Genomic DNA, 57,671 nt, shown 5'->3' with positions numbered 1-57,671 from the left:
TTGAAGGGACACTGAGAGATAATTTAACTTTGGGAAATTCAATGATTGTAGATGAAGAAATCAATAGGATTTGTATCGAATTTGGTTTATTTGAACTTACATCAGAGGGAAATGGGCTAGAGCTATTTCTTCTAGAAAATGGAGAGAACTTATCTGGTGGTCAAAAACAAAAAGTTGGATTGGCTAGAGCTATACTAAGTAATCCTGAAATTTTATTATTAGATGAGGCGACAAGTAGTTTGGATAAAGAATCCGAGAAAAAAGTTTTTGAATATTTAAATTCAATTAAAAAAAACATGATAATAATAAGTATTTTTCATGAAGATAGCTTCATGAAATTTGTAGATAGATTTATTGTTATGGATAAAGGAAGAATCATTTATGATGGATTTCCCTTAGATAAGTAAATAAATAGTATGGTTGAGTATAAACGTTGTTAACTAAAAGGGAAGACGAAATGGCACTATTACAAATTATTGGTCTAAATAAATCGTATAACAAAAAGAAAGTAATTGAAGATTTGTCATTTGAGTTGCAGAGTGGCGAAATAATGGGACTCATTGGACAAAATGGTTCTGGGAAAACTACAATATTCAAGACGATTTTAGGTTTAGTAAAAAAAGAATCTGGTGAAATTAAAATCAATGGGAAACTAATTGAAGGGAACTCAAAGGGCTATTTGAATACTATCGGTACGATTATTGAATATCCTACATTTTATGAATCTTTAACAGCTAGACAGAATTTCTAGTCTTTATGATGAAGTAAACTTATCAAAAGAAGATCTTTTAAACTATCTGCATTTAGTTGGTTTAGACAATAGTGTGGATTGTAAAGTATCTAGTTTTTCATTAGGTATGAAACAACGTTTGGGGCTTGCTCAAGCCTTAATCCATCAGCCAACTATCTTATTATTAGATGAATCATTCAATGGATTAGATCCCATAGGAATGAAAGAGTTTAGAGACTTGCTCATTGAATTGTCTAAAAAAGGAGTTGGGATTGTAATTTCGAGTCATTCATTGGAAGAATTAAGTAAGTTAGTAGATACAGTTACAATTATCAATCAAGGGAAAGTAATTTTCCAAGGGAAAAAGACAGAATTTTTATCACTTGGATCTATAAAGAACGTTTGGTTGTTGAAAACTGATAACTTAGAACTTACAAAGTCTATCTTAAATAACTTAAACATTGTTTTTTCTGAGATAAGTAAAAATGTGTTTGTAGTATAATTTAATTTTGATTAGTTTAATAAAAAAGTGTTTGGTATATTTGGGGTAGCTAAATAGACAAATTGTATTCTTTTTTCTTTCAAATATATTCTCGGATATGGTACAGTTAAGTAACCTGGATTAGGGGCTTATCTTTAATTGTAGTAGCTGTGATTATTTTAGTAATCCAAATAATCTGTATTCAGACAATTTATAAAAGCAAAAAAACGGCAATTGCCGTTTTTATTATAAATTCTTTGATAAAATAGCTAAAATTGTATCACTATCATTTGATGTATCTGTTTTTACTAATCCTGTTTCAACTCTACTGAATAACGAGTTAATTATTATTAGTCGCTCTTCTTTGTCAATATCAGTTCCAGCATAGGTAAGAGCTTGATAAAATCTTGTCAAAGCAGCTTTTTGTTTATATTCGGTGGCTATATGATGATTTGACATAACGATTTTTATCAATACTCTAATAATATAGATAAAAAATGAAATAACTGAAATAAGTATAAACGACTCGGATATAAATGGAAGATCTTTTTTGATAATATTTAAAGAATAATCATGGATAACGATAACCAATAATACTAAAGTAAATATTAAAGCCAAGACTGCACCAATAAGGAAGTATGTCCATATTGTAGCTTGTTTTTGATGTTCTACTGCACGTTCATTCCAAAGTTTCTCTGGAGCTTCTAAAGAAAGCTTGTTTTTATAGGTTTCCTCCAAGTCGTTCAGATTGTTTTGCTTTTCTTCTTGCCATTTGTTAAGAGATTTTTGAAATTCAGCAAATTCAGAAACTTTTTTATCAAATTGTTTCTGAATTTCATTATGTTTATCTTCTGTGAACGACGTAATCTCTCTATACTGTTTATCGGATTGAACTGAAATATCTCTTAACTTGTCTGTTATAGGAGCTACTATATTTGTTTCAAAATCAGAGCGATTCTCTTTAATGTTCGAAAAGCTTTTTCTAAGTAGAAATAGGGCTGGATAAAATTTATACTCATAAGAGTTTGAAAAATAACTACCAATGTAACTTGGATTCTTAGAAAGATATATATAACTTTTTATAGCTTCAACAAGATTGTTTTGAGACTGTTGAGTATAGAAAGAAACAAAACTTTTTATTTTATGAATTTCAGAATCTCTATCAATAGGAGAAGCTATCGATAATATGTATACCTTCTCACCTTGTTCTCCATATTCAGAATTGCTTGATAGATTGTTGTAAATGTATAAATTTATATTGTCTATATTTAATTCTTCAAGATTGAAAATATAATCTTTTACCTCATTAAACTTATCTTTCAAATTTTGCCAATTTGACAAAAAACTGTTGGGAGCTTTATCATTAATCGAACTCCAATAGGTAAAGTTACTGTTTATAATTCCTTCAAGCTCGTCAAATGTAAAAATGTCTTCCCTTTCGCTGAAATTAATTATAAAATCGTTAGAAATAGAGAATCTAAAGAGAATCTTATCATTTATAAAATTTGCTACTTGACTTTTAGTTAAACCCATTAAATCCCCCTATGTTATAAAGTAATTAGTTATCACTAACTATTATATCACAGAAAAGTAGTAGAAAATAAAAAGTATAGATATTATTATTGACAAAATTATTTATTTATCAGGACCTCGATGATAAGATATATTACGAACAATCATACAATAAAATAGACATTTATTGGTATCATTTTGGTTGCTAAACAGACAAAATGTTTGATTTTTTCACAGTGAACATAAATAGAATGTTAATTTATCAGCTTTCTTTTTTAGGTCAAATCAAATCTCGGAATTAGAAGAGAAATAAGCTTTGGATTGAAATAAATCATAAATAACTATACAAATTGTCTCTCCGTATAGGAAGGATTTAGTGTTCTTCAGTTGAAACTATAATCCTAGGTATGAAATTAAAAAATTATTTTAATTTGGTCATTAAAAATTTTTTCAAAAAAATTTTAATCCTATATGGAAGATCTTATAATGTGTATTAAAATCCTTAAAATATCGCTATTTCCGCTATTTTAAAGGGTACTTTGTAAAGTGTCCTTTTTAAATTTTAGTAGAAAATTGAGCAATTTTTGGTAGAAAAAGCGACTTTTTTTGATTTTTCTTTTTTTTACTTTCATCAAAAAATGGCAGACTATAAGTATGAAAAGAAAATTTATTGAGTGCAAGAGAGTTGTAGCATCAGCTACAACTCTTTTTTTTGCTCTCAAAAGTCTTTTCAAATAAATAAAAAAGAGGTTATATAATGCCTGTAGATAAAAAAGAGAAAATCGAGAAGATTTTAAATGCACCAACTATAAATTCGCTAACTTCTGTTAATTTGAAAACAGTTAACAAAGTAAGGGATCCGATCACTAATCGAACATCGATTCATTTAGATACTGGTACGATTCATATTGAAAACTATGACGATAACAAAGATTATTTCAAGCTTCGAGTATTGAAGATGTTGGATTTATTGATTTTTCTTATTGGTAAGAAGAATAAATATAGACTAAGTGAAGAAGATGCTGTTAACTGCTTGGTTGAATTTTCAATTAAACAGTATTCAGAACTGCTAGGGAAATCTAAACCAGCAAGTATCTCAACGAAAAAGAATGTACGTTGTATCATTGATGAAGCATTATGCTTGCTCAAGGATCTTTCTATCAGTACTAAAGAAAAGAGAGGTGCACATCATGTTGTATTCAATGATATAAAATTTATTGAGGAATTCAAATGCGAAAATGGAATTTTTACAGTTCAATTGACTGAAAAATTCGTTAGATATTTAATCACATCTTATGTGACAAATTTTCCTCTCGAACTTTTTAAAATTGATGAACGTAGTAAAAATGTTTATTCTCTTGCAAAGAAATTAGTCTATCATCAAAGTAACAAAAATAATCGAAGAAAAAAGACTAATGAAATTATTTCCGTTGAAGCTTTATTAAATGTATGTCCCCAAATTCCTCCTATAGAAGAAGTAAGATTAAAAAAAGGTGGTTGGCGTTCAAGAATTGAAGAGAGCTTTGCTAATTCACTTGATAAACTAATCGATTATAAAATCCTAGTTAGTTGGGAATACTGTAATCCAAAATGTGAACCTTTATCAGATGAACAGTTAGGAATGAACTCATTTTTTGAATTTCAGAAATTTAGAATTTATTTTAAAGTTTCAGGGATTTAAATTCACTGATTTATCGATTTGCTTCGATTAAATCAGGATTTATGGGGTATGTTGAATTAGAAATTGGGGTATGTTGAATTAGAAATTGGGGTATGTTGAATTTGCTAAAAAAATTTTGATCCTTGGTATCACTGATATTATTAGTATTTCTGATTTTCAATACTAATAATATTAATAAGCAGCATATGCCTTCAATTTTCATATTGAAGGCAATGCTATAATTTTGCCTGTAAGAAAAAAAGTCCGGATTTATTTTTTTACTGGAAACTACAAAAGGAGAAAAAAATGTTTGAAGAAGAAAAATCTTATTTGAAAGCATACATTGAACAAATCTCTGAACCAAGTCGTAAAGGTGGTAAGGGAGCATATATTTGCCCCCTCTGCCACAGTGGTGAAGGAAGAAACAGAACTGGTGCTTTTCACATTTACGATGAAATCCAGTGGAAATGTTTCTCTTGCGATAGAGGTGGAGATATCTTTGATCTTATCGGCTATGTAGAAGGAATTGATAAATTTAAGGATCAATTGAAGCGTGTCAGAGAATTGTTTAATCTATCAACTGAATGTGATGAATTAAAGAACCAGAGGACTGAATATTTGAATTCCAATGCTGTTTTTCCTTTAAAGGAAGAAGAGAAAAAAGATAATTATTTAAGCTTTTATAATGAGGCCACAAAGCATCTCTGTGAAACTGACTATTTTCTTAAACGAGGGTTGAGTTTTTCAACAGTCCAACGGTTTAAAGTTGGTTACGTAAAAAAATGGAAGCATCCCAAAGTGACTAATCCTAATGTTCCTGAAACACCTCGGTTAATTATTCCTTTAAGTGAAAGTTGTTATTTTGCTCGTGATACAAGGGAAATTGTACCCGGAACTCAATTGAGCTATATGAAACAGAAGGTGGGAGGGAGCGATATTTTTAATAAAAGCGAACTCTTCAAAAAATCTACGGATCCCATTTTTATTGTAGAAGGCGAAATAGATGCCATGAGCATCGTTGAAGTTGGTGGAAAGGCAGTAGCACTTGGCAGTATTGGAAATATAAATAAATTAATTAATCTTATTTCTGATCTAAAAATTGATCGTACATTCATTCTTTCATTGGACCAAGACGAAAAGGGGAGAGAGGCTGAACTAAAATTAGCAGAGCAATTTAGAAGTAAGAAAATTAAATTTATTTCTTGCAAATTAACTATTGATGATGTAAAAGATCCTAACGATATGTTAGTGAAAAATAAAGGAGTATTTAACAAAATGGTAGAAAATGCAATCAATCAAACAAAAAGTGAAAAAGAGCGGTATCTTGAATATTCAACAGCTAATCATCTTTCGAAGTTTTTTAATGATATTACGAATGGTTCAAATACTTCATGTATTAAAACAAATTTTGAAGGCTTAGATGATCTGTTAGAAGGTGGTCTTTACGAAGGCTTGTATTGTGTTGGTGCAATTTCCTCCCTTGGAAAGACAACATTTGTAACTCAGATTGCTGATCAAATTGCAGCACAGGGAACAGATGTTTTGATTTTTAGTATTGAAATGTCTAGGTGGGAAATAATTAGTAAAAGTATTAGTCGTCACACTGTTATCGAATCTATTGCCTCTAATAGTGATATCAGAAATGCAAAAACAGCACGAGGAATTACTGAGGGGAGTAGATATTCAGGTTACAGCAACCCAGAGAAGGATTTGATTAAAAAAGCTGTAGCAAATTACTCGCAGTACTGCAAAAATATTTACATTGTCGAAGGTACTGGACCTATTGGTGTGGAGCTAATTCGGAAAACTGTTGAAAATCATCTCAAATATACTGGAAAAGCACCTGTCGTTATTATTGATTACTTACAGATTCTATACCCGGTGAATGAACGATTAACTGAAAAACAAAACACAGATAGATCGGTAATAGAATTGAAAAGGATTAGCCGAGACTTTAAAACACCAGTAATTGCTATTTCTTCTTTTAATAGAGAAAACTACAAATCTGTTGTAAGTATGCAGTCTTTCAAGGAGAGCGGAGCAATCGAGTATTCTAGCGATGTTTTGATTGGACTTCAACTAAAGGGGACTGGTCAAGGAAATTTTGATGTTAATGAAGCTAAATCGAGAAATCCACGAGAGATTGAGTTAGTGGTTTTAAAAAATCGTAATGGAAGAACTAGCATTAAGATGGAATTTGACTATTATGCGATGTACAATTATTTTAAAGAAAAGTAGTTTAAGGCTTTTGGTTAATGATCTAATTTGTTGAACTATTCTAAGCCTTATCAAAAGATGGAAATCTCTGTAATTAAGAATTAGAAGGAAGAGATAATGCAAACAATAAATCATACAGAATTAATGAAATTAGGTTTTCCTGAACATACGGCACGGGATATTATAAAACAAGCAAAGTTAATTGCTGTTCGACAATTTGAAGAATCTAGAGCTTTATCGAATAATGTGGTAGAATTAAGTAAATCACCATTTGATAATTCTCGTCTTAATTTAGCTCCTACGTATATTGTAGAAGAATTACTCGGCTTTAAGTTGCTTTCTGAAAGAAAGGAACAAAATGAGTAAAAAATATAAATGCGTAAGTCGAAATAAGAAAGGAAAAATTTACTATGAGGTTGAATTCAGTGTAGATCCGTCTACGGGTGACCGAAAGAGGTTTAGGGTTAAATCTTATAAAGATCAATTTGGAATTGATTTTAAAACAGAAAAGCAAGCCTTTGACGAAGTCTGTAGGATAAGAACTGAATACAATGCTAAAATATCTAGTGCCAGTGCAAATAGGCCACAATTAGATATTCCATTTTCAAAATTTATGGAAGATGTTTATTTGCCTTATTATAAGAAAACTGTTCAGCCCGTAACCTATCAAACTGCTTATCCTCAGTATAAGACTTTTATTGAAGTTTTTGCTGACAAGAAATTGTCTGAAATCAATGTTCGGGAATGCGAAGATTTTAGATTATCTTTAATGGAAGACTACTCTCCAAACTACGCAAAAGGACTTTGGTGTAAACTGAAGAAGTGCTTAAATTATGCAGAACGCTTGGAATACATCGAGAATAATCCTTGTAGAAAATTAGACAATCCTAAAGGAGAAAAACCGAAAACTGAATTTTGGACTGTGGAGGAACTTGATAAGGTATTAAAAACTTTTGATCTGACAGTTTATGAAGAAAGGCAGTTTTATACGGCTATCTGGCTTTATTTTATGACGGGGATGCGAGTCTCTGAGGGTCTTAGTTTAAAGTGGTCAGACATAGATCTTAAAAATAAGGTTATTCATATTCAGTCTACCCTTGAATATCAAGGGAATGGGAAATACGTTCGAAAAGAGCAGACAAAAACTAGGGCAGGCATGCGTTTCTTAGAAATAGATGACGAAACTGTTAAAGTGTTGCAAAATTGGAGAACTGTACAAGTGTATAATAGAGAAGATAATTTCGTATTAGCACGGTTTAACTCTCCAATGAACAAATCTACCTTAAGTCGAATGTTAAAAAGGCATGCACTAGCGGCTAAGGTTCCGGTTATTACTGGGAAAGGTCTACGTCATAGTCATGATTCATTTATGATAAACGTTCTAAAAAAAGATGTTTTGTATGTCTCGGCTCGTTCAGGAAGAACGGACAAAGCTACAACTCTAAACACCTATTCTCATTTCTATGATAGACAGATTGTAACTGGCGGTGCTGAAATAACAGAGGTGTTAGGAGAGCTGGGACTAACTGCAAATCCCGCCACAATCCCGCCAAGTAAAGAAACCGAGTGAAAATTAGCTGTATGAGAACAACTAAAGCAACGACGCTTCAGTTACTCTTAAATAATAGAGTTTCCAATCAAAATGAAAACCGAGGTTTAGACCTCGGTTTTTTTGTCGTTGAAAATAATGATGATAGAATGTGAATAGAGGGCTTTTATAAAGCTAACATGTGTAGCTCTCTTTATTTTCTCTAAACCTACTAAATAGTGCAGTTTTAATGATGTTACAATGATTTTACATTTGCTATATTCCCTTGAGATGTTGCTAATTTGTTGCTATAATGGCTATAAATCATATCATAAAGGAGAAGATGATGAAAAATTTTAAACGTCTTTTGTTAGCTGTTGTAGCTGTCTTTGCAGCCGTCCTTTTGGTAGCTTGTGGCGCTAAAAGCGATAATGGGACTTACGTGTTTGAGCCTACTAAGGATGAGATCAAAGATATTATGCCAAGTGAATTTCAATCTTTGATAGGTGATAATTACTCATTCACTATTTCGATTACAATCAATGATAAGAAAGGTGAGATGAAAGTAGACACCAATGCAGGTGGTCAAAATGTAAATCAAGTGATTGATTTGGAAGTAGACCAAAAAGCTAAAACTCTTGTCTCAAAAAATGAGTATGGGAAAGCGGAAATTACTTATCAAGTTTCAGGAAATGTGTTAACGATTAAGGATGTGAAGAATTCTTTGATGGGTGACACAGACATGTTTAATAACTACATGAAAATTGCTAAGTTCAAAAAAGTTAAATAAGCAATCATGGCGGGATTTAAATTCCGCCTTATTCTATTTCTTTGTTGATACAAGAAATATTACAAGAATATGACATTTATAAACTTTCATTGCCGTGTACCTGAATTGTTGATATAATAGTGTTAATCTAACTAAAAAGGAGAAGTTATGAAAAACTTTAAACGTATTCTTTTGGCTGTAGTAGCTGTTTTTGCAGCAGTCCTCTTGGTGGCATGCGGTGCCAAAAGTGATAACGGGACTTATGTCTACAAACCATCAAAAACTGAAGTGAAGGAAATCCTTGAAGAACAAGGTGCTCCAAGTTCAAGTGTAGATGCATTGATCGACAATGTTAAATTGGAAGTTTCAGTGACCATTAAAGATAAAACAGGTAGCCTTAAAATTAAAGGTGAAATGATGGGACAAAAGACTGACCAATCATTTGATATGAAAGTTGACCAACAAAAGAAAACTCTTCAATCTAAAACAGGTGAAGGTGAGAAGGTTAAATACAAAGTTTCAGGCGATGTGTTCACTTTTGATTTATCTGGTGAGAAGAGTTCAGGTCATGAAGCCGCTTTGGAAATGTTCAAAAACGCTAAATTCAAACGTACAAAATAATACAAAAGAAGGGCAGAGAGTATCTGCTCTTTTTCTTCTTTAAAACATCTTGAATCGGTATTAAAATAGTGGTAAAATCTGATTATAAAATACATTAGGAGATTGATTATGAAAAATATTAAACGTATTCTTTTAGCTTTCGTTGCAGTTTTTGCAGCCGTCCTATTGGTGGCATGTGGTGCCAATAGTGATAATGGGACTTATGTCTACAAACCATCAAAAACTGAACTCAAGAAAATTCTTGAGGAGCAAGGCTTATCAGGTAGTCAATTAGAGTCTATTGGAGACGTTATTAATTTTGAAGTTTCTATTAAGATCAAAGATTCTAAAGGAACCCTCAGCATCGCGGGTGAAGTCGCTGGTCAAAAGAATGAGCGATCTTATGATGTCAAAATCAATCAAAAAGAGAAAACAATCTCGTCAAATGATGGTAGTGGAGAAAAGATTACATACAAGGTCGATGGTGACTATTTGACATTTGATCTTTCTAAGTTAAGTAATAGCAACCAAGGGGATCTTATGATTCTTAAAAATGCTAAACTCAAACGCACAAAATAAAGCGACTGAAGAGTGGGGAAACCTGCTCTTTTGCTTTACTTTTATGACTAGTTTGGTATAATGAATGAGACTACAGATGGGACTGGGGCAGGAATGATTTTCTTTGAAAATGATTTCGTCTCGCTCCCTCTTTTCTGTGTGATCTAGGAAATTATTTATGGAAAAGGAGAATCATCTATGCAATATATTTGGTCTTACTTGAAAAAGTATCCCAAGTGGCTAGCCCTGAATCTATTTTCGGCCGTCCTTTTTGTCATTGTCAATTTAGGTTTGCCAACGATTCTGGCTCGCATGATTGATGAAGGGATTAACCCGCGTGATGTGGATCGGCTGTATTTCTGGGGCTGGGTTATGTTTGCGATCATTTTGCTTGGGATTGTGGGACGGATTATCTTGTCTTACGCGGTTGGTCAGCTAACGACCACCATGGTCCGTGATATGCGCAATGACCTCTATGCTAAGTTACAGGAGTACTCACATCACGAGTATGAGCAAATCGGGGTATCGTCATTGGTCACTCGCTTGACTTCAGATGCCTTTGTTTTGATGCAGTTTGCGGATTCTATGTTAAAGATGGGGGTCATCACACCCTTGATGATGGTTTCCAGTGTTCTCTTGATTCTCACGACCAGTCCTTCTTTAGCGTGGATTGTAGCGGTATCAGTACCATTTCTTGCTGTCGTCGTCTGGTATGTAGCAGTTAAGACACGTCCTCTTTCTGAGAAGCAACAAAAGACCCTCGACCATCTTAATCAATTTGCCCGTGAAAATTTGACTGGACTTCGTGTGATTCGTGCCTTTGCCCGCGAAGAATTCCAAGAGGATAAATTTGCGGCTGAAAATGAAGTCTACGCGGAAAACTCGAATAAATTGTTCAAACTAACTGGTTTGACAGAGCCCTTATTTGTGCAGATCATCATTGCTATGATTGTGGCGATTGTCTGGTTTGCTTTGGATCCTCTTCATGACGGTAGTTTGAAAATTGGGGATCTGGTTGCTTTTATTGAGTATAGCTTCCACGCGCTCTTATCTTTCCTCTTTTTAGCCAATCTCTTTACCATGTATCCTCGGACTGCGGTTTCTAGCCGTCGTCTCAAGGAAATCATGGACATGCCCATTTCGATCGATCCAAATGAGAATGGTGTAACAGAAACAGCATCTCGTGGCTATTTGGAATTTGACAATGTCACCTTTGCTTATCCGGGTGAGACAGAGAGTCCAGTTCTTCACAACATTTCCTTTCAAGCCAAACCTGGCGAAACCATTGCCTTTATCGGCTCGACTGGTTCTGGGAAATCTTCACTTGTGCAGTTGATTCCTCGATTCTATGATGTCACCCTAGGGAAGATTTTGGTGGATGGTGTGGATGTCCGTGACTACAATCTGAAAGCCCTTCGCCAAAAGATTGGTTTTATTCCACAAAAGGCCTTGCTCTTTACGGGAACCATTGCTGAGAACCTTCGTTATGGGAAAGAAGACGCCTCTGTACAAGAGCTAGAACAAGCAGCTGAAATTTCCCAAGCCAAGGAATTTATCGACAGCCGTGAGGAACGCTTCGACACGCATTTAGCAGAAGGTGGTAGCAATCTTTCAGGTGGTCAAAAACAACGCTTGTCCATCGCACGTGCTGTTGTCAAAGATCCAGATGTCTTTATTTTTGATGATTCCTTCTCTGCCTTGGACTACAAGACGGATGCCACTTTGCGGAAGCGTCTCAAAGAAGTTACAGGAGATGCGACCGTCTTGATCGTAGCGCAACGTGTGGGAACCATTATGGATGCGGATCAAATTATTGTCTTGGACCAAGGGGAAATCGTTGGTCGAGGAACCCACGATGAATTGATGGAAAGCAATGAGATCTATCGCGAAATTGCTAATTCGCAGCTCGATAGTCCATCATTAACAGAAGAATAGAAAGGAGAAGCAGATGAAACAAGAACAAAACAGTTTTAGTAGACTATGGACTTATTTGAGAGCCTATCGCTTGGAAGTTTGCTTGTCCATTTTCTTAAAAATCCTGAGTGTCGTCATGAGTGTTGTCGAACCCTTTGTTTTGGGGCTTGCTATTACTGAGTTGACAAAAAATCTCATGGATATGGCAAAAGGCCTTGCGGGAGCTGGTCTTAACACCTCCTATATCGCGATCATTATGACGCTCTATCTATTCCGTGGGGTTCTCTATGAGTTGGGATCTTATTATTCTAACTATTTCATGACCAATGCTGTTCAAAAGACCGTTCAGGACATGCGAAATGATTTGTCTCATAAAATCAATCACATTCCCGTTTCTTATTTTGACCGGCATCAGTTCGGAGATTTGCTAGGACGTTTTACTAGCGATGTCGAAACCGTCTCGAATGCCTTGCAACAGTCCTTCTTACAAATCGTTAATGCTATCTTTACCTTGCTCTTTGTCATCAGCATGGTCTTATACTTAAACATCCAGCTAGGGCTAGTGGTCATCTTGTCCATTCCGATCACTTATTTCAGTGCTCGATTTATCATGAAAAAATCCCAGCCTTACTTTAAAGAGCAGGCAGATGTTTTGGGGGCAATGAACGGCTTTGTGCAAGAAAATTTAACAGGCTTTAATGTTCTTAAGCTCTACGTTCGGGAAAAATCTTCCCAGGAAGAGTTTCATGATATTACCCATCACCTTCAAAAAGTAGGATTCAAGGCTAATTTCATTTCTGGCTTAATGATGCCGATTTTAAATGGAATTTCAGATTTGACCTATCTCATTATCGCTTTGTTTGGTGGCTTGCAAGTGATAGCAGGTCGTTTGACTGTCGGGAATATGCAGGCCTTCGTTCAATATGTTTGGCAGATCAACCAACCGATTCAAAACTTGACCCAATTGGCAGGACAGCTACAAAGTGCTAAGTCGTCTCTAGATCGGATTTTCCAAGTCATGGATGAACCAGATGAAGTAGCAGATGTGACAGAAACCCTCTCTGGAGATTTGACAGGGCAAGTCAGCTTTAAAAACGTGGATTTCCAATATGTAGCGGACAAACCCTTGATTCGTGATTTCAACCTAGAAGTCAAGCCAGGTGAAATGGTGGCCATTGTCGGACCAACCGGAGCAGGGAAAACAACCCTGATTAATTTGCTCATGCGCTTTTACGATGTGACTGCAGGATCGATTACAGTCGATGGTCATGATATTCGCCATCTGTCTCGCCAAGATTACCGCAAACAATTCGGAATGGTGCTTCAGGATGCTTGGTTATATGAAGGAACCATCAAAGAAAACCTTCGCTTTGGCAATCTCGAGGCAACGGATGAAGAAATTGTTGAAGCCGCAAAGGCAGCCAATGTCGATCACTTTATCCGGACACTCCCTGGTGGTTACAATATGGAAATGAACCAGGAGTCTAGCAATATTTCTCTTGGGCAAAAGCAACTTCTAACTATTGCGCGTGCGCTCCTTGCTGATCCTAAGATTTTGATTTTGGATGAAGCGACGTCTTCTGTCGATACGCGTTTAGAGCTCTTGATTCAAAAAGCCATGAAGAATTTGATGAAAGGGCGGACTAGCTTTGTTATTGCTCACCGCTTGTCTACCATTCAAGAAGCAGATAAAATCCTTGTCCTCAAAGATGGCCAAATCATCGAGCAAGGAAATCACCAATCCTTATTAGCAGATAAAGGATTCTACTATGAGCTCTACAATAGCCAATTTTCAAATAAAAAAGCGGAATAAGCTAAAGAGGTTGAGACTGGATTTCTCAACCTCTTTTCTATATAAATCCTTTTGCAAAAAAAGAAACTATTAGATCATTGCCTCTCTTCATTGACAGTGAGAAGGCAGATCGGTATACTAGGTATAATCTAATGAGGAGGCCACCATGATGATTCGACCCGTTCAGCTCAGCGATGCAGCGACTATCCGAGCGATTTACCAACCTTATGTGACAGAGACAGCCATTACCTTTGAGCTCGATGTGCCAAGTGTCCAGGAATTTGAAAGTCGCATCACAAAAACGCTGATTCAATTTCCCTATTTGGTCGCAGAAGTGGGTGGGAAAGTTGTGGGGTATGCCTATGCCTCGACCTATTATGCACGCGCTGCCTATGATTGGACAACTGAATTATCTATTTATGTAGCAAAAGAAGCGCGTGGACAAGGGATTGGATCGGCCCTTTATACGGCCTTAGAAGAAGAGTTACAAGCACGAGGCTACTTGCGCTTTCTGGCTTGTATCGCAGTGCCGAACGATGCTAGTATAGCTATGCATGAAAAGCGGGGCTATGTTCAAGTCGCTTATTTCCCAAAGATTGGCTATAAGTTTAACAAATGGCATGATATCGTCTGGATGCAAAAGACCATAGACGGCCCTGTTAGGAAAATAAAGTAGAATTCACGACATTTGTAAATCACAATAGCTAATTATCCCTACCTTTTTCATAGGCTAAAACGATACTAATAAAATTACTGAAGGAGACCGAAAGTTGTGATGGTCTCCCCTACATGAAAGGAGTCTATATGACTCAAGAACAAAGTGCTAGGCTGTTACCTCAAAAGCCCTCCAGATGGGCCAAAATTCTACTTAACCGAAAGGTTCCCATTCTTCTGTTCTTCTTACTGGAATTGGCCTTTCTTGTCTTTTCATATCTCAGTCTACAAGAGCATTTCCCATCCATTATCTTATGGGAACACTTGTTGAGTGTCTTTACCTTCTTTTACTTGCTCAATCGTTCCATGGATTCTCGTTCCAAACTGTCCTGGGTGATTATCATTGCCCTCTTTCCAATTTTTGGGACGGCTCTGCTTTACTTTTCGTTAGCTGAGTTGGGTGTGAGACGCTTGAAGAAGCGGCTTGAGGATGCTACAGTGCAGGCATCCGATTATCTAAGCACCGATCCAGAAGTTGCTGATTATTTATCCCAAAGTGATCGCCAATTACAGAAATTAGCTTATTTTCTGGAGCATAGTCCAGCCCAGTTTCCTATCTACAGAGACACAGAGGTCACCTATTTTCCACTTGGAGATGACATGCTACCAGCCTTGTTGGAGGATTTGAAAAAGGCGGAGCGTTATATCTTTATGGAATATTTCATTATTGACGAAGGGATCATGTGGGGCGAGATTTTAGCCATTTTGGAGGAGAAGGCCAAGGCAGGTCTGGATGTTCGTGTCATGTTTGATGGGATGAATGAGATGACTACCTTGTCCTACGATTATATCGAGCGCTTGCACAAGGTTGGCATTAAAGCTCAGGCCTTCTCACCAGTCAAGCCTATTCTATCAACCTATTACAATTACCGAGACCATCGAAAGATTACAGTGATTGATGGTCAATTTGCTTATACTGGTGGCGTTAATATCGCTGATGAGTATGTCAATAAACGAGAACGCTTTGGTCATTGGAAGGATACGGCCCTTCGATTAGATGGTTCAGCAGTTCAAACGCTAAAAGCTCTCTTTTTGACCATGTGGACAGTGACTGGAATAGAAGATAAAAGGGATATGGAGCGCTATCTACAAGAAAAAACTCAACAAAGAAAGAGTCAGGGCTTTGTACTCCCTTATGGCAATTCACCATTGACCTATCACAAAGTGGCTGAGGATGTTTATCTTCATTTACTGAATACATCGACCGATTATGTTCACATCATGACCCCTTATTTGATCTTGGATGACGAATTGGTTAGAGCTATGACTTTCGCGGCCAAACGCGGAGTAGATGTTCGGATCATTATGCCAGGGATTCCAGATAAACAATATGCCTTTGATATTGCGACGACCTATTTTAAAGTGCTCTTGGATGCTGGCGTCCGTATTTTCCGTTATACCCCAGGTTTTGTCCATGCTAAAGTTTATGTTTCTGATAGCCAACAAGCTGTGGTAGGAACCATTAATACAGACTACCGAAGTCTTTATCAAAATTTTGAAGATGGGGTCTATCTCTACAAAACTCTGGAAGTGCTAAAGATTGAAGAAGATTTTGAGAAAACCCAGGCTCTCTCAGAGGAAGTCACTCTTGAAAGTTTATCTAAAATGCCTATGGCTCATCGTCTGGGCGGTTATCTTTTTTCTCTGATTGGACCTTTGATGTAAAAAAGGAGGAATCATATGGATACAAAAATTCTTTTGAAATTGTTAGAAGACCAAGCTGATCCAGAGAAAGTCCCAGCAATGGAAGCTTATATGAAAAATAAATTCAGCTTTCTTGGCGTTCAAAAACCAATTCTCAAAAAGATTGAAAGAGATTTTTTTAAGCCTTTCATAAAGGATCCAATTGATTGGGCTTTTGTGGAAGAGTGTTGGCAGCAACCGTACCGTGAGTTCCAATATATTGCTATGGTTTATCTGGATAAAAAGAAGAAGGAGCTTAGACCTGAAGATTTTCCAAAGCTAAAGGAATTGGCTCAAACCAAATCATGGTGGGACAGTATAGATCAATTGGACCTTATCATCGGAGAGATTACTTTTCACTATCCAGAAACCAAGCAGGTTATGCTAGATTGGAGTAAGGATCAGGACTTTTGGTTGAGGCGGATTGCCATTGATCACCAGCTTATGAGGAAAGAAAAAACAGATACGGATTTGTTAGAAAAAGTGATCCTCAATAATCTAGGTCAAAGCGAGTTCTTTATAAATAAGGCAATCGGCTGGAGTTTACGCAATTATTCCAAGGTTAATCCGGATTGGGTAGGGGCCTTTATCGACCGCTATCGAGAGCAGTTATCTCCTTTGAGTATTCGAGAAGGAAGCAAGTACCTACCTTCTTGACAGTTTGTGGATGTTCATGGTAAACTAGATTTATGCGATGAGTCGATTGGCTCTTAGGAGCCTTTTGCGCTGAGGAGGTCTACATTCAATTGTAACGCAGGAGCGGACCTTGAACAGTTGTGTGAACCGGCTGTTCTCACCGAAAGGTGCCTCAAATCCTGGTCTTCGGATCAGGATTTTTTTGTGTCTTCAAAGGTCCAAAACTATTATAATACATTTGCTACAAAGTTATGTTGGTGTTATAATATAGTAAAGTGCCTAGGTCAGAAAGGAGTGGAGTTGATTGGGAGATTTCTATCATTCTAATGATTCAGCATCTACAGACTATTCGCAGAAAATTGAAGAGCTTGAAAACTCCAAACAATTTCAGGATGCCATCGGATTGATCCGAGAACAGATGAAGAACAATCTTCAGTGGAATGTTTTGCGATCCTTTGGTATTATTTGCGCCATATTGTCTCTCATTTTATTGCGTTTTGCAGCTATTCCTTTGATCCTTTTAGTTGTTGGTTTGTATTATTGGCCACAATATAAAAAACGAAAAGCCTTGTTTGGGGATCGAATTCGTTCGAACGATGAGATCTATCTTGATGATATCCTTTCGCCTGTATTAAAGGAAGTTTTTCCTCGAGCTTCGATCAAAGAGGACGGTTCCATCCCTTCTGAAGCTCTCTCGCATTTATGTCCTCGGTCGACTGATTTTCTATGTTTCAAAGAGCTATCATTTCATGATGACAAAGAGCTGACAGTGTCAAATCTCTATGCCCATCATACGGAGACTCGTTACCGGACATCTAATGGTCATACGAGGACGGAACATGTGGAAGTTACAGATTTCCTTGGACAAGTGTTCTCTTTACATCTACCGATCAATTTCTCAGGTCATCTTCGAGTTGTGCCAACCAAGAAATCCTTTCTTTTTAAGAGGGAGGTGAATGGGGTTTATCCTGGAGCCAGAGGAGATGAAGTTCAGATTGAAACCGAGGATATTCGCAATAACGAGAATTACAATATTTACTGCACGGATGAACTGTCTGCCCGTAAATTTCTCACCCCTAAGATGTTGGAATGGTTTGATCGACAAATTTCTCAAAATGTCATGTGTGTATTTTTGAAAGACAAGAAACTATTTATTTCTTTGTATACCGATCGCTATATCTTTCCGACGCCCCAAAAACCGGAAGATATTGATCAACTATCTTTGGTATCTGAATATCATAAATTATGCAAAGAACTAGCTTTAATTAAGGAAATAACAGCAATTTTTGAAGGAGAAGCATCATGAACCTCATTATTGGAATCATTCTATTATTTGTTGCCCTATTGGCCATTTGGTTTATTAGTGTAGGAAATCGCCTCAATCGCTATCTAGTAACCATTGAAGAATCAAAGAGAACCGTTGATATCGTTCTCGTAAAACGCTATGATACCATTTCGGAAATGCTAAAAGTAGCGAAAGCCTATGCCAAACACGAGCAACAGATTTTTACTGATTTAGTTGCTTTACGCCAAGGAGCGACTATACAAGAATCTAACCAAGTTATTACCAATCAAAATGATGTCTTGGCACAAATTCGTGCAGTCGGTGAAAACTATCCAGAGCTCTTGTCTTCTAACCAATTCTTGGCCTTGCAAAAGGAAATTGCTGACGAAAATGAAGATCTTGCTGCAGCGAAGCGAATTGTCAACAGTAATGTCAGCCACATCAATCAAGAAATTGTTTCCTTTCCAGCGTCTATCGTAGCAGGTGTAAAGGGGATCCATCAAGTTCCATTCCTTGCTGAAGAAACACAAGGTAAGAAAGATTTAAGCGACTTGAACTATGACCTGAACTAAAGAGCTATTTATGATAAATAACCATCAAGAATCCTGGTCTTAGAATCAGGATTTTTTCCTACTGTTGGTACTTTTCATTTATGCCAAAAAATTGTATAATAGTACAAATACTCAATTTTTAGAAAATTTTGAAAGAGGATTTACTATGGGATACACAGTTGCTGTTGTCGGTGCTACAGGTGCCGTTGGTGTTCAAATGATCAAAATGTTGGAAGAATCTACTCTTCCAATCGATAAAATTCGCTACCTTGCGTCAGCACGTTCTGCAGGAAAAGTCTTGCAATTTAAAGGGCAAGACGTGACCATTGAGGAAACGACTGAAGATGCTTTTGAAGGCGTTGATATTGCTCTTTTCTCAGCTGGTGGTTCAACATCTGCCAAATATGCACCTTATGCGGTGAAAGCAGGCGCAGTAGTGGTTGATAACACTTCTTATTTCCGTCAAAATCCGGATGTCCCATTGGTAGTTCCTGAAGTCAATGCACATGCTCTTGATGCTCACAACGGAATCATCTCTTGTCCAAACTGTTCAACCATCCAAATGATGGTAGCGCTTGAACCAGTCCGTCAAAAATGGGGCTTGGACCGTATCATCGTGTCTACTTACCAAGCTGTTTCAGGTGCTGGTATGGGAGCTATTCTTGAAACCCAACGTGAGTTGAAGGAAGTCTTGAATGACGGAGTCAACCCACGCGATGTCAAAGCGGAAATCTTGCCATGTGGTGGTGATAAAAAACATTACCCAATTGCTTTCAACGCTCTTCCACAAATCGATGTCTTCACAGATAATGACTACACATACGAAGAAATGAAGATGACAAATGAAACCAAGAAAATCATGGAAGATGATAGCATTGCCGTTTCAGCAACTTGTGTGCGGATTCCAGTCTTGTCAGCTCACTCAGAGTCAGTCTACATCGAAACAAAAGAAGTGGCACCAATTGACGAAGTGAAAGCTGTGATTGCTGCCTTCCCAGGTGCCGTCCTTGAAGACGATGTCGCTCACCAAATTTACCCACAAGCGGTTAATGCGGTAGGTTCACGCGATACATTCGTCGGACGGATTCGTAAAGACTTGGATGCTGAAAAAGGAATCCACATGTGGGTTGTTTCAGATAACCTCCTTAAAGGAGCTGCTTGGAACTCAGTCCAAATCGCAGAAACTCTTCACGAACGTGGACTTGTACGTCCAACAGCTGAGTTGAAGTTTGAATTGAAATAGGGAGAAAAACAGAAGTCAGTAACTCGAAGAGTTTGATTTCTTCCGTAGCTTTTAAGCGAATCAACTTGTTTTTATGAACAGATCATGAGGCAAAGGCAAGCAGACCCCAGCCTCTTTCTTATATAGAGAAAGGTTTTTCTATGTCTTATAATGATTTAAAAGATTGTAAAATCATCACCGCATTTATCACCCCCTTCCATGAAGATGGAACCATTAATTTTGATGCTCTTCCTGCCTTGATCGAGCACCTCTTGGCACATCATACAGATGGGATTCTCTTAGCTGGAACGACTGCAGAAAGTCCAACTCTGACCCACGATGAGGAATTGCAACTCTTTGCGGCCGTTCAAAAGATTGTCAATGGTAGAGTTCCTTTGATCGCTGGTGTCGGAACCAATGAAACCCGCGACTCGATTGAGTTCGTTAAAGAAGTGGATGCTTTTGGTGGCTTTGCAGCAGGATTGGCTATCGTCCCATACTACAACAAACCATCCCAAGAAGGCATGTATCAACACTTTAAAGCGATTGCAGATGCATCCAATCTTCCGATTATTATCTACAATATTCCAGGGCGCGTGGTTGTGGAAATGACGCCTGAAACCATGCTTCGTTTGGCAGAACACCCAAATATCATTGGGGTCAAAGAGTGTACAACTCTTGCTAATATGGCCTATTTGATTGAACACAAGCCAGAAGAATTTCTCGTCTATACAGGGGAAGATGGAGATGCTTTCCATGCGATGAACCTTGGGGCTGATGGAGTGATCTCAGTGGCTTCTCATACAAATGGAGATGAAATGCATGAGATGTTCCAAGCGATTGAACACAACGATATTAAAAAGGCTGCGGCTATCCAACGTCAATTTATCCCTAAAGTCAATGCTCTCTTCTCATATCCGAGTCCAGCTCCTGTCAAAGCTGTCTTAAACTATATGGGCTTTGACGCAGGGCCAACTCGTTTGCCATTGGTGCCAGCACCGGCAGAAGAAGCGAAACGTATCATCAAGGTTGTAGTAGATGGGGATTACCATGCTACTAAAGAGATCATTACGGGAGTTTTAAGACCAGATTACTAATATTTTATTGTAGAAAATATGTTTGAATAAAAATAACTTAACTTCCCAATCAATGAATCTATTTTTTGAAAGACCTTTGATTCTTTGTAAAAAAATTATATAATAAAGTAGTAGGTCTTCATTTCTTTCTAAGGGAAATGGAGTATTCATGAAAATTTAAACATAAAGGAGACTCCGATGGAAGTCATTAAACGTAGTGGAGAAGTTGTTGAATTCAACCCAGATAAAATTTACCAAGCTATTTTGAAAGCTGCGCAAGTTGTCTATGTTTTGACAGATGATTTGCGACAAAACCTAGCTCAAGTGACCAAGAAAGTTGCTATGGATTTGGATGAAGCTCAAGTAGAACGCGCAACCATCAGTATGATCCAATCATTAGTGGAACAACGCTTGCTGGGAGCAGGTTATATTACCATTGCAGAACACTACATTTCTTATCGCTTGCAACGTGATTTGGAACGGAGTGGCTATGGTGATCATATCGCCGTGCATTTGCATTTTGAGCAAATTCGCTAGAATATAAAAAAGAAGTTACCTAGGTAGCTTCTTTTTTAGTATTTTTATTAATCACAGTGATTTTAGAAAACATGGTATAATAGAAGAGATTGAACTGGAAAGGAATGGAGAACATGGCAACTATTCAATGGTTTCCTGGACACATGTCCAAAGCTAGAAGACAAGTACAAGAAAATTTAAAATTTGTGGATTTTGTGACGGTTCTGGTAGATGCTCGTTTGCCCCTATCAAGCCAAAATCCTATGTTAACCAAAATTGTTGGTGATAAGCCTAAATTAATGATTTTGAACAAGGTAGACCTGGCAGATCCTGTTGCAACAAAAGAATGGCAGGAGTATTTTGAGGCACAAGGGATCAAAACCTTGGCTATTAACTCCAAAGAGCAGTCAACAGTCAAAAAAGTAACAGATGCTGCTAAGAGCTTGATGGCTGATAAAATTGCTCGTCAAAAGGAACGGGGAATTCAGATTGAAACCCTTCGGACCATGATCATCGGGATTCCTAATGCTGGGAAATCAACTTTGATGAACCGCTTAGCAGGGAAAAAGATTGCTGTCGTTGGAAATAAACCAGGGGTGACCAAGGGACAACAATGGTTGAAAACCAATAAAGACCTTGAAATTTTGGATACCCCAGGGATTCTCTGGCCTAAGTTTGAAGATGAAGAAGTGGCTTTAAAGCTTGCCTTAACAGGAGCGATAAAGGATCAGTTGCTTCCAATGGATGAAGTGACCATCTTTGGCCTTAACTATTTCAAAGAGCACTATCCAGCTGTTTTGCAGGAACGTTTTAAACAAATGGATCTGGAACAAGAAGCTCCTGAAATCATTATGGATATGACCCAGAAATTAGGATTTCGCGAAGATTACGATCGTTTTTACCAACTCTTTGTCAAAGATGTTCGCGATGGGAAATTGGGACGGTATACGTTGGATCGCGTAGGGGAAATTGATGGCAACCATTAAGGAAATTAAAGAACAATTAGCAAACATCCAGAGGTTAGATGACCCTTTATTGGCTGAATTGGAAAAGGATGATCGATCTGGTGTGATCCAAGCGATCGCAAAGCGAAAAAGAGAAATCCAAAAACGGATAAATGAAGATGAGCGCTTGGAAGGAATGCTGGCCTATGAAAAAGAATGCTATGCGCGTGGGATGGAGCTCATTGCAGGAGTGGATGAAGTGGGACGTGGCCCATTAGCGGGACCAGTTGTTGCAGCTGCCGTGATCTTGCCGAAAGCTTGTAAGATTCCAGGACTCAACGATAGTAAAAAGATTCCAAAATCCAAACACAAGGAAATCTATGAGGCTGTGCTCCAAAATGCCATTGCGATCGGAATCGGCGTCAAGGACAATCAAGTGATTGATCAGGTTAATATCTATGAAGCTACGAAGCTAGCCATGATGGAGGCCATTGGTCAGCTAGATCCTCAACCCCAGCATCTTTTGATTGATGCCATGAAGTTGGATCTTCCTATTTCCCAAACTAGTATCATCAAAGGGGATGCTAACTCCTTATCCATTGCTGCAGCATCCATCGTAGCCAAGGTGACTCGGGATCAGATGATGGAAGAGTTTGATCGAAAATATCCTGGCTATGATTTTGCGCAGAACGCTGGCTATGGGACGGCAAACCATCTGGCTGGCCTCGACCAACTGGGAGTGACGCCTATCCATCGGCGTTCATTTGAACCCGTCAAATCAATGTGTGAGGATTAGGTCATGCTATTTACCATCGATATCGGAGGAACCTTTATAAAGTATGGTCTGATGGATGCGGACTATCAATTAGTTCATACAGAGAAGATCCCAACACCATCTACGATTGAGGAGTTTTGGCAAGGATTAGAAGAAATCATTGCTCCAGTACGGGAAGAAATCGAGGGGATCGCCATTTCATGCCCTGGTGAGATCCAAAAGAGCCTTGGCTTTGTCTTTCGAGGTGGTCTCATTCCATATTTGCGAGGCATTCCTCTAGCTAGTAGATTGCAACAAACATTTCAAGTGTTAGTCACTGTTCTCAATGATGGAGAAGCCGCTGGTCTAGCGGAAGCAAGGCTTGGCAATCTAAAAGATTGTCCATGTGGTGCAACCTTGGTCCTAGGGACAGGAGTTGGCCTTGCTCTTCTTTCTAATGGTGACCTATTGAGAGGATGGCAACTGACAGAATACATTCGGTCTATTGATAAGGCAGAAAGAACACCAGAAAATTGCCGCTTTCATCGCGAACTCTTTTTGCAAGGCATCTCCAATCTTTTGGAAAACACAGGTTCAGCTGTTCAATTTGTTGAGAAAGCTAGTCACATCTTAAAGTTAGAAAAGGCAGATGGTATAGCTGTTTTCAAAGCTCTTGATCAAGAGGGCAACGAGGAGCTGACATCCTTGTTTCAGGAGTATTGTCATGATATTGCTATTCTGATTTTTAATCTTCAATCTTTGCTCTTGCTTGAAAAGGTGACGATTGGAGGGGGCATTAGTGGTCAACCACTACTGATCGATGAGATCAGTCGACAATACCATGACCTGCTCTCTCAAAAAGGGTATAAACAATTTGAGGCCTTGCCCATTCAAGCGGCTCGCTTCCACAATGAAAGCAACTTGATTGGTGCTGCATCTTACTTTTATTCTTCGACACATCAAAAAAAGTTCTAGAAATAGAGCTTTTTTCTTTTCTTTTTCGAATAAATAAGTGAGAGGAAGTAGAAGGTGACCATGGAGAAATTTGAAATCTTTAAATTAAAAGAAGCCGGTTTATCAAATGAGCAAGTCTTGAGAGTTTTGGTCTACTGTAGAAAAGACCAAGCCTTACCAAGCTTAGAAGAGATAGCAAAAATCGCTCGCTGTCGCAGTATCATCCATTTTGTAGACAAATACCGGCAACTGGATGAAGACCATTTACACAAGGAGTTTGAACGGTTCCCATCTCTATCCATTTTTGATCCTGAATACCCTGAGGAATTGCTACAGATCTACAATCCTCCTGTACTCCTTTTTTACCAAGGGGATTTGCAACTGTTAACCAGACCGAAGATTGCAGTCGTTGGAGCTCGTGAGACGACGCGAGAAGGGGTTCGTTCTGTAGAGAAGATTATTAAGGAACTTGGGAATGAACTGGTCATCGTCAGTGGGCTTGCAAAGGGGATTGATGCGACAGCTCATTATGCCAGTATCCGAAATGGTGGCAAGACCATCGGAGTGATAGGAACGGGGCTGGATGTTTTTTATCCCAAGAGTAACCAAAGACTACAGATGCACATGGGCGAGCATCATCTTGTCTTGAGCGAATATGGCCCAGGTCAAGGGCCGCTGAAGTTTCATTTTCCTGAGAGAAATCGCATCATTGCGGGAATCTGTCAGGCTGTGATTGTGGTAGAGGCACGACTTCGTTCAGGTAGTTTGATTACTTGTGAGCGTGCCATGGAGGAAGGACGCGATGTTTTTGCGATCCCAGGAAATATTTTAGATGGAAAATCTGCAGGTTGCCATCACCTGATTCAAGAAGGCGCAAAGCTTGTCACATCAGGCCAGGACATTCTTGATGAATTGAAATACGAATTGTGATTTTCCTATAGGAGAAGTTCCTAGTTGACATCTTTCTTAAAATGTATTAAACTCAATGAGATTTATACAATACAGAGGGATAAAACGTGGTAACAAAAAAGAAAAGCAGTACAACCAAGAAAAATTTGGTGATTGTGGAGTCTCCTGCTAAGGCGAAAACAATCGAGAAATACCTTGGTCGTAACTATAAAGTCATGGCCAGTGTTGGTCATATTCGGGACCTGAAAAAATCAACCATGTCAATTGACTTCGACAATAACTATGAACCGGAATATATCAATATTCGCGGAAAAGGTCCCTTGATTAATGATTTGAAAAAAGAAGCTAAAAAAGCCAAACAAGTCTTTCTCGCAAGTGACCCGGACCGAGAAGGAGAAGCTATTTCTTGGCATTTGGCTCATATTTTGAACTTGGATGCTAAGGAAAAGAACCGTGTGGTCTTTAATGAAATCACTAAGGATGCAGTTAAAAATGCCTTTAAAGAACCGCGTCAAATCGATATGGATTTGGTTGATGCCCAACAAGCACGTCGGGTCTTGGACCGGATTGTAGGGTATTCGATTTCACCTATTCTTTGGAAAAAGGTTAAAAAAGGACTTTCTGCAGGGCGCGTGCAATCAGTTGCCCTCAAATTAATCATTGATCGTGAAAATGAGATTAATGATTTCAAGCCGGAAGAATACTGGACCATTGATGGTGTCTTTAAAAAAGGGACCAAGCAATTCCAAGCCAGCTTCTATGGGATTGATGGCAAGAAGATGAAGCTCAACACCAATGAAGAGGTGAAAGCTGTTCTTGAACGCTTAGATGGCAAAGATTTTACCGTTGAAAAGGTGGAAAAGAAAGAACGTCGTCGGAATGCGCCACTTCCATACACCACCTCTTCTATGCAGATGGATGCTGCCAATAAGATCAACTTCCGTACACGTAAGACCATGATGGTCGCCCAGCAGTTGTATGAAGGAATCAATATTGGCTCTGGTGTTCAAGGTTTGATTACTTATATGCGTACCGATTCCACACGGATCAGTCCAGTTGCGCAAAATGAGGCAGCGAACTTTATCGTGGATCGCTTCGGTGAGAAATATTCCAAGCATGGAAGCCGAGTGAAGAATGCTTCTGGTGCCCAAGATGCCCACGAAGCGATTCGTCCATCCAGCGTCTTCAATACTCCTGAGAGCATTGCTAAATACTTAGACAAAGACCAATTAAAACTCTACACCTTAATTTGGAACCGCTTTGTAGCTAGTCAAATGACAGCAGCTGTCTTTGATACCATGAATGTCCGTTTAGGTCAAAATGGGGTTCAGTATACGGCAAATGGGAGCCAGGTGAAGTTTGATGGTTATTTGGCTATTTATAACGACTCAGATAAGAACAAGATGTTGCCGGATATGGTAGAAGGCGATAGCGTTAAGCAAGTCAATAGCAAGCCTGAGCAACACTTTACCCAACCACCTGCTCGATATTCTGAAGCAACTTTGATTAAGACCTTGGAAGAAAATGGGGTTGGTCGCCCTTCAACCTATGCTCCGACGATTGAGACCATTCAAAAACGCTATTATGTGAAGCTGGTAGCCAAACGCTTTGAACCAACGGAATTAGGGGAGATCGTTAATAAACTGATTGTTGAATTTTTCCCAGATATTGTCAATGTGACCTTCACAGCGGAGATGGAAGGGAAACTCGATGATGTCGAACTCGGAAAAGAAGAGTGGCAAAAAGTCATTGATGCCTTCTACAAACCATTCTCTAAAGAAGTCGCGAAGGCTGAAGAAGAGATGGAAAAAATCCAAATCAAAGACGAACCAGCTGGTTTTGATTGTGAAGTCTGTGGCAGCCCGATGGTGATTAAATTAGGACGTTTTGGTAAGTTCTATGCTTGTAGTAATTTCCCAGATTGTCGCCATACCCAAGCGATTGTCAAAGAAATCGGGGTGGAATGTCCAAACTGTCATCAGGGACAAATCATCGAGCGTAAAACCAAACGAAATCGTATTTTCTATGGCTGTAATCGCTATCCAGACTGTGAATTCACTTCTTGGGACAAGCCAATCGGCCGTGACTGTCCAAAATGTGGTCATTACTTAGTTGAGAAGAAAGTCCGTGGCGGTGGCAAACAAGTCGTTTGTAGCAATGGGGACTACGAAGAAGAAAAAGTGAAATAATCTTTTAAATGATTTAATGTCTATTATAACGGCAATTTTTATAAATGTCTGTTATAATAGACATTTTTGTTTTTTTTCGTTATAATAGACACAAGGAGGTGGGCTTATGTATCTTGCTTTGATTGCAGATGTCATTGATTCCAAAATGGTTCAAGAACGTTTTGACCTGCAAAAACAGTTAGAAAATACGCTTCAAAAGATCAATGAGCTTTTTAAAGACTGCCTAGCATCGGCTTTTACCTTAACTTTGGGTGATGAGTTTCAAGCACTTTTGAAAGTGGATGCTCCAGTTTTTCAAATCATCGATACCTTACGTTCAGAACTAACCCCTACACAACTTCGTTTTGGTATTGGCCTCGGGGAGATTGTAACGGATATCGATCCCCTGCAAAGTATCGGTGCAGATGGACCAGCCTATTGGAATGCGCGTGCAGCTATTAATCTGGTTCATCAGAAAAATGACTATGGCAATACACAGATTTATTTTTCAAGCGGGAAGGAAAACCAAGACTTTTTTGTAAACTCCCTCATCGCTTCTGGAGAAGCCATTCGTTCAGGTTGGCGGGATAGTCAGGAGGAGATCTTGCTCAATCTTCTAAAGAGATCCGTATATAGCGAGTCCTTTAGTCAGCAGGATTTGGCTCAATCACTAGCTATCAACCCAAGTGCTCTCTCTAAACGGTTGAAGAGTAGCAGTGTCCGTGTTTATTTACGGGGGAGAGCAGCTGCCCTGGCTAGTATACAAAGCACAGTGAAAGGAGAGAAAGATGAGCGGATTGTCTAGTATCGTAGTGAATCCATACTTGATTCTCTTGTTGATTTGTCATTTACTATCAGATTATTATTTTCAAAGCCAAAAGATGGCGGATCGTAAGGATCAGGATAAGAAGGTGCTAGGGCTTCACATTCTATATGTAGCTCTGCCTCTGATTGTGGTTTCCCTCTGTCATCTGGACTTGTGGTGGATTTGCTTGGTCATTTTACTAACTCATGCTGGAATAGATTTCTTAAAACCGATCGTGCAGAAGCAATTGAAATTACCAAAAGCATGGACTTTTGCCTTGGATCAAGTCTTGCATATTGGCATCTTGACGTGTCTAGTCCTTTTAGGAGCGAATAATGGTTCGACCTATCTGCCTCTGGACACTTTAAATCTAATCTTTTATGTCCTCCTAGTTGGGAAACCGAGCAATATTGCCTTTAAAATTCTGTTTGCCAAGTATCAACCCACCAGCAAGAAGAAAATGGATACGATCACTGGGGCTGGTTCCATGATTGGCTTTTTAGAGCGTTTGGTGATTGGTGCCTGTCTGGTCTATGGGCAATTTGCTTCTATCGGCCTAGTATTTACAGTCAAATCCATCGCCCGCTATAATAAAATTTCGGAGAATCCAGCCTTTGCGGAGTATTACTTGATCGGGTCCTTGTTCAGTATCCTATCTGCCCTCTTAGGAGCTTGGTTGTGTTTATAAGAAAATAATTAGTTAAAGTCTAGACAGGAAGGAAAAGCCTCCCTGTCTTTTTACTTGGCTTTTTGGTATAATGGACCAAGTAGAAAATTAGAAAGATTTGTGGGTGTCTAACAGTTCAGTGAGGTGTTTTGATACCCAAAGAGGTATTAGTGTCATGTCTCAATCTTATATCAATGTGATCGGCGCGGGCCTTGCAGGCTCAGAAGCAGCTTACCAGATTGCCCAACAGGGAATTCCGGTCAAGCTTTATGAAATGCGGGGAGTCAAATCTACTCCGCAACATAAAACAGACAACTTTGCTGAGCTAGTTTGTTCCAACTCTCTTCGTGGGGATTCTCTCACCAATGCTGTCGGGCTCCTCAAAGAAGAAATGCGCCGTCTGGGTTCTGTCATCCTTGAAGCAGCGGAAGCGACTCGTGTACCAGCCGGTGGAGCACTTGCTGTGGACCGAGAAGGTTTTGCTAGTCGAGTGACGGAGAAGGTGTCCCAACACCCGCTCATTGAAGTCATTCGCGATGAAATTACGGAATTGCCGACAGATGCCATCACAGTGGTCGCAACAGGGCCTCTAACCAGCGATGCCTTGGCGGAAAAGATCCATGCCCTTAATGGTGGCGATGGTTTCTATTTCTATGATGCAGCAGCTCCTATTATCGATGTCAATACTGTCGATATGAACAAGGTTTACCTCAAGTCTCGTTATGACAAGGGAGAAGCGGCCTATCTCAACTGCCCAATGACCAAACAAGAATTTATGGATTTTCACGAGGCCTTGGTCAATGCAGAAGAAGCCCCGCTCAACTCTTTTGAAAAAGAAAAGTATTTCGAAGGTTGTATGCCAATTGAAGTCATGGCTAAACGAGGCGTTAAAACCATGCTCTATGGTCCTATGAAGCCAGTTGGACTCGAGTATCCGGATGATTACAAAGGACCTCGTGATGGGGAGTTTAAGACGCCTTACGCAGTCGTTCAGCTTCGCCAAGACAATGCGGCGGCTAGCCTCTACAATATCGTTGGCTTCCAAACTCACCTTAAATGGGGTGAGCAAAAGCGGGTCTTCCAAATGATCCCTGGTTTAGAAAATGCGGAGTTCGTTCGTTACGGCGTCATGCACCGCAATTCTTACATGGACTCGCCAAATCTCCTCGAGCAAACCTACCGTTCTAAGAAACAACCAAACCTCTTCTTTGCAGGGCAAATGACAGGGGTAGAAGGCTATGTCGAGTCGGCAGCTTCAGGATTAGTTGCCGGGATTAATGCAGCTCGTCTCTTTAAAGGTGAAGAAGCAGCTGTGTTCCCTGAAACAACAGCTATCGGAAGTCTGGCTCACTATATCACCCATGCCGACAGCAAGCACTTCCAACCCATGAATGTCAACTTTGGAATTATCAAGGAGCTAGAAGGACCACGTATTCGAGATAAGAAAGAACGCTATGAAAAAATTGCCGAACGTTCTTTAGAAGATTTGGCCCAATTTATGGAAAAATAGTATATGAAGTGAAAAAGTTTGGAGAAAATCCAGACTTTTTCTTCTAAAAATGGTATAATGAATAAAATTTAGAATATAGAGAGTTTTCTGACAATGAACAAATCCTATTTTTATTTAGATATGAAGACACACGAGTTGAAAGTGCCTTATACCGGAAAACTCCGTCGTGTGAGAGTCTTATTACCTAAGAATTATGAAACAGATACCGATCGACGCTATCCTGTTGTCTATTTTCATGATGGCCAGAATGTTCTCTATAGCAAGGAAGCTTTTGCAGGTCATTCCTGGAAGGTGATTCCAGCCATTAAGCGGAATCCTGATATTAGCCGAATGATTGTCGTTGCGATTGATAACGACGGTTTCCAACGTATGAACGAATATTCTGCATGGAAGTACAAGGAGTCCAATATTCCCGGAATGCAATTTGGTGGCAAGGGCGTTGAGTACGGAGAGTTCGTTATGGAAGTGGTCAAACCTTTCATTGACCAAGAATACCGGACTCTTGCTGACAGAGAACATACGGCCATGATTGGATCTTCCTTGGGTGGGAATATTACCCAATTTTTGGGTTTAGAGTACCAAGATCAAATCGGTTGTCTGGGAGTCTTCTCCTCCGCTAACTGGTTGCACCAAGATGCCTTCAATCATTATATTGAACGTAAAAAATTATACTCAGACCAACGGATATACATTTATGTGGGGACTGAAGAGGCGGATGATACGGATAAAACTTTGATGGCAGGAAACATCAAGCAAGCCTATATCGATTCATCCCTTCGTTACTATCACGACGTCATTCAACAAGGGGGGGCTTTGGAAAATATTGCCATTCGGATTCAATCTGGGGCTATTCACCACGAAGAAGCATGGGCCGAACATTTACCAGAATGCCTTCGCTTTTTGGCAGAAAAATGGGATTAATAGACTGTAAATTGAAGAAATAAAGGAAAGAGGGAACTTATGAATATTGAACATTTAAGCCACTGGAGTGGCCAACTCAACCGTGAAATGTATCTGAACCGCTATGGACATGCAGGAATTCCTGTTGTGGTCTTTGCCTCCTCAGGTGGCAGCCATAACGAGTACTATGACTTTGGTATGATTGATGCTTGTGCTCAATTTATCGAAGAAGGACGGGTTCAATTCTTTACCCTTTCGAGTGTGGATAGTGATAGCTGGCTTTGTAATTGGAAGAATCCTCACGATCGAGCAGAAATGCACCGAGCTTATGAACGCTATGTGATTGAAGAAGCCATTCCTTTTATCAAACACAAAACAGGCTGGTTTGATCCGATGATGACAACTGGTTGCTCTATGGGAGCCTACCACGCGCTCAACTTCTTCTTGCAACATCCAGATGTCTTTAACAAAGTGATTGCCTTGAGTGGTGTCTATGACGCTCGTTTCTTTGTTGGTGACTTTGGAGGCGATGAAGCAATTTACCAAAACTCGCCATCTGATTATATTTGGAACCAAAACGATGGCTGGTTTATCGATCGTTACCGTCAGGCTGAAATCGTTGTTTGTACTGGTTTAGGGGCTTGGGAACAAGATGGACTTCCATCTTTCTACAAACTGAAAGAAGCCTTTGATCACAAAAATATTCCTGCATGGTTCGCTGAATGGGGGCATGATGTCGCCCACGATTGGGAATGGTGGCGCAAACAAATGCCATATTTCCTAGGCCAAATGTATCTATAAGTAAAAAGGGAGGAGACCTCAATGAATTATATCGTTATTTCACCATATTACCCACAAAACTTCCAACAATTTACAATCGAGTTGGCTAATAAAGGGATCACTGTCTTGGGAATTGGTCAAGAGCCATATGAACAGTTAGATGAGTCTTTGCGCAACAGCTTAACAGAATATTTCCGTGTTGAAAATTTGGAAAATCTGGATGAAGTGAAGCGTGCGGTAGCCTTTCTCTTTTACAAACATGGTCCAATCGACCGTATCGAATCCCACAATGAATACTGGTTGGAATTGGATGCGGCGCTTCGGGAGCAATTCAATGTCTTCGGGGCTAAGCCAAAAGATCTGAAGAAAACCAAGTTCAAATCCGAAATGAAGAAACTCTTCAAGAAGGCTGGAGTCCCAGTCGTTCCGGGTGCTGTGGTTAAAACAGAAAAAGACATTGATAAGGCCGTGAAGAAGATTGGGTTACCATTGATTGCTAAGCCTGACAATGGGGTAGGAGCAGCAGCAACCTTCAAGATCGAAACGCCAGAAGATGTGGACCATTTCAAGGCAGAATGGGATGGCAATACTGAGTATTTCTTTGAGAAATTCGTCACTTCTAGTGAGATTTGTACCTTTGATGGTCTAGTGGATCGTGACGGCAACATTGTTTTTTCAACTACATTTGACTATGCTTATACGCCACTCGATTTGATGCTCTACAAGATGGACAACTCTTATTATGTTCTTAAAGAGATGGATCCAAAATTGCGTCAATACGGGGAAGCGATTGTCAAAGCCTTTGGTATGAAGGAACGTTTCTTCCACATTGAGTTCTTCCGCGATGGGGATGAATATATTGCGATCGAGTACAATAATCGCCCTGCAGGTGGCTTTACCATCGACGTCTACAACTACGCTCACTCGATTGATTTGTACCGTGGCTATGCTGCCATCGTAGCAGGGGAACCCTTCCCGGCTTCTGAGTTTGAACCCCTTTATTGCTTGGCAACTTCTCGTCGTGCCAATGCAGCCTATGCTCTGTCAGAAGAAGAAGTTTTGGCTAAATACCATGATCAATTCCGTGTCAAGAAAGATATGCCTGCAGCCTTTGCTGAGCTTCAAGGTGATTACCTTTACATGTTAACAACGCCTAGTCGTGAAGTATTAGAACAAATGATTCATGACTTTGGTCAACGCCAATCATAAGATAACGACCGGTAGGATAGGATCCTATCGGTTTTTTATATTTTAATGCAATCTCATGAAAGAAAAGTTTGTGAAATAGTTTATTTTAAGTTGAAAATGCTTATAAAACCTTCCTCCAAGGTATATAGTTTGTGAAATCATTTGAGCATTATTTTTGACAGTGCTTTCATTTTTGGCTAGAATGAAAGAGAATGAATAAATGCTAAGAAAGGCGAAATGATGGCAACATTAGATAAAAGTCTCTTATTGGAAATGTTCCGTAAAATGGAAGAAATCCGTCGCATGGACTTAAAAATTGCACAGTTAGTAAAAAAAGGGAAAGTGCCAGGAATGACGCACTTTTCTGTTGGGGAAGAAGCGGCTAACGTTGGAGCGATGTTGGCTTTAAACGACGATGATTTGCTGACATCTAACCACCGTGGACACGGACAAGCCATTGCTAAAGGAATCGATTTAAATGGCATGATGGCTGAAATCCTTGGTAAGTATACGGGTACTTGTAAAGGGAAGGGTGGCTCCATGCATATCGCTGACCTCGATGCTGGTAACCTTGGTGCTAACGGGATCGTTGGTGGTGGTATGGGAATTGCAGTAGGTGCTGCCCTTACTCAACAAATGAAAAAGACTGGTAAGATTGTCGTCTGCTTCTTTGGCGATGGTGCAACCAATGAAGGTGTCTTCCACGAAGCGGTGAATATGGCTTCTATTTGGAATCTTCCAGTAATTTTCTACTGTATCAATAACGGTTATGGAATCTCTGCTGACATCAAGAAAATGACCAATATCCAGCATATCCACGAACGTAGTGCTGCATATGGCATTCCTGGTATGTTTATTCCTGATGGGAACAACGTTATCGATGTCTATGAAGGATTCCAAAAAGCTGTTGAACACGTCCGCTCTGGTAAAGGACCTGTCTTGATTGAAAGTGTCACTTATCGTTGGCTCGGTCACTCTTCATCTGACCCTGGTAAATACCGGACCCGTGAAGAAGTAGAAGAATGGAAGAAGAAAGATCCAATCGAAAACCTTCGCAAGTATCTCCTTGAAAATGAGATTGCGAGCGCAGAAGAATTGGATCAGATCCAAGAAGAAGTAAAAGAAGCAGTTGAAGCTTCAGTGAAATTTGCGGAAGAAAGCCCATTCCCTCCACTCGAATCAGCTTTCGAAGATATTTACGCAGACTAAGGGGGAGTAGAGAATTATGGTAACTAAATTAATGTCTTTCCGCGATACCATTATCCTTGCTATGTCTGAGGAAATGCGTCGCGACGAAAATGTATTGTTGATGGGAGAAGATGTCGGAGTTTTCGGTGGAGACTTCGGAACTTCAGTAGGAATGCTTGAGGAATTCGGTCCAGAACGTGTCCGTGACTGTCCGATTTCTGAGGCTGCGATTTCAGGTGCAGCAGCAGGTGCAGCCATGACCGGACTTCGCCCAATCGTTGATATGACCTTCATGGATTTCTCAGTGATTGCCATGGATGCTATTGTCAACCAAGCTGCTAAGACTCGCTACATGTTTGGTGGTAAAGGTCAAGTGCCGATGACCATTCGCTGTGCTGCTGGTAATGGAGTTGGATCTGCAGCTCAACACTCCCAATCTTTGGAATCATGGTTTACTCATATTCCTGGTTTGAAAGTTGTTGCTCCTGGTACGCCAGCGGATATGAAGGGACTGCTTAAGTCTTCTATTCGCGACAACAACCCCGTTATCATTCTCGAATATAAATCAGAATTCAACCAAAAAGGGGAAGTGCCAGTTGATCCAGACTACACGATTCCACTTGGTGTCGGAGAAATCAAACGCGAAGGAACTGATGTCACTGTCGTAACCTACGGAAAAATGCTCCGTCGTGTGATGCAAGCAGCTGAAGAATTGGCAGAAGAAGGCATCTCAGTAGAAGTAGTAGATCCACGGACCTTGGTCCCACTCGATAAAGAGATCATCATTAATTCTGTCAAGAAGACAGGAAAAGTAGTCCTTGTCAATGATGCCCACAAAACAAGTGGCTATATTGGTGAAATTTCAGCTATTATTTCTGAATCAGAAGCATTTGATTACTTGGATGCACCAATCCGCCGTTGTGCGGGGGAAGATGTGCCAATGCCTTACGCACAAAACCTTGAAAATGCAATGATTCCAACAGTTGAAAGCATCAAAGATGCTATTCGTAAAACATATAACAAAGAATAATACATAACATAAATTATGTAATATCATTTGAATTAGACGAGGAAACTTTGTATCTTTTTAGGTACAAAGTTCTCTGCGTCCTTAATATCTTAGATTAGAGCACGGGCTAAAAGCTCGGAAAAAAGATAAATCTCCTTGACTTCATCGAAGTCTGCCTTGATTTCCTATTTTTCAGTCGCTTTTAAACGCCCTTTGCATCATAAATAGAATAGGAGAGGTCATGGCTGATGATAAGCTAAGAGCGACTCCTGCGGCTAGAAAATTAGCGGATGATCTTGGGATCAACCTCTATGATGTTTCTGGTTCAGGCGCAAACGGTCGTGTCCACAAAGAAGACGTGGAAACATATAAAGACACAAATGTGGTTCGCATTTCACCACTTGCAAAACGAATTGCTTTAGAACACAATATTGCTTGGCAAGAGATTCAAGGAACGGGTCATCGTGGTAAGATCATGAAGAAGGACGTCCTTGCTTTCCTTCCTGAAAATATTGAGAACGAGACCATTAAGTCACCTTCTCAAATTGAGAAAGTCGAAGAAGTTCCTGATAATGTGACACCTTATGGTGAGATCGAGCGGATTCCGATGACACCAATGCGTAAGGTGATTGCTCAACGGATGGTGGAATCTTACTTGACAGCACCAACCTTTACATTGAACTATGACGTTGATATGTCTCAAATGTTGGCCCTTCGTAAGAAGGTTTTGGATCCAATCATGGAAGCTACTGGCAAGAAAGTCACTGTAACAGATTTGCTTTCTTTAGCAGTGGTTAAGACCTTGATGAAACACCCCTACATCAATGCATCATTGACGGAAGATGGCAAAACCATCATTACTCATAACTATGTCAACTTAGCGATGGCAGTTGGGATGGACAATGGACTGATGACACCGGTTGTCTATAACGCAGAAAAAATGACTTTGTCAGAGTTGGTCGTAGCCTTCAAGGACGTTATCGGACGTACCTTGGATGGTAAGCTTGCGCCTAGTGAATTGCAAAACTCAACCTTTACCATCAGTAACTTAGGAATGTTTGGCGTTCAATCATTTGGACCGATTATCAACCAACCAAACTCTGCCATCCTTGGCGTTAGTGCAACGGTTGAAAAACCAGTTGTTGTGAATGGTGAAATTGTCATTCGTCCAATCATGAGCTTGGGCTTGACCATTGACCACCGCGTTGTCGATGGGATGGCTGGTGCCAAATTCATGAAAGACTTGAAAGCCTTGATTGAAGACCCGATTTCAATGTTGGTCTAATCAACGAGAGAATAGAAACAAGAAAAAGAGGGAAATAAAATGGCCTTAGAAGTAATTATGCCAAAAGCCGGCGTAGATATGACCGAAGGACAAATCGTTCAGTGGAATAAAAAAGTCGGCGAATTTGTAAAAGAAGGAGAAGTGCTCCTTGAAATCATGACAGACAAAGTCAGCATGGAGTTGGAAGCGGAAGAAGACGGTTACTTGATCGCTATCCTGAAAGGGGATGGAGAAACTGTTCCTGTAACAGAAGTAATCGGTTATCTTGGTGAAGAAGGGGAAAACATCCCAACCGCTGGAGGAGCTGCACCAGAAGCAAGTCCAGCACCAGCTGCAACAAGTGCTTCAAACGATGACAATAAGAGCGATGATGCTTATGATATCGTAGTGATCGGTGGGGGTCCTGCTGGTTACGTATCTGCTATTAAAGCAGCTCAATTAGGTGGTAAGGTTGCTCTCGTTGAGAAATCTGAACTTGGTGGAACGTGCTTGAACCGCGGATGTATCCCAACTAAGACTTACCTCCACAACGCTGAAATTATCGAAAATATCGGACATGCAGCCAACCGTGGTATTATCATTGAAAATCCAAGTTTCTCAGTAGATATGGATAAACTTTTAGAAACTAAATCTAAAGTTGTTAATACCCTTGTTGGTGGTGTTGCGGGTCTTCTTCGCAGCTACGGAGTGGATGTTCATAAAGGTATCGGTACTATCACCAAAGATAAGAATGTCTTGGTAAATGGTTCTGAATTGCTTGAAACCAAGAAGATCATCCTTGCTGGTGGTTCAAAAGTCAGCAAGATTAACGTTCCAGGTATGGAATCATCCCTTGTCATGACGAGTGACGATATTCTTGAAATGAATGAAGTACCTGAAAGCCTCGTGATCATCGGTGGCGGGGTTGTCGGGATCGAACTTGGTCAAGCCTTCATGACCTTCGGTTCAAAAGTTACGGTTATTGAAATGATGGACCGCATCGTTCCAGCTATGGATGCGGAAGTATCTAAGAACCTTCGCTTGATTCTTGAACGTAAAGGTATGACAATCTTGACCGATACGAAATTGCAAGAAATCATTGAAGAAGATGACAAACTCCGTATCAAGGTTGAAGGAAAAGATGATATCATCGCAAACAAAGCCCTTCTTTCAATCGGTCGTGTTCCAGATCTTGAAGGAATCGGTGAAGTTGAGTTTGAATTGGATCGTGGACGGATCAAGGTTAATGAATACATGGAAACGTCTGTTCCAGGTATCTATGCGCCAGGTGATATCAACGGTACTAAGATGTTGGCTCACGCTGCCTTCAGAATGGGTGAAGTTGCGGCTGAAAATGCTCTTAAGGGAAATCATGCTGTTGCCAAATTGAACTTGACTCCTGCAGCCATCTACACCCTTCCAGAAGTTGCGGCTGTTGGTTTGACCGAAGAACAAGCTCGTGAGAAATACGATGTTCAAATCGGTAAATTTAACTTTGCGGCGAACGGACGTGCGATTGCATCAGATGCAGCTCAAGGTTTTGTTAAGGTTATTGCAGACAAGAAATACGGTGAAGTTCTTGGGGTTCATATCATTGGTCCAGCAGCTGCTGAATTGATCAACGAAGCTTCTACCATCATTGAGATGGAAATCACTGTAGAAGAAATGCTCAAGACCATTCATGGTCACCCAACCTTCTCAGAAGTGATGTACGAAGCCTTTGCGGATGTACTCGGCTTGGCGGTTCACTCACCTAAGAAGAAATAGTATTTGAAATGATAGAATGGCTGGACAGCAAATGCTGGACCAGTCTCTATCGTATATAAAGGAATCTTATGAAATACATTATTAATTATTCAAATGATACTGCTTTTAATATTGCTTTAGAAGAGTATGCCTTTAAGCATCTATTGGATGAGGATCAAATCTTCCTTCTCTGGATTAACAAACCATCCATTATCGTTGGTCGCCACCAAAATACTATCGAAGAAATCAACCGTGACTACGTTCGGGATCATGGGATTGAAGTGGTTCGTCGGATCAGTGGTGGTGGGGCTGTTTATCACGATTTGAACAACCTTAACTACACCATCATTTCAAAAGAAGATGAAAACAAGGCCTTTGACTTTAAGAGCTTTTCAACTCCCGTGATCAACACCTTAGCTCAGCTTGGAGTGAAGGCTGAATTCACGGGTCGTAACGACTTAGAGATTGATGGCAAGAAATTCTGTGGAAATGCCCAAGCTTATATCAATGGTCGGATCATGCACCATGGTTGCCTTCTCTTTGACGTTGATTTGTCAGTCCTTGCTAATGCTCTCAAGGTATCTAAAGACAAGTTTGAGTCCAAAGGGGTTAAATCAGTCCGTGCTCGTGTGACCAATATCATCGATGAGTTGCCAGAAAAAATCACGGTTGAAGAGTTCCGTGACCTACTTTTGGACTACATGAAGAAAGAATACCCTGAAATGACGGAGTACGTCTTCTCAGATGAAGAATTGGCTGAAATCAATCGTATCAAGGAAACCAAGTTCGGTACTTGGGATTGGAACTATGGGAAGTCTCCTGAATACAATGTACGTCGTGGCACTAAATTCCCTAGCGGTAAGGTTGAAATCTTCGCCAACGTCATTGAATCAAAAATCCAAGACATCAAGATCTACGGTGACTTCTTTGGTATTGAAGATGTTGCAGCAGTAGAAGAGGTTCTTCGTGGCGTTAAATACGAACGTGAAGACGTCCTCGAAGCCCTTCAAACCATTAACCTAGGTCGTTACTTCGCAGGAATCACTGCAGAGGAAATTGCTGAAGCAGTGGTGGAATAAAGTCGTAAGAGATTCGCAGGAGCGGGTCTCTTTTTTGAAACTAGTTTCACATAGAAATTATTGTTTTACTAAGGATTTTGTAGTATAGTAAAGGTGGAAAAATGTATTCGTTTACAAAAATATAAATATGATTTTTTAATACTCAGTAACCACTAAACAACGAAATTAATTGACTAGCTAGGTATTACTTTCCTTTTCTGCTTTAGAAAGTGTGATGATATGAAACGTGTCTTTATTATTTTATCAAACCTTTTCATCTCTAGCTTTTTGATTTGGATTGCCTTTATTTCTCCAAATACGCTTATCCACCGCAGTCTTCCGGTAGTAGGTGTGGTAAGACAAGATAAGAGCGTCACATATGAAGAGTTATCTTCCAGTTTAGACCGCTTGGCAAGGGAAAATCATAGTATAATTGCCCGTCAGATACAAAGAACAGACTCTAAGGGGCAGGTTGTTTTCACCTATGAAATCTACGGAGAGGGAAAACTTCCTCTTGGGATTAAAAGAGAGAAGAAAGAACTGGCTGCCAAAGAAAGCCTGCTAACGAATTATTATGTATTAACAGGTGAATTGGAAACTGAAAAGCTGGATCAAACTCTTCATACTCTTGGTTTCTCACAAACTTTTATTGAGAAACCGAATCTTCTGCTGACCTTTATTGCCTTTTTTGGCTCAGGTTCACAATCACTTGCCTTAGTCATTTTTATCATTAGTTTTAGCTCTTTTACGATTATTCAAAAAACACAAGAAATGAGAAGTGCTGGGATTCGATATATTTCAGGAATGAGACGCTTGCAACTTTTCGGACATTCTCTAAAAGATGATAGTATAGAGTTGCTTTTGGGATGTATTGGCGCAAGTATAATGGGTGCTGTTCTGATTTATTGCTTAAAATTGACACCTTTTTCCTATTCCATCGTCATTTTCAGTAGTATTATTTACAATGGGATTTTACTAATTTTGTCTGTTTTCTTATCCTTCCTCTTTGCATATAGTATTCAAACGATTCATTTAGTCCCCCTTTTAAAAGGGAAGGTTCCATTGAAGCGCATATTGGTTTTCCTCTTTATTTGTCAATTTCTCGCTGTGGCATTAATTGGCCTTGCGATTCATCGAATCAGTATTTATGGATCCGTCTGGCAAACTTACCAAGAGGGAAGTGAGGCTTGGTTAAAACAGACGAATTGGGTCCAAATTAGTACAAGTCGGGAGTATTTTTCACAGAAAACAAACAAAGAGACGCAAATTGAGAACAGAGCAAAATGGTCTAAGCTCATCGAGTCTGGCATTGAAAATGGTGGTCTTTTAGCTTATCATCACCTCGTATTTTTTAGTCCAAAAGGAGTTATGACGGATCCTAGTACAGGTAAAGAGTTTTCAATCACAGATTACGATCCTCTTGCACGAACTCTCTATGTAACTCCAAATTACCTCGAAATCCAAGGTGTTCCAGTTTCTCCTGAAGAAAAAGATCACTTAAATCACTTACAAGCAGGGGAATTTGGTCTGTTACTTCCGGAAAAATTAAAAGGTCGAGAAGAGGAGATGATCAAACGATATGAAGATTATCTATCTCCTCGAGATGATCAAGGAAATATCACCTTATCAATGAAGGCGCAGGTAACGTATATTCCGAATCATCAAAAACGCTTTATCTACAACAACACACCAATCAGCTATAAGCAATTCTTTACAGATCCTGTTTTAGTGGTTATACAACCTGAAAGTTTTGGAGGCTATGAGAATCCATATTTCACCCACCTAGATTCCTACCTTTATTTTAATGGGCTTCAGAATAGTAAGAAGCTAGTCGCTGAGTATGATCTTGAAAAAAGTGTTAGTCAGTACGACTATGCAGTGGACGTTTACCAGCAAATGGCCCAATCCATACAAATAGAAAATCTCATGGCGATTGCAGGTGGAGTCTTTGGTATAGCAACCTCTGTTCTTCTTTTTAACACTATGAATTTCCTATATTTTGAAGAGTTTAGAAAACAAATCTTCTTGAAGAAGATTGCAGGGCTGGGATTTGTAAACATTCACCAAATGATTTTGCTCTCAGAAAGTAGCCTCTTGCTATTAGGAAGCCTATTGGTATTCCTTCTCACTCAAGAATGGTGGATTGCTCTTGTTACTCTCTTGCTATTTATTACTAATGCTTGGTTCATTCTCCTATACCGGTCTCATAAAGAAGACCACTTGTTAGCCACTGTATTGAAAGGAGCCTAATATGATTAGCGTAGAACATTTAACCAAATCATTTGGCCAACGAACGGTCTTTCAAGATTTGAGTTTGCAATTTACAGAAGGTAAGGTCTATGCTCTGATCGGAAATAGTGGGTGTGGTAAAACAACCTTGCTCAATATCTTGGCGAAGATAGAGCCTTATGAAAAAGGGAGTATAAGCTATAAAGGGCAAGAACTGAAACAAATCAAACAGCATCACTTCTTTAAGCGTGAATTAGGTTATCTCTTCCAAAACTTTGGACTACTTGAAAACGAGACGATCGGTAAAAATTTAGATTTGGGATTGATTGGGCAAAAATTAACGAAAAAAGAGAAGAAGCAGCAAGAGGAAGAAGTGCTCAAAAAAGTAGGATTGGCTTACCTTGCTCTGGATCAAAAGATTTATGAATTATCGGGGGGAGAGGCGCAACGTGTCGCATTAGCTAAAGTTATTTTAAAAGATCCACCTTTAATTTTGGCAGATGAACTAACTGCAGCACTGGATCCAGAAACCTCACAAGAGGTGATGGACTTGCTCTTAATGTTAAAGAATCAAGAGCGTATAATCATTATTGCAACCCATAATCCAGTAATTTGGGAAAAAGCTGACGAAGTGATAAAACTCAACTAGTCCATGGCTGAAGAATGGTAGGATCTTCTAGATTATCTTTTATAGCTATTCAGGAGGTAGAGGCTGATGAAGAAAACAGATCATGTCAAACAAAAATTTTTAAGATTTTTCATCAAAAGTTAGTTCATGACACGGCCTCTTTTCTTGATATTCAAAAATAATGAGAGTAGAATATAGAGGAAATCTGAACAAAAAAGGGGATCATATTCGATGATGAAAGTTCCAGTGGAAAATCTTGGTCTATTTGAACAGTTAGATCGTATAGTCGTTGCTTTTTTTAGAAAGCAACAATCTTCAAGTCCTTACGATTTGAATGTCAGTATTACACAAGAACACCTTGACCAGAAAAAGCAGGAGCTAGAACCATTAGGCTATCAAGCTATCCAACTACCATTGGGAATGGCTTTAGATAACGTCATCCAGCAACCTCATTATGAAAACTTAATCATTGGAGGTCTTGCTCCTGAGGAAATAATCGTTAGCAAAGAAGAATTAATGCATTTGAAAGATATCGTGGACAGCTTTTGTATTATGTACGCTGCAGCGAATAACAGATTGGAAAATAGTAAAGCTTATGAATTAATGAAAGATAAGACGGTTTATTTTATTGGTAAACTATTTACAGATTTTCCGAAGGCCGGTGATGAAATTGCTTATTTAGGGATTGATCGAATAGCGAGCGATGGTACGCCATATGAAGCTGTTAAATGCTTTTTAACAGAAGAGAGTGCAGAGAAGCACAATGGTGAAAAAAGACCGGTCACCCCTGCAAATCTGGCCTATCTAAAATCATTTTGGGGAAAACCAGTCATTATTGAGCCACACCGTAATTATTGGATCGAATTTTTATAGAAAGTATAAAAGAGCGTAAGATTCCATAAAAAATCTTACGCTCTTTTTCTATTAGAATGCTTTTTACATAATTTACGTTATGTAATTTTATAAACTATCCAAGGCATTTTTCTGCTCATCATTAACGATATGCGTATACAAGTCTGTAACTTGTGTACTAGCATGTCCCAGCTGATGGCTGACCAAAACCTGTGATTTGGTTGCATCATAGAGACGAGTTGCTAATGTATGGCGTAGTTTATGGGGCGTCACTCGGACTTTGAAATCTTCTGAATACTTGGCGACCATCTTTTCAACACTAGAAGCATCAATTCGGTTTGGAACACCTCGATACAAGGTCAGAAAGAGAGCTGTATCAGTCTTTTCTGTCTTGTAACGTTTGTCTCGAATAGCGAGATATTGTTCTAGATAAGGCTTAGCAAAGGCAGCAACATTAACAGAGTCTCGTTTTCCACCTTTTCGAGTGACGTCAATCACCATTATCTTAAGATTGAGGTCACGAAGGTCTAGGTTAACGGCTTCAGAGAGACGGACACCAGAGGCGAGAAGGAGTGCGATAATGGCTAAATCTCGCTCTTTATTCTTATTAAAAGAGGATAAGGCGCGGTTTGAGAGTGTTTGCGGGTACTCCTGGTCGATATAGTTAAGGAAACCTTCTGTTTCATCCCCTAAAAAGAGTTTTTGCTTGATATTTTCAGCTCGAGCCGCCAAGGTTTCTTTCTTTTTCTTGGTAGCAACCTTCTTCATAACATTTCGATAGAAATAAGGTTCACCTTGCTCGTTTTCAACCTCCTCAGTCAAATACTTATAAAGACTAGATAATGCAGAAAGGGTACGGTTAATGGTTGTTTGGGAAACCCCGTTTTTTGTCGTATTGGCATTGAGCAGAGGACGTTCACGTAAGTAAAGAATAAAGGATTCCATGTCTTTCTTGGTCATGTGCTCCAGAACGTCTAAGGGAATCTCGGCCATGGTGTCAGCATCCGATATACCAGATTCCAAGACCCAGGTGAAAAATCGATCATATTCCTTTAAGTATTCGTACAAGGTTGTAAAACTGTAGGGAACGGCCAATTTCGATTGGTAATATTCCAATACGTACCAGGGCATGACTTGTTTGAGTTTATCAATCCGTTCTAATAAGATCTCGCGTTTCATGTTTTTTCTCCAAATCTTTCTATACTAGTAGTATAGCATAGCCAGATATATTTTTCAAGAAAATTATAGTTTTTCGGAAAGATGTTATAGGGGTTATATAGGTTAACTGGAAAAAATTTTTCTCGAAATAATGTACTTTATTCCCGTGAAAACTAAATCTTTCGCATACTAAAATTCTGTACACTATCTACTTGAAAACTAAAAATACAATCTTTTAAAATAATGTACTTTATAAAAATCTATGATAAAAAACAAGTTCAAATTTGAACCTGTTTTTTAAATTTTCCTATAAGGAACAAAATGTTCTCTTTTTCGTCTACGCCCTTTACAAAATATGCATGGCTCGATAGATCGTTTTACATTTGCAATCTTATCTACAATAGCCATTCTATAACGATGCTCTGGATTATTCTTACAAATCCACCAAAATCTTAATTGCGTATTATTTGGGATTCTTTCTGGATCCCCTAGAATAAGATTGTTAAGATAGTCCCACTCGTTCATCAAATCTTCAAATGAGATATTATCTTGTCTTTCTTTTAATTCTGCACAAAATGGACACATTTCTTTAAGATCTTTTGTCTCGGAATTTAAATACTTATTTAATATAATGCTGAAGCGCTCATGAAATTCGAAGTTACATTCTTTGCAGCGCCATAAATAAAACCTTTTTTCAGTTAATAATGGAACAAAACTATCTATTGAGACTTTATTATTTGGTGCCCACAATTTTGCTAGTTCAGGGTACAAATAATCAAATGTATTATACCCATTCAGAGGCTTATCGTTGTTACAGAAAGGACAACACTGAGAAACTTCTCTTCGAATTGGGATAGAACATAAATATGTCCCATGACACTTTGAACAATCCCACCAATATTTTTTCGTTTCTATTGTTGTCTGAGATAAATGAATAGGAATTTTATTTTTATCGCTCCATTCTTTGATGAGTTTTGGTTCTTTAAGGAAAATATTATTTTTAAATACCTCAGTCCTCCAGTCACATTGATTGGGACATGTTTGAAAGTTTTGATTTTCTAAATCGGTTCGACTGATCATTTCGGCTGGGCTACATTGAAAGTTGATTTTACAACAAGGACAAACCCAACTAACTACATTATTTGACTTAAACCAATATTCGGAAAAATCCCTTTCATTACTGAGGTCCCAAAATTCCCTCAAATAGGGATGTGTTTCATTTAGTGTATTAAAATCCTGAAGTTTTTCTCTATTTGAACAAAATGGACAAGACCTATCTGTTTTTTCAAATAGTGAGCATGAATACTCTCCGTGACAATTCGTACATTCCCATAACACATGAACATTAGATAATACATCAACTTGATTAGGTGTATTATTGTTCCTTTTAGACCACTCCTTGAGCATGGAAGAATTTAAAAAAGATAGAGGAGAAACATCAAAATCTTTATCCAATAACTCTTCAAATGAAGAATGACACTCCAAACAGTAATGACCACTTCTTTTAATTCGGTTCAATAATCTATCAATAGATAATTCAAATTTGCAATGACACTTATCACATTCCCAATGGATAGGTACTGTTATATTGTAACTCAGCTTCAGTTCGTTAAATTTAAATTTGTTTAAATGTTCGCTATAGATTTTAGCTAAATTTGGATAAATTGATTTGTAATCGCAATGATAGGAAGTTTCATTGCAGCCAAAATGAAATAAATCCCCACTTGTTAGTTGAAATAACCTCTTATTTGTCGCAGAATCTTTCCAACTTAATTGACACGTCGGACATTTAAAATTGAATTTTCTTTTACTATTGAACGGCAAGGTAAGAAGTTTCTCATCTAATTCTTCATCTCGCTCAATGCTGTAGTTTATATAATTTCTGAAATCGGGATAAACCTGAAGGACGCTCTCATTTTCATCAATGGAACGTTCACCTAATCCACAATGGGGGCAACACCTAAGATATTCATAACTGTCAAGCTGCACATCAATGATTTTCGCTTCCCAATGGTGTTGACAATAAGGGCAAGACCAATAGGCATATTTTAAACTATTTGACGATAATTTTTTGGGGTCAAGAACATTTCGTTTTTGATCCCAGTACATGTAAATAGCTGGATTATCTTTAACTTTCTTGTTCATTTCTTTCCTCATTTATAATTAGTTTTGCTGTCTAGTAAGTTTTTAATAGAAACCACTTTAGTTGATTTTTGAGGATTTTCTTGTTCAATAAGACCACCAGAATGAAAATCTATTTCTGAATCAGCGGTGATGATATTGTCTGCTAGGAAATCCTCACTGATAACCTTTTGAGAATATTTTAACAATCCTTCTTCTTTTAAAAGCTCATTCGCAATTTCTGGATAGACACTTGTTTTGATTATTTGTAATAGTTTTTGATTCTCATCACTTAACTCATTTTCTCTTTGTAGCTTCTGTTTTAAATCTTCATTAGTTGACTGTAGTTCAGAATTTAAACTACGTAACTTATCTGCTTCTTGTTTATAGCTGGCCGCAATGTTTGCTATTTTCTTGTAGTATTGGCTAATTTCCACCAATGCTCTTTTCATAGCACCTGGAGCACGATTTTTTGCCATAAAATTGTCAGGATCTATGGTCTTATAAGTAATTACAGCTTCATAATTTTCATCTTGGTATTTAATTTCACTTTCTTTTAAAAAATCCCTGAATCTTTTATTACGTCTAATGGTTGTATCCGCAACATTTTGATAGCCATTATTCCTAACATAGTCACCAAACCGAGGGATTTTTACCAAGCTTAAATCACAGGAACACTGGGAAATTAAATACTGTTCAAACAAATGAATCAATTCATCATCAGAAATTGATTTCTTTCTAGCCATTAGACTTATTCTCCTCTAAAGATAGTTGTTTAGCATTTAAGTAATCTTGATAGGTATTGCTAACTGTTTTTAATTTCAACAAAGCTTCTCCAATATCTTCAATATGACCTTTCCCTTGCCTAACTTTTCTAATCGCTTCATCTACAACCATAGCTTTTTCATCAACTGACTTTTTAAATGTTTTATCCATTGAAAAATAATCTTTACCTGCTTTACGGTAAAAAGGGCAGCTCGTACAAGCACCTAGTTCTGCATGCTCACTAATAACTTTCAGACAATCTGAATAATCACCTTTCGCAAAGCGGGGTGAGTAACACCGTCCTTTATTTTCTAAAGTGATGTATTGTCCTTGTGCTGTATAAAATGGCTGTCTCTTACTTATGGTGTAATTCGTATTCTTACTCGTTAGTTTACGATACATTTGATAACTACGACATTCAATAAATTGGCTTAAATTTGAAAAATAGTGAGATGAAGTTGTCACATCTTCATGACCAGCTAAAAGCATAGCTGTAACAGGACTAGCCCCTTCTGCAATTAAATTGATCATTGCAATGTGTCTCGTATCCCCAATATGAATCAAATTAATCTCGTTTTCATCTAATCTAGCTGGAAAACTAAAATAATTAACTTGATAACCGTATTTTTGAGAAATAATCTCATTAAAAAAATACCTCAAAATAGTATTGAGATTAGTGTAAGTTAAAAATCGGTTATTAACACCTGTTCGACGACCCCAACGGTTATAATGAGGATCAGTCACAAATAATGTATCTAATTTAGTAGAATTATTATTTTCCGTAAGTTTGAGGTAAGTCTTTATTTCAGAAGCTAATGAATTAGTAATTTCATAAGTATTCAAAGTATAATCTTCAGAAATTTTATGTGCAACAAGTCGATCCCTTCCTTTGATTATATTTCTCCTTAATGTAAGAAAATATTTTCCATCTTTCTCGGTTAAACAGTTTCTTTGTATTAAAAGAAATTCTCTTGGCCTTAAAGGTAAAATTGCTGTAATCTGCCACCAGAGATACAATGGATAATAAAATAGACGTTCTTTCTTAGATAATGTTTGAGACCAATAATCATTTAAAATGTCATTAAAAGTAAAATAGGATTGAAATTGCGCTAATTGTCTTTGCTGTTTTGACCTCTGCTTTTTTTGAAGGTTGATAGTTAATTTATTATCTAATTGCTCCAATAGTTGATTTAGTTGACTATCATCTGAACAGGGAAGATTTGAGAAAAAGTCAATACATAAACCAGGAAATTTTACAGAAATATTTTCTAAATCTAAAAACGTATCTTTGGTTGTATTTTTAATAATTTGTTTAATATCCATTAGAAATAGCTGTAAAGTTTTTAAAACATGTTGTTTCATTGAGAAAACAATAAAACTTTTTAAGTAATTGATAAATTCCTTATAAGACAACTGAAAAAATGATTGATAAAATCTCCTATATTGAAATTCAGAAATGTTAAAAAACAGGCTAATATTGGCATATTCATTTGTAGTTTCCCATTTCTTATGATCAAAATCGTAACTTAGAATAATTCCTTTATCAAAATAGTCATCGAAAACTTCTTTTGCTCGCAGAACACAATCACGGTCAAAAGTTTCAAAATAATTTTCAATTTTAAAAAGTTTAGCTTGATTGTTCAATTTATTAACTCCTTTATTATTTCTTCGTAATCATGTAACACGTCATCTCCATATTGCTCGCATAAAGCTTGCAACATTTCAGTTAAACAAGGTTTTATTTGTTCTTCTAAAATACTCCGAATTTTACCTTTTTCTAAATCAGTTCGAACTCTAGAGTATTGTTTGTTCAAACGATTGAATTCTCCTACTAATAACAATAAAGTAGATTTCGTTTGTAATTCATAATGACAACCGATGCAATGTTGCCTATCGTCATATGGACAAATCTTTCCAAGCGCAGATAAAAGACACATGCTTTCACCTTGTTTTGAGAAGGCTTCACCGTTTCCTATACGATGACAAATAGTAAGAAGTTGATTAGGCTCTGCTTCTTCTTCTACCAAAATCTTTAATGCCTTTTGCGATTTCACTTCTGCCTGAATGCTTAAAGCCAATGTTTTTTCAATCTCATTTGGTGTCAAATCTAACTGTTTAATCATCTGAGTCTGTTGACTAGGACTTAATTCTTTATACTTTCCTCTAGTTACAATCGTCAGGATCATTGATGGAATCATAGATAAAACACCTCGTTCAAATAGTTCTCTCGCAACCATTTCTGGTTTAAGCTGGCTTAGTTGGGCATCTTTTAGGTACGTTGTTGTAGTTTGTGCAAATTCATCGAATGAACCTTTATGGCTACGGGCTAATGCGGCTAAAAAATAGCCTTTAATATTTAACTCAGATTTTTCTTGCAAAACATCATCTGCTAACATGGCAACAGTTTGAAGATAGGATTTATTTGCAGATCTAGAACTAAAATTCCTTTCAAGAAATAAGTCTCCAATTTCTTTCCCCATATATCGATTAATTCGTTTATATTCTTTTATTTGTCGAATTAAAGGTTCATCATTATTATCTTTATTCAACTGATAATGAGCTTCACAGATAGCCAACAACGTTCCAATCAATACCTGACAACTCTCAGGGACCTGAAATTTAATCTGACTAATATTTTTAGTTCGCTTTGTTTTGTTTGGAGTAATATTTAAATAAGTTAAACGAGTTGTAATACTTAAAAGAGTTCTTCTTGCCTCACTGCTACTCCAATTACCACTTCTAACTGATTTTAGAACTTCTTTCGGTGTTCTAGGAAGTTGTGGATGTCCAAGTTGTTCTAAATCTGTTCCACGTAGCGCACATATAAAATGAAGTGCTAGAAATAGCCAGGTATCTGCGTAGTCTTTTGAGATTGCTGCTTTATAAAGCATATCTTCTTTTCTAATGTAATTGTCATTAAAAAGAAAATACAGTAATTCTAAATATTCGTCTAACTCATAAGCGTTAGTCTCCTGTTCTAATGTGTATCGAGGTGTAAATTCATATCTTTTGTGATAGTTACATCTCATTTTATTCATTAACCACTTTAAAAAATCAATAAAAACTTCGCCTTTTTGCTTTTCAAGTGCATATACTGCTTCTTCAACCAACAATTCAATCTCATTATCATTACAGAGAAATAAATCTCTTTTAAGATAAAAAGCAAGAAAATCTTGAACATAAAACATGTTTTCCTTAGATAAGTTGCTATCTTCTGAGTATTGCTGAAAATATTTGTAAGTTAATGGGAATTTTTGTTTAAATATAGGCTGAATTCCTGCTAAACCAGTTGGTCCAAGAAGATAATTGGTTATTTTTTCTATTAATAATTGAGCATCTTTATCTGAGATAGAATAGTTATCCAAATCAATCTCAATATTAAACCAATTGTTATCAACTAAAAACTTACTAATTTTGCCTTTATACTGTATATCGTTTTTTCCGAGTTCACTTAACAGATTTTCGATCAAAGATTTAATTGAATAAGTCATACATTACCTTTCTAACTTATCACCAAAAAGTTCATTTGCTCGCCAATTCATATAGTCAAAAACACCATTATTAACTTGACCATATTGTTTTGCGATTTCTCCTTTGTTTTGTAGATAAACCCAAGCACTCTCAGGCGATTTATCACCTCTTGCTGACATAAGCTCACTTATTTCAGAAACCCCAGATAATACTAACTGTGTCGTGTACCAGTGTCTGAAAATATGTGGGGAAATATTATGCTCCTGCAAAAGCTGCCCAAAAAAGACAACCTCTGCATCATCAGATTTTAAGAAGATTGGGATCATTTCGTCGCGAATAATCTTACGAAATCGTTGATAGTATACATCGTATGATAATGCTTTTCCTCGTCTGTTAAGATTTAAAGGTCCATAATCCTTCTCATACTTCTTACCTTCCAGATAAGTCATATAGTCATTATAAGTGTCTAAAAAGACCTCCAGAAAGATATAAGGTACTGCTTGAAGTCATTCCTTTTTAATCCGTCCAGTTGGCTTTAAATCGCTTCGGAGAGGTATTTCTTTTCGTAGATCGATCTCAATCTTAAATACTTGCCCATCACTTTGGTGAAACAAAATACCTGGCCCTAGAGGACTATCTTCACGTCTTACATTGCATGCTTCTGATGGTCTTAAGCCAACAAAGGCTCCCAAGGCCACAACCATGAGTAGATCTTTATGATAGTGTGCTATGTGAGAAAATAACATCTCAAAAGCACTATTTGGCATATCACGAAAAATAGCTTTCTCAGTGTTGCTATCATTTACGTATATTTCAAAATTTGGTTCTTTACGCTTTATAACCCGTCCTCTACTATTCGTAAAAGTTGTCGTAGAATACAATTCTTCTGCTTTTAACTTAGCCTTTCCCTCTCGCTCACTTAAATAAAGAGTTAAGAAGTCAAGAACTGCATTTACGCATTTTTCAACGGTGCTTTTCTTTCTTTTTTCTCTATCTCCTGGTAACTGAGATAATCCATAAAGCGTAAAAAATTCTCTAACCATTTCAAGTGTAAGTTGATCTATACTTTTAAGTCCAGAAGTACCAAATATAAAATTTAGAAACTTAACAACGTAAGAAAAGCGTTTATTCCCATCATCTGAAATAGACTTGATTCTTGAAGTAGATTTAACATAACGATGAAAATCAGTAAATTGTAAGTTGCCGTCATCGTGCTTCAGAACGATAAATTGCTTTGTCACGATGTTGTTATCACCTAAAACTAGTGAATGTTTATATACAACAAATCTCATGTTATCTCCTTGTTTAATATGACTGAAGGTTCTGACTGGGTTTTAGGATGTCAATACACAAAAAAACGATCAAATCAGTACCATTTTCCTTTGTGCTCTAAACTGCATAAAGGGAATATCGATGAGTACTTTCATTGATCGTTATTATTATTTGAATTAATTCAATAACAAAAGTAACTTCATCTAAGTAATAAGAGCAATTAATTAGCTCAGCAACAACGATAACCACAGCAACTCCTTCTAAACAATGAAAGGAATATCCGCCGTGGCTATCTATTTACTTTTTTTCTTTTACTTTTGTAAGTTACTTTTGTTATTTTTACTTTTTCTGTATTATATCATATTTTGATTAAATTGTCATCTGAGATAGTGATTTTAAAAAAACTGGAAATTTTTTTAATTGTATATTTTGACAATAAAAAACATTTTTATATCAATTTAATGATTTTAGAGCGTTTTTAGCTTATTTGATTTTAAAGTTGTCGTCTATTCCTCAGGATTACTTGAAGAACAGGAAAAATTCGACAACAAAGTAGTCGATCTATTCAGTTATAAAACCTATGAAGGTCTTTCTGCTGGAACTGGCCACTCCTACTTTGGAGATGTAGATTATACTCTTACTTATTCAACTGAGAATATCCCTCATGATTTCTCCTCATGTGCTGAGAGCTTTCTTCTATACTAATAGACGAAAGGGTGTGAAAATGATTTTTAAATGATACTGTGGAACGGAACAGTAGCCCTAGTATTGACTACTGTCGTTTCTATTCATATTGGCTATTCTAGGACTGAGATGAAAAAATCTATAAATGCTCAGAATAAAATTGAACCCGCAAATCTCCCCAAAACAATGGTGAGTCATGTACTTGTATTATTCCGAAAAAATACACCTCTGGTGCAGTGAGACAAATTGGTGTATCTTATAGTGGCTTCGTAGATGAAAGCTATACTCTACTATCACTCTTTGATGATGTAGAACAAATTGAAAAAGATAATAGACTTCAGACAGCTATTGATGTTGTCAGAGAACAGTTTGGTTTTTTAGCCATACAAAAAGGAACCGTCCTAACTGAAGGTTCCAGAAATATTGAACGCAGTAAACTTATCGGTGGTCATTCCGCGGGTGGATTGGAGGGATTAAAATGAAACAAGAAAAAAATACAGTACAATTTTCAGAAATCCGTAGCAAAGGATGTAATGATATTGAAATGCTTGAAAGATTTTTACATGGAATCGTTGAAACAGCAACTTCAAAACTTCGTCAGAGAAAACTCAAAACAACTGAAATATCGATACGACTAGTACATGCTAAATCTGAAAACCGATTACCATTGGAATTTACATTTAGCATTAAGCCAACAAGCTCATCTGTGATAATCTATACTGAGGTAATCAATCGCTTTAAAGAATGTTACACAGGTGGGGGAATTCAAGGTTTTACGATTCAATTTGATAAAAATACCCTTGCCTCTGCATAGAAAGGATTTGATATGATTGACCGTTCATATTTACCATTTCAATCAGCAAGAGAGTACCAGGATACAAAGATGCAAAAATGGATGGGCTTTTTCCTATCTGAACATGCATCAGCACTCTCTGATGATACAAACAAAGTAACGTACATGTCTGACTTATCACTAGAGAAGAAATTATTACTCCTCAGTCAAGTATACGCCGGGCAGCTACGCACACGCATTCAAGTGATTGAAAAAAACAAGCGTGTTTCCTACACTGGAACAATACCAAGTCTGACCAAAGATTTCATTTTGATAAAAACTACAACAGGTCACATCAATTTGAAATTAAAAGACATTATTAGTATTGAACTTGTCGAGGAGGTGCTCTATGAATCAGCTTGAGTTTCAGCGTAATCACCTACAAATGGACTATTATAGCGAGAGCTACCAAGATTTTGAACGTGACTTCTACCGCTACTCTAACATGAATATTCCATTGACCTTCCTAACTGATGATATCCTAAAAACAATGGCGACTTCACGTAAGAATTACTTTGTCCTCAATAAGGAAAAGTCCAGAGATAACCGCGATCACTTCTTCATATTTGAAGTAAGTACCGTAGATGAGAATCCGCTAATCTATCATTATACATATAAGAAAACTACAATATATTTAGCAGAAAAATAGGAGCAGTTCAATTGACTGTTCCTATTTTTAATATTCATAAAATCTAAAGTCTTTATACTCTTTAACAATGGAGTCGCCAACCAGAACAGACTATACTGACCAGCGACTACCTTAAATTTAATGTTTCAGATTTATTTTCTTATCTCTAATTTCATAAACTACATCTGCTACATTTTCGAGTAATCGTTTATCGTGGGTGATAAACACGATAGTTCCGGTGTACTCCTTCATTAGTATTTCCAAAGCCTCTAAACTTGGTATGTCAAGGAAGTTACTGGGTTCATCCATTATTAGGATGTTATATCTACCCATGAGCATTTTAGCAAGCAACAATTTTATAATTTCTCCACCGCTTAAAACAGATAAACTTTTTCCAATATCGTTCTGTTTGAACCCCATAGATGCTAGCACTGAACGAATTTCTGATATATTGTAGTCACAATCCTTCTGCATAAACTCCATAACATTCTGATTACTGTTGTACTTGTAACCATTCTGTGCAAAGTAACCTATTTTTGCCTTAGGCGAAATAGAAATTCCTTCTTCATGGTTTAAGATCATTTGGATTAAAGTTGTTTTTCCGATTCCATTACCACCAGTTAACGCCACTTTTGCTCCTAACGGAATTTGAAAAGATGCATTTTCAAACAGAGCCTTATCCCCAAATACTTTATTAATTTCTGCACCGACTATAGGGTATGGATTATGGAGCTCCAATGCTTTACTTTGCCTGAAACGAATTCTGCGAATGCCTTCCGGAGCTTCTACTTTTCCTAAGGCCGCAATCCTGTGCTCTAGGGTTTTAGCAGCATTATACATCTTTTTTTCCTTACTTCCTATTGATTTTTGATGAGCTAAACGCCCTCCGTCTTCAGTACTTTTTTTCTTTGAAGAACCTTTTGCCTTCTGTTCTATTTTACGAGCCTGTTTTCGCTTTTCCTCCGCAGCCCTTTCCAATCGGGCACGTTCCGCAATAAATTGTTCGTATTCTGTAGCTTGGCTCTTACGTTCTTCCTCTTTCTGACGAAGATAATCAGAATAGTTTCCCCAATACTCAGTGATTTTGCCATCTTTCAGTTCCCATATTTTATCTACTATTTCATCAAGAAAATAGCGGTCATGGCTAATAACTAACAGTGCACCTGTAAAATATTTTAGCTGTCCTATTAGAAAATCAATTCCTTCACGGTCTAAATGGCTCGTAGGTTCATCCGCTAAAATACCATGAACCTGTGCCGATAAGGCCTGTGCTATTTTAAGCCTTGTTTCTTCACCACCGCTCATAGTCTGTATATTTAATTGCTCAACACCTAGCTTGCCTACAAGTGCAAAATCTTTTTCCTCCTGCAGAGTTACTTCGTCCAACTGGGGAATATAGGCAAGTTCACCCAGACGATTCATTTTACATCCTGGGGGAGTTAATTCTCCTAAAAGTACCCTGAGTAAAGTGCTTTTTCCAGCACCATTTGCTCCTACTAAACCAATACGGTCATAATCATATACTTCTAATTCATTTATATCTAAAACATCGCGTCCTTTGAATTCCACACGAATGTCTTTTGCTTTTAATATTAATTCCATAACATTTCCTCCTGTCTATAATCGCATGCTTTCATTTGCTTGTATGCAGGGAAAACCCTGCGATTTTAGCAGGAAGAGTTACATGAAAATAAGATACATAAATATTCCTCCAATATTGTTTATTTTAAATCTAATTTTCTAACCTCAGTTATCATTTGGCAAACTATAGCAATGCCAATAATTAAAATACCTGATAGTAAAAACCAATGATTTACACCGATTTTATCAGCAAAGAATCCAGAAAGAATTAACCCAATTGGCATAGCAAGTGACATGATACTTCCGATCAAAGAAAATACACGTCCTAAATATTCAGGCTTAATTTTCTCCTGAAAAAGAGCTGTTTGCACACCGCTATAAAATGGCACCGAAAGCCCCATTATTGCACAGCAAACTACGAATATTACAAATCCATTTGGAGGAAGTATTCCCGAAACGGCTAAACTGGTCCCCATTATAAAAAATGAACTTGTTATTAGTAATACATGCTTTTCGAAGCCCCCTAATCTTCCTAATAATAAGCCTCCTGCTAGCATCCCAAATGCAAAGGAAATTTCCGTAATAGAAATATGCACAGGCGTTCCATTAAAGTGTTCCATGCTTATTAAAGGAAATAGTGCATTGATTGGCATATAAACAAAAGTATATAGTGTTCCTAAGAGTAATAAGGCAAACAATCCTTTGTTTTGTCTCAGAACCACAACTCCTTCTTTCATCTCCCTTATGAAATTTGGTTCTAAACTTTGCACTTGATTACCCAGCTTAGGTATACGTACAATTGCTACCGTAATAGATGCAATCACAGCACCCAATACGTCGATGGCAATAATAGCATTTAAATCCCAAACGGAGTATAAGAGTGCTGCAACTGCCGGACTAACAATATAGCTTATAGACTGCAAAGACTGACTATAGCCTGCGCATTTCGTTAGCTGTTCTTCTGGTACTAAAAGTGGTGTAACCGCATTGAGTGCTGGGGTATGAAAAGCTGTTCCAATGCTACGGATAAACAATACTATCATAATCATCCAGACAGGTAGCTCCATACAGAATGCAACAATAGCAAGCACTGCACCAGCTGCTGCGATAATTAAATCGGCACCAATCATTATCTTCTTCCTATCATGACGATCCACTAGCACACCAATGGCAGGTCCCAAAATCGCATAGGGTAAAAAACCTACTAATGAAGCCATAGACAAGACCATCGCAGATCCTGTTTTTTCTGTAAGGTAAAAAATAATCGCCATTTGCAGGATGGCACTAGTGATTAATGATACTGCTTGCCCTGCCCATATTGCATAAAATTTTCGTTTCCAATTGTTGTATTTTTCCATTTATATTATCTCCTGCATATTATTTTGCTTGAATTTCTATTTTTAATAGCATTCTAGGCAATAAAAAATGCAGGCCAAACCCCACAATGTGGCTTTTGGTCTGCATACATACAATTTGGAAACATTCATATTAAAGACATAGTTAAATAAAGGTATAGTTAAATAACCAATATCCTCACCGTAACTAATGAATGCTCAATATCGTATAAATAAGCACAACAAAAAAGCCTATCATCGGGTATAGATTCTGCTTTTTTTATTGCCAGCTTATCTTAAACGCATTGAGGCTGTCATAGTTTCGGTTCCTCCTACATCTTTGTTTATATCAATTTATAGTATAACACAACAAGATGATATGTTCAATATAAAAGTTATGGAATGAGACTCATACTTCCAATTCGATGCCAGATTTAAAGGATATGACGAAGTTTTCTTCATAGACTGTAACGCTCTGGATTATCTTCCTTAGTAGCAAGCGATTAGCTTTCACAAAATCTTCTGTTTGTAGTTTTAAAAATTCATCAGGATTTTCTAACTCAACCTCAAAATATTTCATTTTACATTCCCTCATTTCATTTATTGATAAATTGAGTTTGCAAAAAAGAGTGGACAATTTTTGTCTACTCTTAACCTTTAAAATAGTTTTTTTTAATCGATTTGAAGTTGCCTAAATTATTACTTATTCGGTAAAATGAAGTATTGCTTTCAACAGATTTCCTTCAACTACACTTCACTTGATTCAAACAAGGTGGGTACATTTCTATTCCCACAAACTCCTTGTCAATGGAAACAAACACGTACCCA

The 57,671-nt window shown here is 37.9% G+C and carries 52 protein-coding genes and 1 pseudogene (1 of these 53 cut by a window edge); 43 read left to right on the top strand and 10 right to left on the bottom strand.

What is annotated here, in order from left to right; translation table 11 throughout:
• The 3 genes from HMPREF2893_RS02290 to HMPREF2893_RS11160 form a co-directional block, all read left to right on the top strand.
• Positions 1–407: the 3' portion of an ATP-binding cassette domain-containing protein gene (locus HMPREF2893_RS02290; protein ID WP_083312219.1), read on the top strand. Its footprint begins 61 nt before the window's first position; 407 of the gene's 468 nt are visible here — the last part of the coding sequence; its start codon lies beyond the left edge, outside the window; the stop codon is at positions 405–407.
• Between the two features lie 50 nt (positions 408–457).
• Positions 458–751, top strand: coding sequence for an ATP-binding cassette domain-containing protein (locus tag HMPREF2893_RS11165; protein WP_003003195.1), 294 nt, complete (start codon positions 458–460; stop codon positions 749–751).
• A 73-nt stretch (positions 752–824) separates the two neighbouring features.
• A complete protein-coding gene (locus tag HMPREF2893_RS11160) occupies positions 825–1,232 on the top strand; it encodes an AAA family ATPase (RefSeq protein ID WP_261674168.1) in 408 nt (135 codons plus the stop codon).
• Between the two features lie 225 nt (positions 1,233–1,457).
• Here HMPREF2893_RS11160 and HMPREF2893_RS02280 read toward each other — a convergent pair whose 3' ends face one another.
• The gene (locus HMPREF2893_RS02280) at positions 1,458–2,744 is read right to left on the bottom strand and encodes a DUF6161 domain-containing protein (protein WP_070673971.1); all 1,287 of its coding nucleotides are present in this window, start codon (positions 2,742–2,744) and stop codon (positions 1,458–1,460) included.
• A gap of 736 nt (positions 2,745–3,480) precedes the next feature.
• On the opposite strand from HMPREF2893_RS02280, the gene HMPREF2893_RS02275 reads away from it, so the two are divergent.
• The 36 genes from HMPREF2893_RS02275 to HMPREF2893_RS02100 all read left to right on the top strand — a co-directional run bounded on the left by HMPREF2893_RS02275 (position 3,481) and on the right by HMPREF2893_RS02100 (position 43,018).
• Positions 3,481–4,404 (top strand): hypothetical protein, encoded by a 924-nt coding sequence (locus HMPREF2893_RS02275; protein ID WP_070673970.1) that lies wholly within the window; start codon positions 3,481–3,483, stop codon positions 4,402–4,404.
• Positions 4,405–4,689: 285 nt separating this feature from the next.
• Positions 4,690–6,621 carry a DnaB-like helicase C-terminal domain-containing protein gene (locus HMPREF2893_RS02270; protein ID WP_003003200.1) on the top strand — a complete coding sequence of 644 codons (1,932 nt, stop codon included), beginning with the start codon at positions 4,690–4,692 and terminating at the stop codon, positions 6,619–6,621.
• Between the two features lie 96 nt (positions 6,622–6,717).
• Positions 6,718–6,966, top strand: coding sequence for a DUF3173 family protein (locus HMPREF2893_RS02265; RefSeq protein ID WP_003003182.1), 249 nt, complete (start codon positions 6,718–6,720; stop codon positions 6,964–6,966).
• A complete protein-coding gene (locus tag HMPREF2893_RS02260) occupies positions 6,959–8,170 on the top strand; it encodes a tyrosine-type recombinase/integrase (RefSeq protein ID WP_070673969.1) in 1,212 nt (403 codons plus the stop codon). Before HMPREF2893_RS02265 ends, HMPREF2893_RS02260 begins: the two co-directional genes overlap by 8 nt.
• 304 nt (positions 8,171–8,474) lie before the next feature.
• A complete protein-coding gene (locus HMPREF2893_RS02255; protein ID WP_061455579.1) occupies positions 8,475–8,918 on the top strand; it encodes a hypothetical protein in 444 nt (147 codons plus the stop codon).
• A gap of 147 nt (positions 8,919–9,065) precedes the next feature.
• A complete protein-coding gene (locus HMPREF2893_RS02250; protein WP_003007432.1) occupies positions 9,066–9,518 on the top strand; it encodes a hypothetical protein in 453 nt (150 codons plus the stop codon).
• 108 nt (positions 9,519–9,626) lie between these two features.
• The gene (locus HMPREF2893_RS02245; protein WP_070673968.1) at positions 9,627–10,076 is read left to right on the top strand and encodes a hypothetical protein; all 450 of its coding nucleotides are present in this window, start codon (positions 9,627–9,629) and stop codon (positions 10,074–10,076) included.
• 177 nt (positions 10,077–10,253) lie between these two features.
• Entirely contained in the window at positions 10,254–11,990 is a 1,737-nt protein-coding gene (locus HMPREF2893_RS02240; RefSeq protein ID WP_070673967.1) for an ABC transporter ATP-binding protein, read from the top strand.
• A 13-nt stretch (positions 11,991–12,003) separates the two neighbouring features.
• Positions 12,004–13,782: an ABC transporter ATP-binding protein gene (locus HMPREF2893_RS02235; RefSeq protein WP_070673966.1), complete on the top strand. Its 1,779-nt coding sequence runs from the start codon at positions 12,004–12,006 to the stop codon at positions 13,780–13,782.
• Positions 13,783–13,927: 145 nt separating this feature from the next.
• Positions 13,928–14,437 (top strand): GNAT family N-acetyltransferase, encoded by a 510-nt coding sequence (locus tag HMPREF2893_RS02230; protein WP_070673965.1) that lies wholly within the window; start codon positions 13,928–13,930, stop codon positions 14,435–14,437.
• Between the two features lie 128 nt (positions 14,438–14,565).
• Positions 14,566–16,140 (top strand): cardiolipin synthase, encoded by a 1,575-nt coding sequence (cls, locus tag HMPREF2893_RS02225; protein WP_070673994.1) that lies wholly within the window; start codon positions 14,566–14,568, stop codon positions 16,138–16,140.
• A gap of 15 nt (positions 16,141–16,155) precedes the next feature.
• Positions 16,156–16,815 (top strand): DNA alkylation repair protein, encoded by a 660-nt coding sequence (locus tag HMPREF2893_RS02220; protein WP_070673964.1) that lies wholly within the window; start codon positions 16,156–16,158, stop codon positions 16,813–16,815.
• 283 nt (positions 16,816–17,098) lie between these two features.
• Entirely contained in the window at positions 17,099–18,100 is a 1,002-nt protein-coding gene (locus HMPREF2893_RS02215) for a DUF3137 domain-containing protein (RefSeq protein WP_070673963.1), read from the top strand.
• On the top strand, positions 18,097–18,651 hold the full coding sequence (locus HMPREF2893_RS02210) for a LemA family protein (protein WP_070673962.1): 555 nt from the start codon (positions 18,097–18,099) through the stop codon (positions 18,649–18,651). The genes HMPREF2893_RS02215 and HMPREF2893_RS02210 overlap by 4 nt, the downstream gene beginning before the upstream one ends.
• 145 nt (positions 18,652–18,796) lie before the next feature.
• Positions 18,797–19,873, top strand: coding sequence for an aspartate-semialdehyde dehydrogenase (locus HMPREF2893_RS02205; RefSeq protein ID WP_070673961.1), 1,077 nt, complete (start codon positions 18,797–18,799; stop codon positions 19,871–19,873).
• 140 nt (positions 19,874–20,013) lie between these two features.
• Entirely contained in the window at positions 20,014–20,949 is a 936-nt protein-coding gene (dapA, locus tag HMPREF2893_RS02200) for a 4-hydroxy-tetrahydrodipicolinate synthase (protein ID WP_070673960.1), read from the top strand.
• A 177-nt stretch (positions 20,950–21,126) separates the two neighbouring features.
• Entirely contained in the window at positions 21,127–21,465 is a 339-nt protein-coding gene (locus HMPREF2893_RS02195) for an ATP cone domain-containing protein (protein WP_003001449.1), read from the top strand.
• Between the two features lie 113 nt (positions 21,466–21,578).
• Positions 21,579–22,430: a ribosome biogenesis GTPase YlqF gene (ylqF, locus tag HMPREF2893_RS02190; protein WP_070673959.1), complete on the top strand. Its 852-nt coding sequence runs from the start codon at positions 21,579–21,581 to the stop codon at positions 22,428–22,430.
• Positions 22,417–23,184, top strand: a complete 768-nt coding sequence (locus HMPREF2893_RS02185) for a ribonuclease HII (RefSeq protein ID WP_070673958.1) — start codon at positions 22,417–22,419, stop codon at positions 23,182–23,184. The genes ylqF and HMPREF2893_RS02185 overlap by 14 nt, the downstream gene beginning before the upstream one ends.
• A gap of 3 nt (positions 23,185–23,187) precedes the next feature.
• A complete protein-coding gene (locus HMPREF2893_RS02180) occupies positions 23,188–24,117 on the top strand; it encodes an ROK family protein (RefSeq protein ID WP_070673957.1) in 930 nt (309 codons plus the stop codon).
• 60 nt (positions 24,118–24,177) lie between these two features.
• Entirely contained in the window at positions 24,178–25,026 is an 849-nt protein-coding gene (dprA, locus tag HMPREF2893_RS02175; protein ID WP_070673956.1) for a DNA-processing protein DprA, read from the top strand.
• 86 nt (positions 25,027–25,112) lie between these two features.
• A complete protein-coding gene (gene topA, locus HMPREF2893_RS02170; protein ID WP_070673955.1) occupies positions 25,113–27,194 on the top strand; it encodes a type I DNA topoisomerase in 2,082 nt (693 codons plus the stop codon).
• A 106-nt stretch (positions 27,195–27,300) separates the two neighbouring features.
• Positions 27,301–27,978, top strand: a complete 678-nt coding sequence (locus HMPREF2893_RS02165; RefSeq protein ID WP_070673954.1) for a SatD family protein — start codon at positions 27,301–27,303, stop codon at positions 27,976–27,978.
• Positions 27,962–28,666 (top strand): DUF3307 domain-containing protein, encoded by a 705-nt coding sequence (locus HMPREF2893_RS02160; protein WP_070673953.1) that lies wholly within the window; start codon positions 27,962–27,964, stop codon positions 28,664–28,666. Before HMPREF2893_RS02165 ends, HMPREF2893_RS02160 begins: the two co-directional genes overlap by 17 nt.
• 154 nt (positions 28,667–28,820) lie before the next feature.
• Positions 28,821–30,155: a methylenetetrahydrofolate--tRNA-(uracil(54)-C(5))-methyltransferase (FADH(2)-oxidizing) TrmFO gene (gene trmFO / locus HMPREF2893_RS02155; RefSeq protein WP_024055751.1), complete on the top strand. Its 1,335-nt coding sequence runs from the start codon at positions 28,821–28,823 to the stop codon at positions 30,153–30,155.
• Between the two features lie 93 nt (positions 30,156–30,248).
• The gene (locus HMPREF2893_RS02150; protein ID WP_070588980.1) at positions 30,249–31,076 is read left to right on the top strand and encodes an alpha/beta hydrolase; all 828 of its coding nucleotides are present in this window, start codon (positions 30,249–30,251) and stop codon (positions 31,074–31,076) included.
• Between the two features lie 39 nt (positions 31,077–31,115).
• The gene (locus HMPREF2893_RS02145) at positions 31,116–31,856 is read left to right on the top strand and encodes an esterase family protein (protein ID WP_003010966.1); all 741 of its coding nucleotides are present in this window, start codon (positions 31,116–31,118) and stop codon (positions 31,854–31,856) included.
• A gap of 21 nt (positions 31,857–31,877) precedes the next feature.
• Positions 31,878–33,044 (top strand): ATP-grasp domain-containing protein, encoded by a 1,167-nt coding sequence (locus tag HMPREF2893_RS02140; protein ID WP_070673952.1) that lies wholly within the window; start codon positions 31,878–31,880, stop codon positions 33,042–33,044.
• A gap of 219 nt (positions 33,045–33,263) precedes the next feature.
• Positions 33,264–34,232, top strand: a complete 969-nt coding sequence (locus HMPREF2893_RS02135) for a thiamine pyrophosphate-dependent dehydrogenase E1 component subunit alpha (RefSeq protein ID WP_003014979.1) — start codon at positions 33,264–33,266, stop codon at positions 34,230–34,232.
• A gap of 16 nt (positions 34,233–34,248) precedes the next feature.
• Positions 34,249–35,241, top strand: a complete 993-nt coding sequence (locus HMPREF2893_RS02130) for an alpha-ketoacid dehydrogenase subunit beta (protein ID WP_070673951.1) — start codon at positions 34,249–34,251, stop codon at positions 35,239–35,241.
• Positions 35,242–35,461: 220 nt separating this feature from the next.
• A complete protein-coding gene (locus HMPREF2893_RS02125; protein ID WP_070673950.1) occupies positions 35,462–36,505 on the top strand; it encodes a dihydrolipoamide acetyltransferase in 1,044 nt (347 codons plus the stop codon).
• A gap of 39 nt (positions 36,506–36,544) precedes the next feature.
• The gene (lpdA, locus tag HMPREF2893_RS02120; RefSeq protein WP_070673949.1) at positions 36,545–38,251 is read left to right on the top strand and encodes a dihydrolipoyl dehydrogenase; all 1,707 of its coding nucleotides are present in this window, start codon (positions 36,545–36,547) and stop codon (positions 38,249–38,251) included.
• A gap of 68 nt (positions 38,252–38,319) precedes the next feature.
• The gene (locus HMPREF2893_RS02115) at positions 38,320–39,309 is read left to right on the top strand and encodes a lipoate--protein ligase (protein WP_070673948.1); all 990 of its coding nucleotides are present in this window, start codon (positions 38,320–38,322) and stop codon (positions 39,307–39,309) included.
• Between the two features lie 219 nt (positions 39,310–39,528).
• Positions 39,529–41,538 carry a DUF1430 domain-containing protein gene (locus HMPREF2893_RS02110; RefSeq protein ID WP_070673947.1) on the top strand — a complete coding sequence of 670 codons (2,010 nt, stop codon included), beginning with the start codon at positions 39,529–39,531 and terminating at the stop codon, positions 41,536–41,538.
• Between the two features lies 1 nt (position 41,539).
• Positions 41,540–42,166 (top strand): putative bacteriocin export ABC transporter, encoded by a 627-nt coding sequence (locus HMPREF2893_RS02105; protein ID WP_070673946.1) that lies wholly within the window; start codon positions 41,540–41,542, stop codon positions 42,164–42,166.
• A 210-nt stretch (positions 42,167–42,376) separates the two neighbouring features.
• Positions 42,377–43,018 carry a hypothetical protein gene (locus HMPREF2893_RS02100; protein WP_070673945.1) on the top strand — a complete coding sequence of 214 codons (642 nt, stop codon included), beginning with the start codon at positions 42,377–42,379 and terminating at the stop codon, positions 43,016–43,018.
• Positions 43,019–43,105: 87 nt separating this feature from the next.
• On the opposite strand, the gene xerS is transcribed toward HMPREF2893_RS02100, so the two are convergent.
• The 6 genes and pseudogenes from xerS to HMPREF2893_RS11260 form a co-directional block, all read right to left on the bottom strand.
• The gene (gene xerS, locus HMPREF2893_RS02095; RefSeq protein ID WP_070673944.1) at positions 43,106–44,176 is read right to left on the bottom strand and encodes a tyrosine recombinase XerS; all 1,071 of its coding nucleotides are present in this window, start codon (positions 44,174–44,176) and stop codon (positions 43,106–43,108) included.
• Positions 44,177–44,452: 276 nt separating this feature from the next.
• The gene (locus HMPREF2893_RS02090) at positions 44,453–46,300 is read right to left on the bottom strand and encodes a zinc-ribbon domain-containing protein (protein ID WP_006152013.1); all 1,848 of its coding nucleotides are present in this window, start codon (positions 46,298–46,300) and stop codon (positions 44,453–44,455) included.
• A gap of 8 nt (positions 46,301–46,308) precedes the next feature.
• Positions 46,309–47,022 (bottom strand): hypothetical protein, encoded by a 714-nt coding sequence (locus tag HMPREF2893_RS02085; RefSeq protein ID WP_006151858.1) that lies wholly within the window; start codon positions 47,020–47,022, stop codon positions 46,309–46,311.
• The gene (locus HMPREF2893_RS02080; RefSeq protein ID WP_006151537.1) at positions 47,015–48,685 is read right to left on the bottom strand and encodes a hypothetical protein; all 1,671 of its coding nucleotides are present in this window, start codon (positions 48,683–48,685) and stop codon (positions 47,015–47,017) included. Before HMPREF2893_RS02080 ends, HMPREF2893_RS02085 begins: the two co-directional genes overlap by 8 nt.
• On the bottom strand, positions 48,682–50,532 hold the full coding sequence (locus tag HMPREF2893_RS02075; RefSeq protein ID WP_025197155.1) for a hypothetical protein: 1,851 nt from the start codon (positions 50,530–50,532) through the stop codon (positions 48,682–48,684). Before HMPREF2893_RS02075 ends, HMPREF2893_RS02080 begins: the two co-directional genes overlap by 4 nt.
• 3 nt (positions 50,533–50,535) lie before the next feature.
• Positions 50,536–51,804 (bottom strand): annotated as a pseudogene (locus tag HMPREF2893_RS11260) (site-specific integrase).
• 900 nt (positions 51,805–52,704) lie between these two features.
• On the opposite strand from HMPREF2893_RS11260, the gene HMPREF2893_RS02060 reads away from it, so the two are divergent.
• From HMPREF2893_RS02060 to HMPREF2893_RS02045, 4 genes are read left to right on the top strand one after another with little or no spacing between them, the layout of a single operon-like run.
• Positions 52,705–52,950, top strand: a complete 246-nt coding sequence (locus tag HMPREF2893_RS02060; protein ID WP_001813542.1) for a hypothetical protein — start codon at positions 52,705–52,707, stop codon at positions 52,948–52,950.
• Positions 52,947–53,282 carry a DinB/UmuC family translesion DNA polymerase gene (locus tag HMPREF2893_RS02055; protein WP_000806926.1) on the top strand — a complete coding sequence of 112 codons (336 nt, stop codon included), beginning with the start codon at positions 52,947–52,949 and terminating at the stop codon, positions 53,280–53,282. Before HMPREF2893_RS02060 ends, HMPREF2893_RS02055 begins: the two co-directional genes overlap by 4 nt.
• Before the next feature lie 12 nt (positions 53,283–53,294).
• A complete protein-coding gene (locus HMPREF2893_RS02050; RefSeq protein WP_000567222.1) occupies positions 53,295–53,663 on the top strand; it encodes a hypothetical protein in 369 nt (122 codons plus the stop codon).
• The gene (locus tag HMPREF2893_RS02045) at positions 53,650–53,949 is read left to right on the top strand and encodes a DUF5960 family protein (RefSeq protein WP_001072467.1); all 300 of its coding nucleotides are present in this window, start codon (positions 53,650–53,652) and stop codon (positions 53,947–53,949) included. Before HMPREF2893_RS02050 ends, HMPREF2893_RS02045 begins: the two co-directional genes overlap by 14 nt.
• A 117-nt stretch (positions 53,950–54,066) precedes the next feature.
• Here HMPREF2893_RS02045 and msr(D) read toward each other — a convergent pair whose 3' ends face one another.
• The 3 genes from msr(D) to HMPREF2893_RS02030 all read right to left on the bottom strand — a co-directional run bounded on the left by msr(D) (position 54,067) and on the right by HMPREF2893_RS02030 (position 57,423).
• Positions 54,067–55,530, bottom strand: coding sequence for an ABC-F type ribosomal protection protein Msr(D) (msr(D), locus tag HMPREF2893_RS02040; RefSeq protein ID WP_070673943.1), 1,464 nt, complete (start codon positions 55,528–55,530; stop codon positions 54,067–54,069).
• A 119-nt stretch (positions 55,531–55,649) separates the two neighbouring features.
• Positions 55,650–56,867, bottom strand: coding sequence for a macrolide efflux MFS transporter Mef(A) (gene mef(A) / locus HMPREF2893_RS02035; RefSeq protein WP_000417519.1), 1,218 nt, complete (start codon positions 56,865–56,867; stop codon positions 55,650–55,652).
• A 385-nt stretch (positions 56,868–57,252) separates the two neighbouring features.
• Positions 57,253–57,423, bottom strand: a complete 171-nt coding sequence (locus tag HMPREF2893_RS02030; protein WP_000873143.1) for a hypothetical protein — start codon at positions 57,421–57,423, stop codon at positions 57,253–57,255.
• Between the last annotated feature and the right edge of the window lie 248 nt (positions 57,424–57,671).

Origin of the sequence: Streptococcus sp. HMSC072C09 (assembly GCF_001813105.1) — a bacterium.
GTDB lineage: Bacteria > Bacillota > Bacilli > Lactobacillales > Streptococcaceae > Streptococcus.
Note: the sequence above shows the minus strand (reverse complement) of the source record. Positions and strands in the feature narration are given on the sequence as shown.

Bases quoted from the DNA above. Each gene is read 5' to 3' on its own strand.
- HMPREF2893_RS11165 (WP_003003195.1), top strand. From the start codon at position 458: ATGGCACTATTACAAATTATTGGTCTAAATAAATCGTATAACAAAAAG.
- HMPREF2893_RS02280 (WP_070673971.1), bottom strand. From the start codon at position 2,744: ATGGGTTTAACTAAAAGTCAAGTAGCAAATTTTATAAATGATAAGATT.
- HMPREF2893_RS02275 (WP_070673970.1), top strand. From the start codon at position 3,481: ATGCCTGTAGATAAAAAAGAGAAAATCGAGAAGATTTTAAATGCACCA.
- HMPREF2893_RS02270 (WP_003003200.1), top strand. From the start codon at position 4,690: ATGTTTGAAGAAGAAAAATCTTATTTGAAAGCATACATTGAACAAATC.
- HMPREF2893_RS02265 (WP_003003182.1), top strand. From the start codon at position 6,718: ATGCAAACAATAAATCATACAGAATTAATGAAATTAGGTTTTCCTGAA.
- HMPREF2893_RS02260 (WP_070673969.1), top strand. From the start codon at position 6,959: ATGAGTAAAAAATATAAATGCGTAAGTCGAAATAAGAAAGGAAAAATT.
- HMPREF2893_RS02255 (WP_061455579.1), top strand. From the start codon at position 8,475: ATGAAAAATTTTAAACGTCTTTTGTTAGCTGTTGTAGCTGTCTTTGCA.
- HMPREF2893_RS02250 (WP_003007432.1), top strand. From the start codon at position 9,066: ATGAAAAACTTTAAACGTATTCTTTTGGCTGTAGTAGCTGTTTTTGCA.
- HMPREF2893_RS02245 (WP_070673968.1), top strand. From the start codon at position 9,627: ATGAAAAATATTAAACGTATTCTTTTAGCTTTCGTTGCAGTTTTTGCA.
- HMPREF2893_RS02240 (WP_070673967.1), top strand. From the start codon at position 10,254: ATGCAATATATTTGGTCTTACTTGAAAAAGTATCCCAAGTGGCTAGCC.
- HMPREF2893_RS02235 (WP_070673966.1), top strand. From the start codon at position 12,004: ATGAAACAAGAACAAAACAGTTTTAGTAGACTATGGACTTATTTGAGA.
- HMPREF2893_RS02230 (WP_070673965.1), top strand. From the start codon at position 13,928: ATGATGATTCGACCCGTTCAGCTCAGCGATGCAGCGACTATCCGAGCG.
- cls (WP_070673994.1), top strand. From the start codon at position 14,566: ATGACTCAAGAACAAAGTGCTAGGCTGTTACCTCAAAAGCCCTCCAGA.
- HMPREF2893_RS02220 (WP_070673964.1), top strand. From the start codon at position 16,156: ATGGATACAAAAATTCTTTTGAAATTGTTAGAAGACCAAGCTGATCCA.
- HMPREF2893_RS02210 (WP_070673962.1), top strand. From the start codon at position 18,097: ATGAACCTCATTATTGGAATCATTCTATTATTTGTTGCCCTATTGGCC.
- HMPREF2893_RS02205 (WP_070673961.1), top strand. From the start codon at position 18,797: ATGGGATACACAGTTGCTGTTGTCGGTGCTACAGGTGCCGTTGGTGTT.
- dapA (WP_070673960.1), top strand. From the start codon at position 20,014: ATGTCTTATAATGATTTAAAAGATTGTAAAATCATCACCGCATTTATC.
- HMPREF2893_RS02195 (WP_003001449.1), top strand. From the start codon at position 21,127: ATGGAAGTCATTAAACGTAGTGGAGAAGTTGTTGAATTCAACCCAGAT.
- ylqF (WP_070673959.1), top strand. From the start codon at position 21,579: ATGGCAACTATTCAATGGTTTCCTGGACACATGTCCAAAGCTAGAAGA.
- HMPREF2893_RS02185 (WP_070673958.1), top strand. From the start codon at position 22,417: ATGGCAACCATTAAGGAAATTAAAGAACAATTAGCAAACATCCAGAGG.
- HMPREF2893_RS02180 (WP_070673957.1), top strand. From the start codon at position 23,188: ATGCTATTTACCATCGATATCGGAGGAACCTTTATAAAGTATGGTCTG.
- dprA (WP_070673956.1), top strand. From the start codon at position 24,178: ATGGAGAAATTTGAAATCTTTAAATTAAAAGAAGCCGGTTTATCAAAT.
- HMPREF2893_RS02165 (WP_070673954.1), top strand. From the start codon at position 27,301: ATGTATCTTGCTTTGATTGCAGATGTCATTGATTCCAAAATGGTTCAA.
- HMPREF2893_RS02160 (WP_070673953.1), top strand. From the start codon at position 27,962: ATGAGCGGATTGTCTAGTATCGTAGTGAATCCATACTTGATTCTCTTG.
- trmFO (WP_024055751.1), top strand. From the start codon at position 28,821: ATGTCTCAATCTTATATCAATGTGATCGGCGCGGGCCTTGCAGGCTCA.
- HMPREF2893_RS02150 (WP_070588980.1), top strand. From the start codon at position 30,249: ATGAACAAATCCTATTTTTATTTAGATATGAAGACACACGAGTTGAAA.
- HMPREF2893_RS02145 (WP_003010966.1), top strand. From the start codon at position 31,116: ATGAATATTGAACATTTAAGCCACTGGAGTGGCCAACTCAACCGTGAA.
- HMPREF2893_RS02140 (WP_070673952.1), top strand. From the start codon at position 31,878: ATGAATTATATCGTTATTTCACCATATTACCCACAAAACTTCCAACAA.
- HMPREF2893_RS02135 (WP_003014979.1), top strand. From the start codon at position 33,264: ATGGCAACATTAGATAAAAGTCTCTTATTGGAAATGTTCCGTAAAATG.
- HMPREF2893_RS02130 (WP_070673951.1), top strand. From the start codon at position 34,249: ATGGTAACTAAATTAATGTCTTTCCGCGATACCATTATCCTTGCTATG.
- HMPREF2893_RS02125 (WP_070673950.1), top strand. From the start codon at position 35,462: ATGGCTGATGATAAGCTAAGAGCGACTCCTGCGGCTAGAAAATTAGCG.
- lpdA (WP_070673949.1), top strand. From the start codon at position 36,545: ATGGCCTTAGAAGTAATTATGCCAAAAGCCGGCGTAGATATGACCGAA.
- HMPREF2893_RS02115 (WP_070673948.1), top strand. From the start codon at position 38,320: ATGAAATACATTATTAATTATTCAAATGATACTGCTTTTAATATTGCT.
- HMPREF2893_RS02110 (WP_070673947.1), top strand. From the start codon at position 39,529: ATGAAACGTGTCTTTATTATTTTATCAAACCTTTTCATCTCTAGCTTT.
- HMPREF2893_RS02105 (WP_070673946.1), top strand. From the start codon at position 41,540: ATGATTAGCGTAGAACATTTAACCAAATCATTTGGCCAACGAACGGTC.
- HMPREF2893_RS02100 (WP_070673945.1), top strand. From the start codon at position 42,377: ATGATGAAAGTTCCAGTGGAAAATCTTGGTCTATTTGAACAGTTAGAT.
- xerS (WP_070673944.1), bottom strand. From the start codon at position 44,176: ATGAAACGCGAGATCTTATTAGAACGGATTGATAAACTCAAACAAGTC.
- HMPREF2893_RS02090 (WP_006152013.1), bottom strand. From the start codon at position 46,300: ATGAACAAGAAAGTTAAAGATAATCCAGCTATTTACATGTACTGGGAT.
- HMPREF2893_RS02085 (WP_006151858.1), bottom strand. From the start codon at position 47,022: ATGGCTAGAAAGAAATCAATTTCTGATGATGAATTGATTCATTTGTTT.
- HMPREF2893_RS02075 (WP_025197155.1), bottom strand. From the start codon at position 50,532: ATGACTTATTCAATTAAATCTTTGATCGAAAATCTGTTAAGTGAACTC.
- HMPREF2893_RS02055 (WP_000806926.1), top strand. From the start codon at position 52,947: ATGAAACAAGAAAAAAATACAGTACAATTTTCAGAAATCCGTAGCAAA.
- HMPREF2893_RS02050 (WP_000567222.1), top strand. From the start codon at position 53,295: ATGATTGACCGTTCATATTTACCATTTCAATCAGCAAGAGAGTACCAG.
- HMPREF2893_RS02045 (WP_001072467.1), top strand. From the start codon at position 53,650: ATGAATCAGCTTGAGTTTCAGCGTAATCACCTACAAATGGACTATTAT.
- HMPREF2893_RS02030 (WP_000873143.1), bottom strand. From the start codon at position 57,423: ATGAAATATTTTGAGGTTGAGTTAGAAAATCCTGATGAATTTTTAAAA.